The organism is Nonomuraea sp. NPDC049400 (assembly GCF_044466425.1).
GTDB lineage: Bacteria > Actinomycetota > Actinomycetes > Streptosporangiales > Streptosporangiaceae > Nonomuraea.
Genome location: NZ_JBITMP010000032.1, coordinates 56,534 through 112,453, shown reverse-complemented (window position 1 = coordinate 112,453; position 55,920 = coordinate 56,534). Strand labels below are relative to the sequence as shown.

Below are 55,920 nucleotides of genomic sequence, written 5' to 3'. Positions count from 1 at the left end.
CCTGTCGTACTCCCCGGACGCCACCTTGGAGATCTCACCCCGGATGGCGATCATGGCGTCCACGAACCGGTCGAGCTCGCCGAGGTCCTCGCTCTCGGTCGGCTCGATCATCAGCGTCCCGGCGACCGGGAAGGACATGGTGGGCGCGTGGAAGCCGTAGTCGATGAGCCGCTTGGCCACGTCGTCCACGGTGACCCCGGTCTCCTTGGTGATCTGCCGCAGGTCCACGATGCACTCATGGGCCACCAGCCCGCCGCGCCCCGTGTAGAGCACGGGGTAGTGCGGGGCGAGCCGCCTGGCCAGGTAGTTCGCCGACAGGATGGCCTGCTCGGTGGCCGCAGTGAGCCCCTCCGAGCCCATCATCCTGATGTACGCCCAGGAGATCGGCAAGATCCCCGCCGACCCGTACGGCGCCGCCGAGACGGGGCCCACCGGCGCGCCGTCGCGCAGCGGGTGGCCGGGCAGGTAGGGCGCCAGGTGGCCGCGCACCGCGACGGGCCCGACGCCGGGACCGCCGCCCCCGTGCGGGATGCAGAACGTCTTGTGCAGGTTGAGGTGGGACACGTCCGCCCCGAACTCGCCCGGCTTGGCCAGCCCGACGAGCGCGTTCAGGTTGGCGCCGTCCACGTAGACCTGGCCGCCGGCGTCGTGCACCTTGGCGCAGACCTCGATGATCGTCTCCTCGTACACGCCGTGCGTCGAGGGGTACGTCACCATGATCGCGGCCAGCTGGTCGCGGTGCTTCTCGATCTTGGCGTCGAGATCGGCCAGGTCGACGTTGCCGTCGGAGTCGCAGGCCACGACCACGACCCGCATGCCCGCCATGATCGCGCTGGCCGCGTTGGTGCCGTGGGCGGAGGAGGGGATGAGGCAGACGTCGCGCCCGTCCTCGCCATTGGCGCGGTGGTAGGCGCGGATGGCCAGCAGCCCGGCGAACTCGCCCTGCGAGCCGGCGTTCGGCTGGATGGAGACGGCGTCGTAGCCGGTCACCTCGGCCAGCCAGCCCTCCAGCGTGCCGATCAGCTCCCGGTAGCCCTCAGCCTGGTCGTCGGGCGCGTACGGGTGGATCGCGGCGAACTCGGGCCAGGTGACCGGCTCCATCTCGGTGGTCGCGTTCAGCTTCATCGTGCAGGAGCCGAGCGGGATCATCGAGCGGTCGAGCGCGATGTCCTTGTCCTGCAGCTTGCGCAGGTAGCGCAGCATCGCGGTCTCGGAGCGGTGGCTGTGGAAGACCGGGTGGGTCAGGTAGGCCGACTCGCGCAGCAGCGAGGCGGGCAGCGCGTCGGCGTCCAGCTCCGCGTCGGTGCGCTCGATCCCGAACGCGGCCCACACCTTGGCCAGCTCGGCGGCCCCGGTCTTCTCGTCGCAGGAGATGGACACGTGGTCGTCGTCGGCCCGCCAGAGGTTGACGCCCCGCTCGGCGGCTGCGGCGACCACGGCGGCGGCCCTGCCGGGCACGCGCACGAGCACGGTGTCGAAGAACTCGGGGTGCACGACCTCCAGCCCCGCCTCGCGCAGCCCGCCGGCCAGGGCCACGGCGTGCCGGTGCACCCGCCGGGCGATCCCGCGCAGCCCCTCGGGGCCGTGGTAGACGGCGTACATGCTCGCGATGACGGCGAGCAGGACCTGCGCGGTGCAGATGTTGCTGGTGGCCTTCTCGCGGCGGATGTGCTGCTCACGGGTCTGCAGGGCCAGCCGGTACGCGGGGTCGCCGTCGGTGTCCACCGACACGCCCACCAGGCGGCCGGGAAGCTGGCGCTGCAGGCCCTCGCGTACGGACATGTACGCGGCGTGCGGCCCGCCGAACCCGAACGGCACCCCGAACCGCTGCGACGACCCGATCGCGATGTCGGCGCCCAGCTCGCCGGGCGCGGCCACGATCGTCAGGGCCAGCAGGTCGGCGGCGGCCACGACGAGCGCGCCCGCCTCGTGCGCGGCGGCGGCCACGGCGCGGAAGTCACGCAGCCGGCCCGACGCGCCCGGGTACTGCACCAGCACGCCGAAGCACTCGGGCAGCTCGCCGTCGAGGGTGTGCTCCACCAGCTCGATGCCGAGGGGCTCGGCCCGGGTGGCGAGCACGGACTTGGTCTGCGGCAGCGCGTCGGCGTCCACCACGAAGACGTTGCTCTTGGACTTGCCGGCGCGGCGGGCCAGGGTCATCGCCTCGGCGGCGGCCGTGCCCTCGTCGAGGAGGGAGGCGCCCGCGACGGGCAGGCCCGTCAGGTCGGAGACGACGGTCTGGAAGTTCAGCAGCGCCTCGAGGCGGCCCTGCGAGATCTCCGGCTGGTACGGGGTGTAGGCGGTGTACCAGCCCGGGTTCTCCAGCAGGCTGCGGCGGATGACGGCGGGCGTGACCGTGTCGTAGTAGCCCAGGCCGATCATCGAGGTGAGCACGCGGTTGCGCCCGGCCAGGGCGCGCAGCTCGGCGATGGCCTCGGCCTCACCGATGGCGGCGGGCAGCTTGAGCCGGTCCTTGGCCCTGATGGCCTCGGGAACGGCCACGGCCACCAGGTCCGCCACGGACTCGAAGCCCACGGCCTCGAGCATGCGCTGCTGCTCGGACTCCGACGGGCCGATGTGCCTGGATGAGAACGGCGGAGCTGACAGGTCGGTCATGGAAAGTGCCTCCCGAGGCTTTGGAGACCGGCGCCAGGGCGCGGGCGAGTGCCGGATCTCCCCCTCTGTCAGCGCGGCGGGACCGCGACCTGAGAGCTTCACCCCGCGAACGGGGCTTGCACCGTCGGTGAGACGCGCCTGGCGGGTGCGCCTGCTTTCCAGAGTTGCCTCGCCCGAGCGGTACGGGGTGCCTGAGAGATTCCGGGGAGGGTTGCTCCTTCGGCGCCCCGGGGCCCTCGGGCCCCAGAGACTCTCCCGCACGGGGTCGTCAGCCTTGCTGTCCTAGATTACAACCCTATCCGTTACGGGCGAATTTCCACGACAGGGCACGTTTAGTCGGCCCGCGCGTAGGGGCCCCGTTACGGGGCCCACTCAGGCAGCGGGGGTTCGCGCTCAACCTGTGCGTCGCGCGCGGCGGCGCCGGGCGAGCTCGTCAGCGGGGTGGTCGGCCGGGACGGTGTCCTCGACCGCCGCTCGTTCCCCCGGCAGCTCCGCGAGGGATCCCTCGACCTCCCGCCAGACCCGGCCGAGCGCGATGCCGAACACGCCCTGACCGCCCTGGAGCAGGTCGATCACCTCGTCGGCCGAGGTGCACTCGTAGACGCTGACGCCGTCGCTCATGAGCGTGATCTGCGCGAGATCGGCCACCCCGCGGTCACGCAGATGCTGCACGGCCGTGCGGATCTGCTGCAGCGACACCCCGGTGTCGAGGAGCCGCTTGACGACCTTGAGCACCAGGATGTCGCGGAAGCTGTAGAGCCGCTGGGAGCCCGAGCCCTGCGCGGCTCTTATCGTGGGCTCCACGAGGCCTGTGCGTGCCCAGTAGTCGAGCTGCCTGTAGGTGATGCCGGCCGCCGCGCAGGCCGTCGGCCCGCGGTATCCGATGTCGGCCGGCAGCGTCGCCGGCTGCTCGTCGAAGAGCAGACCCTGCTCCCCGGCACGCTGCCGCGCGCTCTCGCGCCGTACCGGATCTTCCTGGCCGGCCGTCTTTCCCTCGCCGCTGCTGACCGCCACGCGGACCTCCGGCTTTCTCTCATCCCGTGGCCTGATCTGGGGGTTCGTAAAGGGCGGCCACGGGTTTCACTTGCACCGTAGGACCGCGACCATGCTCAGTCAACGATCCGGCTCGGCGCGTCGTGAAGCGTAAATGCACCGAAATACCTACCCCGCCCTGCCGAAGTCCTCGGGAGTGATCGTGTCAAGGAACTCCCTGAACTTCTCCACCTCGTCCTCCTGGTCGTCCGGGATGATCACCCCGGCCTCCTGGACGACCTCCTCGCTGGCGAAGATGCGCGCTCCCGTGCGCAGGGCGAGCGCGATCGAGTCGGACGGACGCGCGCTCACCTCCACGCCGTTGGAGAACACCAGGTCGGCGAAGAAGATGCCGTCGCGCAGGGCGACGATGTTGACCGCTCGCAGGCCTACGCCCAGAGCGCTCAGCACGTCTCGGAAGAGGTCGTGGGTGAGCGGCCGCGGCGGGGGCTCCTCCGCTTGGGCCAGGGCGATGGCGGTCGCCTCGGTCATGCCAATCCATATAGGAAGGAACCGCTCCCCGTGTGCCTCCTTGAGCAAGACGATCGGCTGATTTGTGGGCATTTCTACTCGAACGCCCACGACCTCCATCTGCAACACGGGCTGCTCCGTATTCCTGACCGGTCACCCGGCACAGTTATTTGGCTCGTCGCTTCTGCTGACTGGCTACTGCAATTCAACGTAACACCCGGCGGGCATGGAACGCGCCTCAGCCTCCCAGCTCGACAGGGTCTCAGTGCCCCAGGACAGACCGGATCCCCGACCGCACAAGGGATGCGTGCAAATCGAGCAACAGTGTGGAAAGCTCCCTCGCGACCTCATCGGCCTCCCCGATGGCGCCGGGAGCCCGCCGTTTGAGTATGGGTGCGACGGTCTGCTCGACCAGGCCGCACTCGCGCTCGGCGGCCGCCTTGACCGCGCGCAGGTGGCGGGCGCGCAGACCGAAGCGGGCCAGGGCGCCGACGCTGCGGGCCACGTTGAGCGCCTCCTCGTCGTAGCGCCTGGCCACCGGGGCGAGCAGCCCGTAGTCCTCCAGCTCGGTGAGCGTCTCCTCGTCGATCTCCGCCGCCTCGAGCAGCTCGGCCCGGCTGAGCCGGACCTCCTGCTTTTCCTGAACGGCGCGCGGGCGGCCGAAGCTCTCCGCCATCCTGTCCTTGATCACCCGCAGCGGCAGGTAGTGGTCGCGCTGTTCGGTCAGGATGAAGCGCAGCTGCTCCACGTGCAGGTGGGTGAACTTGCGGTAGCCCGACGGGCTGCGCTCGGGCTCGATCAGTCCTTCACCCTCCAAGAACCGGATCTTGGAGATCGTCACATCGGGGAACTCGCCGCGCAGCAGCGCGAGCACCTCCCCGATGCTCATGTGCGAGCGGGCCGCCTGTGCGCTCATGCGGCCTCCCTCGGCGGCCCCATGCGCTCGCATGAGGCTGTGCTTGTCGGTCGCTCGCTTCGTTCGCTCATGCGCCGGTGTTGGTCCGCATCAGGAAGACGAGGCGGAACTTGCCGATCTGCACCTCGTCTCCGGAGTGCAGGGGGACCTGCTCGATGCGCTCCCTGTTGACGTAGGTGCCGTTCAGGCTGCCCACGTCGCGCACGGAGAACTGGCCGCCGGTGTGCCGGTAGAACTCGACGTGGCGGCGGGAGACCGTGATGTCGTCGAGGAAGATGTCGCTCTCCGGATGGCGCCCGGTCGTGGTGAGATCCTTGTCCAGCCGGAAACGACTCCCCTGGTTGGGGCCCCTGGTCACCGTCAGCAACGCCGTGCCGGGCGGCAACTGCTCCACGATCGCCCGCTCGGCCAGGAGCATGTCGCCTGTCTCAGCCTCGTACGCCTCGATTCCCGCGATGGAGATCGTAGATGTGGTGTCCCCGGAGACCTCGTGTCTGGTCAGCGGTGACCCACAACGGGAACAGAAACGGGCATCCTCGGGGTTGGCGTGCCCGCACTGCGTGCAGTAGACGCTCGGCATCGATCGGCTCGGCCTCCTACCGCGAAGACGCGGCGACGGTGCTCATGGGCGCGCCTCGCTTCGCTTTTTCAAGTTTGCGAATGCCGCAACATACGCTGATCAGCGGCAAAGGTCAAGGCGGGGCACTGGACTGTTGGTTTGGACGCAGACAAAGTTACCGCCGCCCCGCCCCGTGGTCCATGCCGCCGCGCGTTTCTACATTACGATCTTGCGGCACTGTCCGCGCACAATGTAAGCGCCGTTCCGGGTTCCCTGTGACGCAACTGTCATCCAAGTGGCCTCCGTAACCGTCTGTGGGTGCTGGTCAACCGGCGGCCTGCTCGACGGTGCGGGCCCACCGCTCGAGCAAGGCTTGAGCGCTGTCCATGTCGTTCGCCTCGGCCCACAGGTCGGTGACGGGCTCGGCGGCGGCGGGCAGCACCAGCACCCAGCTCCCGTCGTCGTGGGCCACCCGCACGCCGTCGGTGGTGTCGATCCGCCGGCTCTCGTGCTCCGCCTCGGCCGCCTCGATGACCGAGCGCATGACGGCGCCCTTGGCCGCCCACGGCGTGGGCACGGTCCGCTTGAGCATCTTCACCTCGGGGATCCTGGCGTCGATCTGGCTGAGCGACAGGCGGGTGCGGGCCACCAGGCCGAGCATGCGCATGAACGCGGCCAGCCCGTCGATGGCCGGGCTGAACTCCGGCACGACGAAGCCGCCGCGCCCGTCCGCGGCGAAGATCATGTCGGGGCCGGCGGCGGCCGAGGTGAGGGCGTCGAGCGCGGTGGAGGTCCACTGCACCTGCACGCCGTGGAAGCGGCAGACCTGCTCGGCCACCCTGGTCGTGGTGACCGGCAGCGCCACCTGACCGCCCCTGCGCTCGGCCGCGACGAGGTCGAGCACGACGAGCAGGGCGCGTTCCTCGTTGATGAGGTGGCCCATCTCGTCCACCAGGGCGATGCGCTCCCCCACCGGGTCGAACCGGACGCCGAACGCCGCCCGCGACGAGCTGACCAGCTCCGACAGGCGTTGCAGGTCGCGGCGGCGCTCGGCCAGCGTCTCGGTGGGCGAGACGTCGTCCAGGCGGGCGTTGACGGTGAGCACCTCGACGCCGACCCGGCCGAGCAGCGTGGGCAGCACCAGCGAGGACGTGCCGCCCGCGCAGTCCACGACGACCTTCATGTCCCTGACGTCGCCCACGTCGACGTGGCGCAGCAGCTCGTGGGTGTAGTCCTCGACGGCCCTGGCCGGGTAGGCGAGCGAGGCGATCTCGCCGGGAAAGGCGCGGCGGAACTCCTGGCGGGAGACGACCCGCTCCAGCTTGCGCTGCGCGGCCGGCGGCAGGTCGGCGCCGCGGCCATCCATGATCACGATGTCCACGCTCTGCGGGTCGCCCGGCGTGGTGCGCAGCGCGATGCCGCCCGCGACCGACTCACGCGCCGTGTGGAAGCGGGCGACGGGCAGCGGGGCGGCCTCTAGGTCCAACACGTTGATCGCGCCCGCGGTGAGCGCGCCGATGACGGCCCTCTTGAGCGCCCTGGCGGCCAGGGAACAGTCGCGGGAGGTGACGACGTACTCGCCCTTCTTGAGGGTGGTGGCGTACGCGCTGGCCAGGCGGACGCAGAGCTCGGCGGTGATCTCGACGTTGACCAGGCCGCTGACCCCTCTGGGGCCGAACAGGTTGCGCTGGCCGCGCGACTCCCAGATGACGCTCGTGTTGACGACCGCGCCGGCCTCGATGGTCTTGAACGGGTAGACCCTGACGCCGCTGGAGACGTACGCCTCGGGCTCGATGACGCATTCGTCGCCGATGACGGCGTTCTCCTCGATGCGGGCGCCCGCCATGATGTCGGTGCTCTTGCCGATGACGCAGCCGCGCAGGTGGGCGGCGGGGCCGAGGTAGACGTTGTCGTGGACCACCGCGCGGTGCAGGAAGGCGCCCTCGCGGACCACGACGTTGTTGCCGAGCACGGTGTACTCGCGCAGCTCGGCGCCGACCTCGACCTTGGCGTAGTCGCCGATGAGCAGCGGGCCCTTGAGCACGGCGTCGGGGTCCACGGAGGCCGAGTCGGCGACCCAGACGCCCGGTGAGAGCTCGAAGCCGCCGATGTCCACGTTGACCTTGCCCGACAGGGCGTCGGCCTGGGCCTTGAGATAGCTGTCGTGGGTGCCTATGTCCTCCCAGTAGCCGTCGGCCACATAGCCGTAGATCGCGGCGCCGCGGTCGAGGAGGGCGGGGAAGACGTCGGAGGACCAGTCGACGGGCTCGCCCGGGGCCACCGCGTCGAGGACCTCGGGCTCCATGACGTAGATGCCGGTGTTCACGGTGTCGGAGAAGACCTGGCCCCAGGTGGGCTTCTCGAGGAAGCGCTGAACGCGTCCCTCGTCGTCCACGATGATGATCCCGAACTCGAGGGGGTTCGGCACGCGCTTCAGGCCGATTGTCACAAGGGCCGAATTTTCGCGATGAAATCGGATCATGTCCGATAAATCGATATCTGTCAGGGCATCGCCGGAGATGACCAAGAATCGGTCGTCGCGGAGGCGATCCGCGGCGTTCTTGACGCTGCCCGCGGTGCCGAGGGGCACGTCCTCGGTGGCGTACTCGAGGCTCATGCCCAGCTCGTCGCCGTCGCCGAAGTAGTTGCGCACGAGGGCGGCCAGGAACTGGAGCGTGACCACCGTCTCGGTGACGCCGTGCCGCTTGAGCAGGCGCAGCACGTGCTCCATGATCGGGCGGTTGGCCACGGGCAGCAGCGGCTTGGGCTGGTTGGCGGTCATGGGACGCAGCCGCGTGCCCTCTCCCCCTGCCATGACGACCGCCTTCACCCGATCACTCCTTTTTGGCCGCGGCTACGAGTTGGAGCACCTGCACCACGTACAACACGCCTGCCCACCAGTACAGGCCCGTTCCCCATAGCGCGAACGCCCACCCGACAATTCGGGCTATATCGGCATACCACCCCGTGTGGGAGGCAAGGAAGAGGAGAGGGAAAGCGTACATGAGGTTGAACATGGCGGCCTTGCCCAGGAAATGCACCTGAAGTGCCTTGTAGCCATGTTTGCGAAGTACTGGGATGAAACTTCCGACGAAGAGTTCACGGCCCAGGATGACCGCGACCAGCCACCACGGGATGACGTCACGTAGCAGCAGGCCGGCGATGGTGGCGAAGACGTAGAGCTTGTCGGCCGCCGGGTCGATGATCCGGCCGAGCTTGCTGGTCTGGTTGAACGCCCGTGCGATCTTCCCGTCGAGCCAGTCGGTGAACCCGGCCACCGCGAGGATCCCGATGGCCCACCCGTCCGCCTTGGGTCCGAGAACCAGCCAGAGGAACACGGGGACGCCCAGGAGGCGCAGGAAGCTCAGGAGGTTGGGAACCGTCCAGATTCGGTCCTCGGCGGAAGTTTCGCTCACGCAGCAGACCCTACTGCGTGGAACTCCAACACAGCGGCCCCACCTTGAGCGCTTACAACGCCACCGAGCGACGCTGCCATCCAGTGCTTATGGGGCCGTAGCGGGACGCCGCACCCCACAGCTCCGGAGCGAGGCCGCACGCCCCCTGCTCAGCGCTCGACGCACGGCCCACGGACAGCGCCTCCGCGAGGCCCGCGGCGTACGCGCGGCGGCCCCCCGGGAACTGTCGGTGCCGGGTGCTTGAGTGGGAGCCATGCGTCATGGCATCGACGTCGCGATCCTCGGTGACCTCGCGGAGCCGGCACGCCTGGTCACCCTCGCCCGTGAGGCCGAGGCCGCCGGGTGGGACGCCGTGCTGGTGTGGGACCATCTGGCCTTCGCGTGGGGCATACCGTCGGCCGACCCGTGGGTGGCGCTGGCCGCCGCGGCGCACGCGACCTCGCGCATCAGGCTGGGCACGGCGGTGACGGCCGTGGCCCGGCACCGCCCGGAGAGGCTGGCCCAGACTGTGGCGACGCTCGACAGGCTGAGCGGCGGCCGCGCGATCCTGGGCGCCGGGCTGGGCGGCGTGACGGAGGAGTTCACCGCCTTCGGCTCAGCGCGTCCCGGCGGGGCCGTGCTCGACGAGGCGCTTGACGTGATGACCTCGCTCTGGTCCGGCGACGAGGTGCACCACCGGGGCGCGCACTACACCGTCGACGGGGTGCGGCTCGCGCCGCTGCCCCTCCAGCGGCCCCGGGTCCCGGTGTGGGTCGGCGGCACGGCTCCGGGCGCGCTTCGGCGCGCCGCCCGCTGGGACGGCTGGGTCGTCGCCGGCGACGACCAGGAGGGCCGCATGACGCTGTCGCCCGACTCCCTGGCCGCTCAGGTCGGCGAGCTGCGCCGGCACCGGGCTACGACGGGTGACCTCGACGTGGCGGTCATCGGGGTGAGCGAGCCCGGCTCTTCGGTGCGGGCCTACGCCGAGGCGGGCGCCACGTGGTGGCTGGAGCACCTCCACGGCTACCGGGGGTCGGTGGAAAAGCTGCTGCAGCGCGTCAAGGCGGGCCCGCCGGCGTGAAGCACCTGCGGTAAGGGCGTGACTCACGACTACTCAGGCGGCTTCCCCGCCGGAGCGGCGCAGCCCAGGTAGAGGTCCCTGCAAGCGGCCATGAACGCCTCGATCGTCTGGGCAGGTCGGGGTCAGACGGGGAGCCGACCCGCTCAGGCCGCGAAGGGGAGCGCCGGGGGGGTCGTGGTCAGGTGCGGAGGAAGGCGTGGGTGCGGCCCAGCTCCACGAAGCCGAGCTTGGCGTAGAAGTCCTTGGGCCAGTCGGCCGCGTCCGCCACCAGGAAGACCAGCTCGGCCTCCGCCACCTGTGCGAGCAGCGCCGACATCAGGGCACGCGCATGCCCCTTGCCCCGGTGCCCCTCGCCGGTGAAGACGCTCTCGATCTGGGCGACGCCTCCGTGCACGTACAGGTCGGCCCTGGCGGCGATCTCGCCGTCAGGAGCGCGCACCCCCCAGAAGCTCACCGCGTCGGCGCCGCGCAGCCGGACCTCCACCCGCCGGGTGAGCCGGTCGAGCACCTCCTCCGGCGCCGCGGGCAGCGTCGCGCGCCAGTCGCGCCACACCACGGGCAGCAGCTCCGCCAGGGAGAGCCGCTCGGCCGCGGGCGGGCTGAGCGGGCCGGGCGGGAGCGGGCCGTGGAAGGCCATGATCAGGTTGGTCTCCTGCTCGTAGCCCGCGGCGGCGAACGCGGGCGCGAGCGCGGTCCCGAGCCGGTCGTCGTCCACGCACACCAGCCGGTGGTCCCGCTCGGCGAGCACCTCGTCCGCCGCCCGCAGCAGCCCCTCGGCCGCCTCCGGCGCCCCATCGGACGGCCCGGGGCCGACGATCAGCTTGTTGTCGTCGTACGAGCCGGGAAAACGATCGTCCAGCACCGCGAACCCGCCGGGCACCGCCACGACCCTGGGCGCCTTGCGGCGGGCGAAGGCGTGCTGGAAGCCCACCGCGCGGGCCAGGTCACCTGCCGCCGAGGCCCCCGAGGCCGCCCGGTCCAGCGTGGGATCAGCCGACAGCGCGGACCTCCCGCAGGAACTCCCGGATGAGGGCCGAGTCCTTCACCCCGGGCGAGGTCTCGACGCCGCTGGACACGTCGACCCCCCACGGGCCGGCGGCCGCGATCGCCTCCGTCACGTTGGCGGGCGTGAGGCCCCCCGCAAGCAGCCACTGGCCGGTGGGCCGGCCGCGGACCGCGGCCCAGTCCCACGGCTGCCCGGAGCCGGCGTGCGGCGCGTCCACGAGGAGCAGGTCCTCGTCGAAGGCCCCGCACCGCAGGTCGGCCTCCGCGTCGACGGCCCTGATCAGCCGGAGGCCGAGGTCCTTGAGCGCGGTGAAGTCGCCGTGCGGGTGCCTGCCGTGCAGCTGGATGGCCCGCACCCCGGACGCCAGCGCCGCCGCCCGAACCGTGTCCGGGTCCTCCCCGCGGAACACCCCGACGGTCAGGACGTGGCCGGGCACCGCCGCGGCCAGCTCCGCCGCCCGCTCGGGCGTGATCCTGCGCGGGCTCCGGGTCATGACGAACCCGATCGCGTCCGCGCCCGCCTCGACGGCGGTGGCCACGTGCTCGGGCTCGCTCAACCCGCAGATCTTCACATACACCACACCCATGACCTTAGCGGCGGCGGGCGGCCGCCGGTGACCATGCCCAGATGAGCACGGCCACGATCAGCCCGAACAGGAGCACCCCGTTGGGCAGGTGCGCCCCCAGCCACAGCCAGGTGAAGTGCTGGGCGAGCCCCACGACGAACAGCGCGACGCTGGCCAGCGCGGGCCAGCCCGCCCCGCGCCCGGGACGCCAGACGAGCACGGCCAGGACAATCTGGACGAGGGCCACGAGGTGGACGACCATGCCCGCCATCACGTGGGTCTCGGCCATGGAGGCGGACTCCACGGCCTGGCCGGCGAACGAGGCGGCCACGAGCAGCGCGGCGGCCTGGGCGGTGACGACGACGCGCAGGCTGTAGAGGAGGCCCGGGGAGAGCCGGGCGGCCGTCCTGGGGGGCTGGAGCATGGTTTCCGGCATGGTGATCAGAGGTCCTTTCCTGAAAGGCAGGGAGTCGGAGGACCAATGTTCGGGCCGCGGGCCGCGGGTGGTCGTCAGCCTGCCGGGTGATCGCCCGTCCGCCACCCGGTGGACCCGCTCAGGAGGGCGGGCGCGGCTGGCGTACCGGACGGAAGGAGGCGTCGACCAGGCCCGTACGGTGGGCCACGACCGCGGCCTGGATGCGGTTGCGCAGCCCCAGCTTGTCCATGGCCGCCGCGACGTGGGTCTTGACCGTCGTCACCCCCACGTGCAGCTCCTCCGCGATCTCCGCGTTGGACAGCCCGGTGCCGACCAGGGCGAGCACCTCGAGCTCGCGTTCGGTCAGCCCGGCGGGCGGGGGCGCGGCGGCCTGCTCCTCGGCGGACAGGAAGCGCTCCACGACCCGCCGCAGCACCGACGGCGCCAGGAGCTGCTCGCCCGTGGCCGCCCGGCGCACGGCGTCCACCATACGTTCAGGTTCGTCGTCCTTGACCAGGAAACCGACCGCGCCGGCCCGCAGCGCGGCGTAGATGTTGGCGTCCTCGGCGAACGTCGTCAGCACCACGATCCGGGTGCCCGGCCGGGCGGCGAGCACCCGCTTGATCGCCTCCAGCCCGTCCACCCTGGGCATGCGCAGGTCCATGAGGATCACGTCGGGCAGGTGGCGCTCGGCCAGGCGCACCGCCTCGGCGCCGTCCTCGGCCTCGCCGACGACCTCCATGCCGCCCGCGGCCTGCAGCAGCATCCGCACGCCCGCCCGTACGAGCGCCTGGTCGTCGGCCACCAGCACGCGGATCACGCGGCGCTCCTCGACGGGAGGCTGGCCGCCAGCAGCCAGCCGCCCTCGCCGTCCGGCCCGGCGGTGAGGGTGCCGCCGAGGGCGCGGACGCGTTCGCGCATGCCGGCCAGGCCGCGCCCGGACGAGGGCAGGCGTTCGACGGCGCTGGCCGGGCGGCCGTTGCGGATCTCCACCGACAGCCCCTCCTCCGAGGGGGTGACGGCGACGCGGACCCGGGTGCCGGGGCCGGCGTGTTTGAGCACGTTGGTGAGTCCTTCCTGGACGATGCGGGCGGCGGAGGCCCGGGCGATGAGCGGAGCCCCGTCGGTGGCGGGGTCGAGGTCGAGGTCCACGACCAGCCCGGCGGCGGCCATGCGCTCGGCGGACTCGCGGACCACGTCGGAGGGGTTGGCGAGCAGATCGGGCTGGCGTTCGGGGTCGCGCAGCAGGTCGAGCAGGTCGCGCAGGTCCTGCAGCACCTGGTGGCCGGTCTCGCGGATGTCGGTGAGCGCGTCGGCGACGGGGCCTTCTGGGGCGGTGTAGCGGGCGGCGCCGGCCCGCAGCACCATCGCCCCCACGTGGTGGGCCACGATGTCGTGCACGTCGCGGGCGATGCGCTCGCGCTCGGCGAGCTGGTCGGCGCGCACCTGGGCGACGGCCGCCCGGGCGGACTCCTCGGCGCGCAGCCGCTCGGCGGCCGCCGCCGCCTGGCGCATGCCGAGGTAGCGGCCGATCGCGACAGGCGTGGCCACCAGCGTCATGAGAGTTCCGACGCGGAACACGGTGATCTCGGTGACCGGGCCGACGACGGCGATCGCGGTCAGCATGCAGCCCACCAAGTACGCGACCACCGTCCACGCCCAGGAGCTCACCCGCATCGTGAACACGCCGAGTGCGATCAGCGTGAGGGTCACGCAGGTGGTGACGGCGTCGTTCAGGTAGGTGTCGGTGGTGACGAGCAGGACGCCCTGCGCGAGGAACACCAGCCCGGGCAGCCGCCTGGCGATGCCCAGCGACAGGCCACCGACCACGGCGAGCAGCCCGACCAGCCAGACGGGCTGGGAGCCCGTGTGCCAGCTGGTCCAGGTGCTGAGCACGGTGATCGCCACCCCGCCGGCCGCCAGCAGCGCGTCGGGCGTGACGTCCCGCTCCTCCAGCCGCCCCGCGGAGCTGCGCAGGTATGCCCCGAGCAGGGCGGGGAAGACCGGCAGGAAGACCGAGTACACCCAGCTGTTCGTCGTGAGCGCGATGCCGGGATCGGCCATGTTGGCCGCGGTCGCCGCGATCGTGGCGACCACCGCGACCGTGACGGCCCGCCACTCGGAGCGGTATCCCGCCACCCCGAGCGCGACGCAGACGAGGATCTGCACCGTGTTGGAGGTGAACGACCCGAGCTGGTCGGTCACGACCAGGAACCCGGCCAGGTAGAGCACGACCGGCACCGGCCGGCGCCGGACGAACCCCATGGGCACGCCCGCCAGCAGCGCCATCGGGATGTTCATCTCGGCGGGCAGGAACTCGGTGTCGCCCGCGTGTGCCGTCGTCAACAGATCCAGGCCCACGCCCGAGGCCGCGAGCAGCACATCCAGCGGCCAACCACGCCAACGCATGTCCCACACGGTATCGGGCCAGCCTGACGGGCTGATCCTCCGCTCGGAGGACCCCGCCTCCTCCATCTGGCCGCAGGTCCGCCCCGACGAGGGAGCGCCCGGGAGTGATCTCACCCCTAGGTTTCCGGACATGCCCAACGACACCACACTTTTTCTCGGCCAGTTCCTGCGTACCCCCGCCACGATCGGAGCCGTCGCGCCCAGCTCGCGGCAGCTCGCCGCGGCCGTCTGCGCGCCCATCCCCGAGCGCGGCGAGCCTACGGTGGTGGAGCTCGGCCCCGGCACCGGCCCGTTCACGGCGGAGATCCAGCAGCGGCTGGGCGGGCGCGGCCACCACCTGGCCGTGGAGGTCAACGAGCCGATGGCGCGGCTGCTGGCGGCCCGCTTCCCGGCCGTGGACGTGGTGCACGCCGACGCGGCCCGGCTGGGCGAGCTGCTCGCCGAACGCGGGCTGTGGCAGGCGGACGTGGTGGTGAGCGGGCTGCCGTGGGCGGCGTTCCCGCAGAGGTTGCAGCATTCCTTGCTGGACGCGGTGACGTCGGCGATGAGCCCGGGGGCGGCGTTCACGACGTTCTCCTACATTCACGCCATCCCGCTGAGCTCGGCCCGGCGTTTCCGCGCGCTGCTGGCCGAGCGGTTCGAGGAGGTCGTGCCGGGGCGTACGGTCTGGCGCAACACTCCTCCGGCCTTCGTCTTCCATGCGCGCAGGCCCCGGACTTAAGGTGAGGGGAGGCGGCCATGGTGCGCAGGCCGGGGTGAGCCTCTGCCTCGTCCCCGGAGCAACGTTCTCGGCCTCGGTGAACAGGCCCTCGACATCCGCGCGACCCAGGCCGCCCCGTCCTCCTCCCGCTACCCGAGGCCCGGGGAAGCACACCCGCCGCTCAGCCGAGGCCGCTTCTCCCGCACCGCCCTCGCCGCTCAGCCGAACGACGGAGGCCGCTTCTCCCGCACCGCGCGCACGCCTTCGGTCACGTCGGGGCCGGTGAAGCCGAGGAACTCCATGGCCAGGGAGGCGTCGAAGGCGGGACCGGCCAGGCGCAGCCAGTTGTTGAGCGAGTATTTGGTCAGCCTGATCGCCTCCTGGGCGCCGGAGGCGAGCCTGACCGCGATCTCCATGGCCTTGTCGTGCACCTGGTCGTCGTCCACGCACAGGCTGACCAGGCCCATCCGCTCGGCCTGCTCGCCCGTGACGGGCTCGCACAGCAGCAGGTGGTATTTCGCCTTGGCCAGGCCGCACAGCAGCGGCCACACGATCGCCGCGTGGTCGCCCGCCGCGACGCCGAGCCTGGTGTGCCCGTCGATGATCCGCGCGGTGCGGCCCGCGACGGAGATGTCGGCCAGCAGCGCCACCGCCAGCCCGGCTCCGACCGCCGGGCCCTGGATGGCCGAGACGATCGGCTTGGAACAGTTGAGCACGTTGTAGACGATGTCGCGGGCCTCGGCGAACACGCGCAGCCTGGTGGCGTGGTCGCGGGTCATCTCCTCGATCATGGACAGGTCGCCGCCCGCGGAGAACGCCTGGCCCTCGCCCCTGACGACCACGGCCCTGACGCCCTCGTCCCGGTCGGCATCGCGCCAGATCTCGCCCAGCTCGCGGTGGGCGGTCGCGTCCACGGCGTTGAGCCTGGACGGCTCGCTGATCGTGACCCGGAGCACGCCGTCGGCCGGGGTGTCGATCTTGAGCTTGGTGTACGTCAAAAGGACTCCCCCAGCGTCAAAACGACTCCCGCAGCCGGTCGGCGACGTACTCGCGGGCCTCGATGGCCTGGTCGAACAGGCCCGGCAGGACGAAGAAGCCGTGCACCGCGCCGTCGAACCTGCGCAGCTCGGCCGGCACGCCCGCGTCCGCCAGGCGGCGGGCGTACCGCTCGCCCTCGTCCCTGAGCACGTCGCATTCGGCGGTCACGACCGTCGCGGGCGCGAGGCCGGCGACGTCGGGCAGGCGCAGCGGCGACAGCCGCGGGTCCTCCGGGTCGGCGCCGGGCGCGTACTGCCGGGCGAACCACGCCATCTCCTCGGCGTCCAGCCCGAACCCCTCGGCGAACTCGCGGTAGCTCGGCGTGTCCATGCCCACGTCGAGCGTGGGATAGACGAGCGCCTGGTGCGTGAGGGTCAGCCTGGCGTCGCGGGCCTGCCAGGCGACGACGGCCGCGAGGTTGCCGCCCGCGCTGTCGCCGACGACGGCCACGCCGCCGTTGCTCTGGTAGAAGGCGGGGCGGGCGAAGATGTCGCGCACCACCGTCCAGGCGTCCTCGGCGGCGGCCGGGAACGGGTGCTCCGGGGCCAGCCGGTAGTCGACGGACACCACCACGGCGCCGGTGCGGATGGCCAGGTCGCGCCCGGTCGCGTCGTTGCGTTTGACGCTGCCGAAGACCCAGCCGCCGCCGTGGAAGTAGACCACCACCGGCAGCGGGCCGTCGCCCGGGTCGGCCCGGTAGATCCGGATGGGCACGCCCTCCGCCAGCTCGTCCCGGACGAACGGCAGTTTCGTCGACGCCCCCCGGTGGGCGGCCAGGCCGTCCTGCGCGCGCAGCTCCTGGATCCCGGCCAGGTCGAGGGTGGCCAGATCGGTGTTCAGATCCGACGGGTAGAGGGCGACGTACTCCCGCGCCTGGGGGTGCAGCGGCATGATCGCAGCCTAGCGGGCCGCCTCGATGAACGCATCGAAGAGCCGGGTGTCGCCGTCACGCTCCGGGTGCCATTGGACACCCACGCCGAACCTGTGGCCCTGCAGCTCGATCCCCTCGACGATCTGGTCCTCCGCCCAGGCCACGGCCAGCAGGCCGCTGCCGAGGCGGCGTACGGACTGGTGGTGGGGCGCGGTGACCTCGACCCGCTCGCCCACGGCCTTGCCGAGCTTGCTGGAGACGCTGACCTGGATCGTGTGGCCGGTGTCCGGCTCGCCGTGGCGGTCGTTGTCGAGCACCTCGGGCAGCCAGGGGATCAGCGTGCCGCCCTGGGCGACGTTCAGCACGTGCATGCCCCTGGCGATGGCCAGGATGGGCACGTCGGCCCGGACGGCGGCCCTGGCCAGGGCCAGCTCGAACCGGTCGCGGTGCCGCTGCGGCTCGGGCACGCGCTCGTCGCGCTCGCCGCCGTAGGTGTCCGCGCCGACCTCCGCGCCCCCGGCCAGCACGATGCCTTGGAGGCCGCGTACGTAGTCCTCGATGGCGGGCGTGCCGATCGGCGGCAGCAGCACGGGCGCGCCCCCCGCCCGACCGACCGCCTTGGCGTAGGAGGGAGGCGACAGCACGGCCTCGCGTACGTAGTCACTCCAGCGGGCGGCCTCGAGGTAGGCGGTGATACCGATCAGCGGTCGGGACATGCGATCTCCAGGGGGCATAGGAGCCGCCATCAGCCTGTCGAGGTGACGGCCACATGCCCCATCATGGCGCAGACTCTTTCCGTTATGTCACCTCTCCCAAAGATCTACCACTTCTGTCCCCGTGGAGTGACGCGCCGCCCTCCGGCCAGGGCCTTCGGAGGGCACGACGGGCGTCCACGGGAGAACGTCAGGGGAGGCGGGAGGTCGTCTCGGAGATCATCTGAGTGATGATCGCGGCCGCTGCGGGGCGGGTGTCGAGGAGCTCGTCCAATCGCGCGCGCCACGCGCCCGCCTCCTCGTAGACCGCCTCCGCCTCCGCCTCCGCCTGCAACCGCAACCGCGTCTCGCACAGCTGCAGCTGGTACATGATCCCCAGATAGTGGCCGAGTGTGTCGCTGAGCCACCAGTAGGCGTCCGTGGTGGCGGCGGAGACGAAGATCCGAGCGCCTTCCCAGGCCACCCGCCGGGGATGGAGGACTGCCATGGCCGGATGGTACGCCTGCCGCGACGGGACGGGAATGGAGTCGGCGGCCGGCTCAAGGACGGCGCGCTCCGCTTGCGTCAGCTCCCACGCGCGGCCCCCATGGCGACGGCGACGGCGATGGATGATGCGGGCATGGGCGGTTTCGGGGGCTGGTAGCCGGCCTCGCCATTAAATGTGATATTTATTCGCATTAATCGTCCGAAAATCGAGCACGGAAAATCACCAGACGACTACGGATAGCTCGCTTCCCACCGTATTGGGGGGAAACGGTTGTGGCGGGTCATCGGTGGTGTAAGACTCAATTTCGAGCGCATCGGAGTGCCGGGGAGGGACCGGGCGCTCGAGACCCGGAGCCGTCAAGGAGGTGAACGACACGACCGGAATACCTTTCCGGTCCCTAGGTGGGGTTGGTAAATGTCGTTGAATCCGCGCCTGGTAAAAGAGAGTTTCTCCGTCATCGAACCGCAGGCCGACAAGGCCACGGCCTACTTCTACGGCCGGCTGTTCGCCGAAAGCCCGCACTTGCGCGGCATGTTCCCGCCCGCCATGGACGTACAGCGCGACCGCCTGTTCAGCGCGTTGACCCGGATCGTGTGGAGCCTGGACAGCCCGGACAGCCTCGCGGCCTTCCTGGGCCAGCTGGGCAGGGACCACCGCAAGTACGGCGTGCTCGCCGAGCACTACACCGCGGTCGGCAACGCGCTGCTCGCCACCATCCGCCGCTTCGCGGCCGACGTCTGGAACCACGAGATCGAGGCGGCATGGGTCGCGGCGTACACGGCGGCCGCGGATCTCATGAAGGAGGCGGCCGGCTCCGACTCGGCGGACACGCCCGCCTGGTGGCTGGCCGACGTGATCGACCACGAGCAGCGCCATCGTGACATCGCGGTCCTCACGCTGCGGCCCACGCAGCGGCTGCCGTACACGCCGGGACAGTACGTCAACGTGCAGACCGCGCGCTGGCCGCGCGTCTGGCGCACCTTCTCCATCGCGAACGCGCCGCGCCCCGACAACACGATCAAGCTGCACGTCCGATCGGTCCCCGGCGGCTGGGTGTCCACCACGCTCATCAGGCACACCCGCATCGGCGACACGCTCATGCTGGGCCCGCCGATGGGCACGATGACGCCCTGCGACAGCAGCTCGCGCGACGTGCTGTGCGTGGCGGGCGGCACCGGACTGGCGCCGCTGAAGGCGATCATCGAGCACATCATCGCCTCGGGCCGCCGGCCCAACATCCACCTGCTGTACGGCGCGCGCACGGCCGGCGAGCTGTACGACCTGCCCGACCTGATCAGAATGGAGTCGTCCTTCCCCTGGCTGCGGGTGCTGCCCGTGGTGTCGGACCAGCCCTCGTACGACGGGATGCGGGGCCACCTGCCCGAGGTCACCCAGCGCTTCCACTCCTGGGCCGAGCACGACGTGTACGTGTGCGGCCCGACCGCCATGGTCAACGAGACGGTCCGCCGCCTCCAGATCGACGGCGTGCCCCTGTCGCGCATCCACCGGGACATCATCCAGGCCGAACGCTGACAGATCTTGACAGTTCGGGTCGAAAGGTGAGAGGTGGAGGGTGACACGCCAACGTGGAGGTGGACTGTGCCATCCCCCGCCAGGCGCCGAGGAATCGGCGGGCTGCTGACCATGACGCTCCTCCTCACCCCCGTTCCCGCCCTGGCGTCCGAGGCCGTCCCCCTGACGGAGCTCGGGGCCGACTCGTACGCGAACGCCACCAGCCAGCACGGCACCCAGGCCGGGCCCGACACCTTCCAGTCGGGCACGACCATCGTGGCCGCGCAGCAGGCGGGCCGGTTCTTCGACGGAGGGGCGTCCGGCATCGCGTTCGCGACCTCCACCGACGACGGCGCCACGTGGACCAAGGGCGTGCTGCCCGGGATCACCACGTTCGGCGGCGGGACCTACAACCGGGTCAGCAACCCGTCGGTGGCGTTCGACGCCAGGCACGGCGTCTGGCTGGTCGCCTCCCTGGCGCTCACCGACACGGGCGGGATCACCGGGGCGGCGGTGCTCACCAGCCGCTCCACCGACGGCGGCCTGACGTGGGAGAACCCGGTCACGACCGCCGTCGCGAACGGGGGCGACCTGGACAAGAGCTGGATCGTCTGCGACAACGCCCCGCGCAGCCCGTTCTACGGCCGCTGCTACACGGTGTTCGACGACGCCGCCGCGGGCAACGCGATCAAGGTGTCCCGCTCCTCCGACGGCGGCCTCACCTGGCAGGAGACCGCCACGTCCGCGACCGGTCTCGGCGGGCAGCCGGTCGTGCGGCCCAACGGCGCCGTCGTGGTGCCGTACCTGAGCACGGAGCAGCAGATCCGCTCCATACGCTCCGGCGACGGCGGCGCGAGCTGGGGCGACAGCGTGCTCGTCGCGACCGTGCGGCGGCACACGGTCGCCGGCGGGCTGCGCGCCGCGCCGCTGCCGTCGGCGGAGACCGACGCGCAAGGCACCGTGTACGTCGCCTGGCACGACTGCCGCTTCCAGCTCAGCTGCGGCGGCAACGACATCGTCATGAGCACTTCGGCCACCGGCGAGCAGTGGAGCGACGTCACGCGGATAACGAACGACGGCGGAGACCACTTCATCCCCGGCCTCGGCGTCGACCGCGACAGCTCCGGCGGCACCGCCAGGCTGGCACTCGCCTACTACCGCTACCCGGCCGCCGACTGCACGGCCGCCACCTGCCGCCTCACGGTCGGCTACACCTCCTCCGGCAACGGCGGCGCGAGCTGGTCGCCGCCCGCCGAGCTGTACGGGCCGATGGAGCTCGGCTGGTTCGCCAACACCGCGGACGGCCGCATGGCGGGCGACTACATCTCCACCTCGATCATCCCCGGCGGCAGGGCTTACGTGGCCTTCACGGCCGCGGCCGCCCCCACGGGCGGCGCGCACGACGTGCGCACCTACACCGTCACCGGCGGGCTGCCGATCACCGGCGGCGGCCGCGCCCCGCTCGCGGTCGACGCGCCCGTCGCGGCCGGCGAGCAGTCGCCGGAGCTGCCCGCGACAGCCCGCTAACCCTGCTTGAACCCGTCCTGGAAGGCGGCGGCGGTCTCCTCGTCGTTCGGCCAGAACGTCTCGATGGCCAGCTCGGAGACGGTCACGTCCACCGGCGTGCCGAACGTCGCGATCGTGGTGAACATCGACAACACCCGGTCACCGGCCGCGATCCGCAGCGGGACCAGGATGTCCGCGGGACCGGGCACGTGGGCCACGTTCAGGTCCACCCCCGGATAGGTGTACGCGGCCAGCTCGTCGTGCAGTTCGGCCAGCCGCCCGTCGCCGGACATCTCGGACTGCCTGCGCAGCTGGTGCAGCAGATGGGCGCGGACCTCGGCCAGGTTCAGCAACCGGCCGCCCATCGCCTGCGGGTGCAGCGACAACCGCATCACGTTGATCGGCTCCTTCAGCAGCTCGTCCGGCACCCCCTCCATGAACATCGCGGCCGCCGAGTTGGCCGCCACCAGGTTCCACGTCGCGTCCACCACGACCGCCGGGTACGGCTCGTGCCCGGCCAGGATCTTGTCCAGCGCCCGGCGTACGATCTCGAACTCAGGGCCGCGTACCTCGCGTTCGGGATAGACCGGAGCAAACCCGGCAGCCACCAGCAGCCTGTTGCGGTGCCGCAGCGGCACCTCCAGCTCCTCTGCCAGCTTCATCACCATCTCGCGGCTCGGCCGGGCGCGCCCGGTCTCCAGGAAACTGATGTGGCGGGCCGAAACGTCGGCCTCTATGGACAGGTCCAGCTGGCTCACCCGCCGCTGCTGCCGCCACGAACGCAACAGGTCACCAAAAGACGTCTCATTAATGGCTACGGCTCCCATGCCCGGCACGTTATCGCCTGGAGGGAAGCGTCTCGATTACCCGCCAGGTAATGCGATTCCTGTGGGAGGAAAACTCCCAGTCCTCAGAACCTGTCGGTCCTACGTGGCACGATGGCGGCACGACGAGAAGGAGCGATGCCATGAGTGACGCAATCCTCGCGATCGGCACCCGCAAGGGCCTGTTCCTCGCCCGCTCGACCGGCGGCGGCCCGTTCGAGATCGAGCCGATCCAGTACTCCACGGTCGCGGTGCCCTCGGTGGCGATCGACACCCGCGGCACCACACCCCGGCTCCTGGCCGGCATCGAATACGGTCATTTCGGTCCATCCGTCGTCTACTCGGACGACCTCGGGAAGACCTGGGGCGAGGCGGAGCAGCCGCCCATCGCCTTCCCGGAGAAGACGGAGACGACCCTGACGAAGGTCTGGCAGCTCGCCCCCTCGCCGTCCGAGCCCGGCGTGGTGTGGGCGGGCGTCGAGCCGGGCGCGCTGTTCCGCTCCGAGGACCGCGGCGTCACCTACCGGCTGGTCGAGGGGCTGTGGGAGCACCCGCACCGGCCGCAGTGGCACCCGGGCGGCGGCGGCCTGTGCCTGCACACGATCATCGTGCACCCGAGCGACCCCCAGACCCTGGGCGTCGCGATCTCCACCGGCGGCTTCTACCGCTCCACCGACGGCGGGCTGTCGTGGGAGGCCGCCAACCAGAACATCCGGGCCCCGTTCCTGCCCGAGGGGCAGCAATACCCGGAGTTCGGGCAGTGCGTGCACAAGGTCGCCATGGACCCCTCCCGCCCCGAGCGGCTCTACCTGCAGCACCACTTCGGCGTCTACCGCAGCGACGACTTCGGCGGGAGCTGGCACGACATCGGCGCGGGGCTGCCGTCGGACTTCGGCTTCCCGATCGTGGCGCACCCGTCGCGACCCGGCACGGTCTTCGTGCTGCCGCTGCACGCCGACATGGACCGCACGCCGGTCGATCACCGCTACCGCGTCTTCCGCAGCGACGACGCGGGCCAGTCGTGGCAGCCGTTCGGCACGGGGCTGCCCGAGGGGCCGGTGCACGGGAGCGTGCTGCGTGACGCGATGACCGCGTCGCAGGCGGGGGTGTTCTTCGGCACGCGCGACGGCGAGGTCTACTCCTCGCGCGACGACGGCGAGACCTGGTCGCTGGTCGCCCGCCACCTGCCCGACGTGCTCACGGTGCGCGCGGCGGTGCTCTAGGCGATGGTGACCATGGTGGTTTTCGTGCTCCCGGGCATGCTGCGCCGGTGGGTGAGCGGGAGCACGGAGGTCAAGGTCTTCGCCGTCGCCGCTGACCGCGACTCGCCGCCCACCCTGGGGTCGGCGCTCGACACGCTCCGGCGTACGCATCCGCTGCTGGAGGCGCGGCTGCGCGACGAGTACGGGCGCATCCGCAGGCACATCAGCATGATCGTGTGCGGCGAGAACGCCCGGGGGCTCGGCGGCCTCGACTGCGCCCTGCCCCCGGGCGCGGAGGTCTACGTCACGCCCGCGCTGGCTTAGACCTTGCGCCAGCCGGGGATCCAGGCCCCGTCCTCGACGACGTAGTCGCCGAAGAGGGCGGGGGCCTCCTGGCGCATGAGCTCGCCGATCCGCTGGAACAGCAGGCGGATCTCCTCCTCCGCGCCGGCGGCGGTGCGCGCCTCGATCGTGTGCCGCAGCGTGCGCACGTTCGCGGTCCACACCAGCCCGGTCGCCAGCCCCTCAGGGGCGAACCTGCGCATGAACGAGGTGCGGTGCTTCTTCTCCGCGAACTTCACGCCCTCCTCGTCGAGCCCGAAGTGGTCGGCCATCCACAGCTGGAACTGCTCCAGCTGTTCGAGCATGGCCGTGGCCCGCTTCATCAGCTCCTCGTCCTCGCGTGCCCACTCGGGGAACCAGAACGGCAGCTCGTCCAGGCGGACGAACCTCAGGGACTCCTGCGAGATGGCCACGCCGGGGCGATGCCGCACGAGCTCATGGGTGAGAACACGGCTCACGTTGTGGAGCACGAAGCTGAAGCTGACGTGCTCGAGCACCGAGCCGTGCGCGCTGGCCAGGATGTTGCGCAGGTATTCGTCCTGGTTTTCCCTGATCCGCACGACGTTGGGGTTGAGGCCCGGCTCGAAGGAGCGGTAGCAGAGTCGGCCCGCGAACTCGGCGAGGTTCTGTGCGTCGAGGTCGCCCCTGTCGAGCCGCTCCAGCCAGCTCTCGCCGCCGACCTCCGCGAGATAGCGGGCCAGCTCGTCGTAGTCGAGCGTCGGCCGGGCGACGATGAAGACCTCGGGTTCGACAGTACGCATGGGAGCCCCCGCTCGGTTGGTTGGGTGGTTGTGCCTGCCCAAGCAAACCAGGTCAGGCGGCTTGACGCGAGTCGGCCCCCTCCCAGGGCCGCCACCATTGCGGCCCCCTCCACCCCAGCCCGTCGACTTGCGGCTGCGCGGCCACGCCCGGCGCGGCGGCGGGTGAGTTCACAAGCGGTAGACGCGGCGGGCGTTGCCTGAGCCGATCATGTGGGCGACGCGGGCGGCGTCGGCGGGGCTCCACTCCCCCGAGGCCAGCCGCGACGCCAGCGCCGCGCCGAGCGCCTGCCGGTAGTGGAGCGCGCCCAGATAGCCCGTCTCGGCCACGCTGTGGCAGCCGGTGCTGAACAGCTGCTTGTGGAACGGCGCCAGCTCGAGCAGCTCGTCCACGATCCTGGCCGAGGCGGCGGCGGTGTGCGGGAGGGCGAGGCCGACGTCCACGTACACGTGCGGGTAGAGGCCGGCGAGGTAGGCGGCCTGGCGGTGGTACGGGTAGCAGTGCAGCAGGATGATCGGCACGCCGAGCGGCTGCAGCATCGCGGCGAACTCGCTCAGCCGGCCCGGGTCGGTGCGGTGCAGGTCGAGGCCCGAGCCGCCGAAGCCCGTGTGGAACTGGACGGGCAGCCCCCGCTCCCTGGCCACGTCGATCGCGCACCAGAGCAGGTGGCGCAGCATGATCTCGTCGGTCAGCGGCTGCTTCGGGTCCGACAGCCGCCGGTTGGCCGCCGCGATCACCGATCCCCTGCTGGGCCTGGACGGGTCGAAGTCGAGGCCGCACAGCGCGCCGATGACGGTCTTGAGCCCGACCGCCCTGGCGGCCCTGGCGGCCAGCTCCTCGCCGAGGCCCTCCAGGTAGTCCACGGCCAGCTCGGCCGTCTCGGCCACGTCCCGTTCGATCTGCTCGATCCGTACGAGCTCGTCCGCGGCGGCCCCGCCGTGGCGGCCCATCTCGGTGGCCGTCAGCACCTCGGCGTCCTCCGCGCCCGGGGCGGTGTCCACCAGGAACGCCACCACGCCGGCCCCCGCCAGCAGGCGCCGGTTGACCTCGGCCGCGCCCAGCTCCGCACGGCGGGAGAGGTAGACGGCGGGCGGCGCGTGCGGCTCCAGGTCGAGCACCGGCGCGCACCACCGGCGCACGGCCGCGCCGAACGGCGTGTCGAAATGGGTGGTGCCGGGCGGCGCCGGGCTGCCGCCCTCGTTGATGAGCAGCTCGAACCGGGCTCTGCTCAGGTCGTCTCGGCGCACCCCGTGACAGTGGTGGTCGACGAGCGGGGCGAGCAGCGCGTCACGCACCGTGGAGGGTAGATCTACGGGGAGCATGCGGAGACTCTAGGGGAGCCCCGCATGCCCCCGCGGCGGTTTTACCTACGACGGGGGCCGCTCACTTGCGGCACAGGCGCAGCACGTTCGCGATGATCTTCGCGCCCGCGCCGCCCTCCTGCGTGAGGATCGACTCGGGGTGGAACTGCACCCCGAAGCGCCGCCGCTCGACGTCCTCGATGGCCATGACGTTGCCGTCGGGCGTGAAGGCGGTCGCGGTGAAGCCGACGACGCCGGGCCGCTTGGCGTGCAGCGAGTGGTAGCGGGCCGCGGTGAACTCCTCGGGCAGCCCCTCCAGCAGCGCGCTGCCGGCCTCCACCCGGGCGACCTGGCCGCGCTTGCCGTGCTCGGGGTAGTCCAGCAGCTCCAGCGTGCCGCCTTCGTGCTCCACCATGGCCTGCAGCCCCAGGCAGACGCCGAACACCGGCAGGTCGCGGGCGTAGATCTGGTCGAGCAGCGCCGCCATGCCGAAGTCGGACGGCCAGCCCGGCCCGGGCGAGAGCACCACCAGGTCGGGCGCGATGTCGTCGATCATGTGAGGCGGGAAGCCGTGGCGCAGCGTCACCACGTCGGCGCCTTCCTGGCGGAAGTAGTCGGCCAGCGTGTTGACGAAGGAGTCCTCGTGGTCGACGAGCAGCACCTTCATGCCCTGGCCCGGCTGCGGCCTGGGCTCGGGGACCGGGACCGCGTCCGGCCGGTTGACCGCGGCCAGGGCGCCGAGCAGGGCGCTGGCCTTGAGCTCGGTCTCGCGCTCCTCCGACTCGGGGTCGGAGTCGAACAGCAGCGTGGCCCCGGCCCGCACGGTCGCCACGCCGTGCTTGATCTGCGCGGTGCGCAGGGTCAGGCCGGTGTTCATGGAGCCGTCGAAGCCGATGAAGCCGATGGCGCCGCCGTACCACTTGCGGGTGGTGGCCTCGTGGTCCTCGATGAACTGCATCGCCCACGTCTTGGGCGCGCCGGTGACGGTGACGGCCCACATGTGGGTGAGGAACGCGTCGAGCGCGTCGAACTCGGGGCGCAGCCGCCCCTCGATGTGGTCGACCGTGTGGATCAGGCGGGAGTAGAGCTCGATCTGGCGGCGGCCGATGACCTTGACGGTGCCCGGGACGCAGATGCGCGACTTGTCGTTGCGGTCGACGTCGGTGCACATGGTCAGCTCCGACTCCTCCTTGACGCTGGACAGGAGGGTGCGGATGGCCTCGGCGTCCTCGACCGGGTTGCTGCCGCGGGCGATGGTGCCGGAGATGGGGCAGGTCTCGACGCGGTCGCCGGTGACCCTGACGTACATCTCGGGCGAGGCGCCGACCAGGTGCTCGCCTTCGCCGAGGCTGATGATGAACTCGTACGGCGCGGGGTTGCTGTGCCGCAGGCAGCGGTAGAAGGCGGCCGGGTCGGTGCAGACGGCGTGGAAGACCTGTCCGGGCACGACCTCGAACAGGTCGCCGCGCTTGAACTTCTCCTTCGCGGCGGCCACGACCTTGGCGTATTCGCCCTTCTCCGGGTCCTCGGGCAGCCGGCCGGGGGCCACGGGCTCGGCGGCGGCGCCGGTGCGCTCCAGGCCGCGGGTGGTGGCGCCGTCGACGGTGAACTCGTAGCGGTATTCGACGCTGGTCTCGCGCTGCCTGTCGATCACGACGAGCCGGTCGGGCAGGTGGAGGACGAGGTCGCGCTGGTCGTCGGGGCGGACGAGCTCCTGCCTGATGGGCTCGAACTGGAAGGCCAGGTCGTAGCCGAACGCGCCGTACAGGCCCAGGTGCGGGTCGTCGCCCTTGAAGGCGGCGATGACCTCGCGGATCGCGGTGAACACGGTGGGCCTTCTGCTGCGCATCTCCTCCGGCAGCAGGTCTTCCGACTCCGGTATGTGCACCGCGACGTGGTCCGGGGTGGGCTCGGCGACCGGCTTGCCCGCGGCCAGCAGGCAGGAGGCGACGGCGGGCAGCACGACCCGGCCACGGGCGTTGAGCGCGGTGGCCGAGATGGTGCGGCCCTTGGCGACCAGCTCGAGGCACGGATCGACGTAGCCGAAGGCCCAGCGGCTGTAGCGGCCCGGGTAGTCCATGCCCGAGGAGAACGCGCCGCCGCGCCTGGTCCCGAGCGCGGTCACGATCTCTTCCAGCGCCGCCTCGTCCACCTCGCGCGCCTCGCGCTCGACCCCGATGCCCCCGGCGGTGGTATATCCGCTCGTCTCCACGTCCTGCCCCTTTACCACGTCAAATGATCGAGCCCCGGGGGCGGACACGCGAAAGGCCGCCATCCGGGGCGGCCGTCCGTTCAGGAATGCGAAACACACGCCGCCTAGGAGCGGCGCCACCACTGGAGCTGGTCGTGATTTCGCATGCACACAGGTTAACCGCCGGACCATGATCGCGCAACGCGGTCCGGGGAGGGCGGCCAGGTACCGCGACTTTCAATACAGAGCTGTACTGTATTCGTTGAAAGGAGACCCACATGACCGAGACCGAGGCGATCACCCTCCCCACCGAGCGGCCCACCCCGTTCGACCCGCCCGACGACCTCGCCAAGCTGCGCGAGACCCGTCCCATGGCCCGCCTGGCCTACCCCGACGGCCACCGGGGCTGGCTCGTCACCAGCCACGCGCTGGTGCGCGAGGTGCTGGCCGACCGCCGTTTCAGTGCCCGCTCCGAGCTGCGGCACGTCCCCGTCGGGAGCACGGGCACGGCCCAGCCCTCGCCTCCCGGGATGTTCGTCGGAATGGACCCGCCCGAGCACACCCGCTACCGCCACCTGCTCACCGGCGAGTTCACCGTACGCCGGATGCGCCTGCTCACCGAGCGCATCGAGGAGATCACCAAGGAGCAGCTCGACCTCATGGAGCGGCAGGGCCCGCCGGCCGACCTGGTGCCGGCGTTCGCGGCGCCGATCCCCGCGGTGGTGATCTGCGAGCTGCTGGGCGTGCCCGAGGAGGAGAGGGCTGCCTTCATCGCCGAGGGCGCCGCGCTCACGCGGCCGGACCTCCCGCAGGAGGAGAAGGTCTCCGCGTTCCTGGCGATGCAGGCGCACATGCGCGAGCTGGTGACGGCCAAGCGGGCCACGCCCACCGACGACATGCTGAGCGGCCTCACCAAGAGCGACCTGACCGACGAGGAGCTGGCCAACATCGGGTTCATGCTGCTGGGCGCCGGCCTCGACACGACGGCGAACATGCTCGCCCTGGGCACGTTCGCGCTGCTGCGCCACCCCGGCCAGCTGGCCGTCCTGCGCGACGAGCCCGAGCGGGTCGACCAGGCGGTGGAGGAGCTGCTGCGCTACCTCAGCATCATCCCCTTCCTCGTACGTACGGCGCTGGAGGACGTCGAGCTGGACGGCGAGCTGGTCAGGAAGGGCGAGACGGTCACCGTCTCCATCCCGTCCGCCAACCGCGACCCGAGCCGCTTCCCCGACCCCGACGCCCTCGACCTGCGCCGGGACACCGGCGGGCACGTTGGCTTCGGTCACGGCGTGCACCAGTGCCTCGGCCAGCAGCTGGCCAGGGTGGAGATGCGGGCGGGCTATCCGGCGCTGTTCAGGAGGTTCCCGTCGCTGCGGATGGCGGTCGAGCCGGGCGAGGTGCCGCTCCGTACCGACATGCTCATCTACGGCGTGCACAGCCTCCCCGTCACCTGGGATGTCGCGAAATGAGCGGCCGGATCTGTCTCGTCACCGGGGCGTCGTCCGGGATCGGCCGCGCCACCGCGCTGGAGCTGCTGCGCGCCGGCCACACCGTCTACGGCCTGGCGCGGCGGGTGGAGAAGATGGACGTCATCCGGTCCGCCGGCGGCCACGCGATCGGCGCGGACGTCACCAGCGACGCCGACCTCGACCGCGCCGTGCGGAGCGTCCTCGACCGGCACCAGCGCATCGACGTGCTGGTGAACAACGCCGGCATCGCCGTGCACGGCGCCGCCGAGGAGGTGCCGCTGGAGCGCGCCAGGCAGGTGTTCGAGGTCAACCTCTTCGGCCTGGCCCGGCTGACCCAGCTCGTGCTGCCGCAGATGCGTGAGCGGCGCTCGGGCACGATCGTCAACATCTCCTCGATCGCCGGCGAGATCTCCCTGCCGATGGGCGCCTGGTACCACGCCTCGAAGCACGCGCTGGAGGCGTACTCGGACTCGCTCAGGCAGGAGGTGGCCCGGTTCGGCGTGCGCGTGGTGGTGGTGCAGCCCGGGATCATCAAGACCGGGTTCGAGGGCGACACGCCGCGCCAGCTGCGGGAGATCTCGGGGCACGGGCCGTACGCGCAGGTCGCGGAGTGGATGGCGCGGCAGGCCGAGGAGGGTTTCGGGCCGGGCAGCAAGGCGTCCGACCCCCGCGTGGTGGGCCGCGCCGTCGCCCGGATCGTGGCCGAGCGCGACCCGAAGCCCCGCTACGCCGTCGGCTACCTCGCCGATCTGCTGCTGTGGGTCAATAGACTCCTGCCGGACCGCCTCTACGACAAGATGGTGACCCGCCAGGCATGATGACGACCGACGACCTCGGCACGACCGGCACGCGAGCACCGCGGCCCGCAGGACGCCCGCGCAGCCAGGAGGCCGACCTGGCCATCCTCAGGGCCGCGCTCGACCTGCTCATCGAGTACGGCGCGGCTCAGACCAGCATCGAGCGGGTCGCCAAGCAGGCCGGCGTGACGAGGGCGACGGTCTACCGCAGGTACGCCGACAAGACGGCGCTGCTCGTGCAGGCCCTGCAGTGGGCCCACCACGACACCGACCCCGATTTCACCGGCTGGCGCGATCTCGACCACATGTTCGGCGACTGGGCGGCGCATCTGTCCGATCCGCGCAACCGGGTGCTGCTGCGCCGGGTCTTCGGCACGGTCGACGACTATCCCGAGCTGATCAAGGCGTACCGCGAGGCCAACGGCGGGCGGCGGGCGGCGGTCGTGCGCGAGGCGCTCTCCCTCGCCCGCGCCCGCGGGGAGCTCCCGGCGCACCTGGACGTGGACGTGGTGGAGGAGGTCCTGAGCGGCGCGGTGATGGGCCATCTCGGCAGCCATCCCGATGACGAGGGCGCCGAGCAGATCAAGGACTACTTCCTGGCGATCATGAAGCAGTTCGGCTACCGGCCGGCGACGAAGCTTTAGGGCGTCGTAGAGGGCCGAAGCATCCGGCCCATGTGGTGACATTTCAGCTGACCAGATTACATTTCGCGCCACCTCTTGCTTTCCCGACAAGACCTCTTCACGCTTCTCGACAGAGGCGTGAAGATCACCTCTTGTCGCGAAATCTCGGAAGTCTCGAAGGAGAGGCGCGCGTGCCCGAAACCCCCCGCTGGCGGGCGATCCTGACCGGGATCGTCGTCGTCGCAGGCTTATCCGTCCCGCAGGCCGCAGCCCATGCGGCGCCGGACCCCGCCAAGATAGACGCGACCGTCCAGGCGCAGCTGGCGCAGGACGACAAGGCCACTTTCTGGGTCCGGATGAAGGGGGCGGCCGATCTCAGCGGCGCCCGCCGGGCCGTCACCAAGGACGCGAAGGCCGAGCTGGTCTTCGAGTCGAAGACCGAGCGGGCCAGGACCTCGCAGGAGGGCCTGCGCAAGCTGCTGGACTCCCGCCACGCGGACTACACCCCGTACTGGATCGTCAACGCGGTGCGGGTGACCGCGGACGAGAAGCTGGCAGGCGAGATCGCCAAGCTGCCCGAGGTCGAGAGCCTCGAGCCGGTCCGCACCTACGCCCTGCCGAAGCCCGTCTCCGGTAAGGCGGAAAGCAAGGTCAACGCGGTCGAGTGGAACATCGACCGGGTCAACGCCCCGCGCGTCTGGAGCGAGCTGGGCAACCGCGGCGAGGGCATCGTCGTCGCCCACATCGACTCCGGCGCCCAGTTCGACCACCCCGAGCTGGTCCAGAGCTACCGCGGCAGGAGCCAGGGCGGCACGTTCAGCCACGACTACAACTGGTTCGACCCGGCGCGCATCTGCCCGGCGGCCACGCCGTGCGACAACAACGGCCACGGCACCCACACCATGGGCACGATGGTCGGCGCGAACGGCATCGGCGTCGCGCCCGGCGCCAAGTGGATCGCCGCCAAGGGCTGCGAGGGCAACACCTGCACCGACGCCTCCCTGCTGGCGGCCGGCCAGTGGATCCTGGCGCCCACGGACCTCAGCGGCCGTAACCCGCGCCCCGATCTGGCGCCCGACATCGTCAACAACTCCTGGGGCGGCCCCGGGAACGATTTCTGGTACAAGGAGACGGTCGAGGCGTGGATCGCGGCCGGGATCTTCCCGGCGTTCGCCAACGGCAACGAGGGCCCGGCCTGCCGCACCAGCGGCTCGCCCGGCGACTACGTGAGCAGCTACAGCGCGGGCGGCTTCGACATCAACAACGCGCTGTACAACCGGTCGAGCAAGGGCGAGGGCGAGGGCGGCGAGATCAAGCCGAACATCGCCGCCCCGGCCGTCAACGTGCGCTCCTCGACCCCCGGCGGCTCTTACGACAGCTACACCGGCACGTCGATGGCCTCGCCGCACGTGGCGGCCACGGTCGCGCTGATCTGGTCGGGCTCGCCGGGGCTGCAGGGCAACGTGGCGGCCACCCGGCCGCTGCTCGACAGCACCGCGACCGACGTCAACGACACCGGCTGCGGCGGCACCGCGACCGACAACAACATCTGGGGCGAGGGCAGGCTCGACACGTACGCCGCCGTGCAGGCCGCGCCCCACGAGGGCCTCGGCGACCTGCGCGGCACGGTCACCGCGGGTGGCGCGCCCGTGGCCGGGGCGGCGGTCACGGCCTCCGGGCCGCTGAGCCGCACCGTGACGACCGGCGAGGACGGCACGTACGCCATCCCGCGCCTGCTGCCGGGCGACTACCAGCTCAGCGTGGAGAAGTTCGGCCACGACAAGGCCACCGCGCCGGCCACGATCACGGCCGGGCAGTCCACGACCGCCGACGTGACCATGGTCAGGCAGGCGGCGGGCGTGGTGTCCGGCACGGTCAGCACGGCTGGCACGCCGGAGCCGGGCGCGACGGTGGCGGCCACCGGCACTCCGGTCAGCGCGGTGACCGACGCGGCGGGCCGCTACCGGCTGACGCTGCCGCACGGCGACTACGAGCTGGCGGTCACGCCGTCCTCCCGCTGCGCCAGCGGCACGACGGCGTCCGTCTCGGTGGCCGGCGACGTGGTCAAGGACCTCGAGCTGCCGCTGCGCGGCGACAACTTCGGCTACACCTGCAAGAGCGGCGCGCAGGCGTACGTGGCGGGCACCGAGAAGCTGGCCCTCACCGGTGACGACGAGGCCCAGCAGGTGACGCTGCCGTTCCCGATTCCGTTCTACGGCACGGGTTACGGCAAGGCGTGGATCGGCACGAACGGGTACCTCACGTTCGCCACCGACCGGGTCACCACCGGCAGCAACGGCCGGCTGCCGACCACGAGCACGCCGAACAACGCGATCTACGCGTACTGGGATGACCTCATCGTGGACGCGCAGGCCGGGGTTTACACCGCGGTGACGGGCAGGGCGCCGCACCGGACGTTCGTCGTGGAGTGGCGCAGCGCCGGCTTCTACAACGCCGACGACCAGCGGGTGTCGTTCTCGGCGCTGCTGGGCGAGGACGGCTCGATCGGCTTCCGGTACAAGGACATCGAGAGCGAGCGCGAGCAGGGCTCCAGCGCCACCGTCGGCGTCGAGAACGCGGGCGGCACCGACGCCATGCTGTACTCCTACGAGCAGCCGGCGCTGTCCACCGGGCAGGGCCTGACGTTCACGGCCAGCCGGCACGGCCTGGTCACCGGCGCGGTCACCGACGCCAACGACGGGCAGCCGCTGGCCGGGGCGACGGTGAAGGTGGGCGACGTGGCCACGTTCACGACCGGCGAGGACGGCTCGTTCTACGGGCAGGTGCAGGCCGGCGACTACGACGTCGTGGTCGCCAAGGACCACTACGGCACCTTCACCAAGGCCGTCACGATCGCGCCCACCACGGTGACGCGGATCGACACGGCGCTGGTCACCGGCAGGGTGAGCGCGTCGGCCGCCGAGCTGACCGTGGTGATGCCGGCCGAGTCCACCCGCACGCGGACCCTGGAGCTGACGAACCTGGGCTCGCCCACGCCGTACACGGTGGCCTCGGAGCCGTGGTTCGCCGCGACCCCGGCCTCGGGCGAGCTGGCCAAGGGGCAGAAGGTGACGCTGAAGGCGACGCTCTCCAGCGCCGGCGTCGCGCCGGGCACAGTGAAGACGGGCAAGCTGCTCGTCCGGTCGGCCAGCGGCCGGCAGCCGACCATCGAGGTCAAGGTGACGGTCGTGGTGCCCAAGCTCCAGGTGGCCATCGACGCGGGCGCCGGCAAGAGCCTGGTCGACGGCGCCGGTGACACCTGGACGCCCGACAAGAAGTACGCCGCCGGCGGCTACGGCTACGTGGCCACCTCGACCAGCACGTCGAGCACGTCCAGGACCATCGCCGGCACCGGCGACCAGGCGCTGTTCAGGACGGCCAGGGAGAAGATGCTGGAGTACCGGTTCGACAACGTGCCCGCCGGCACGTACACCGTCGAGCTGGACTTCGCCGACCTCAAGAGCACGCAGCCGGGCAAGCGCGTCTTCGACGTGCTGGTCGAGGGGCAGCTGGCGATCCCGGCGCTTGACCTGGCCCTGGAGGCGGGCACGTACACGGCGGTGAGCAGGCAGTACACGGTGAAGGTCACCGACGGCCAGCTCAACGTGCGCTTCGCCACCCGGCAGGGCGCGACGATCGTGAATGCCATCCGCATCTCGGAGCGCCCGGACAAGGCGACTCCGTAGCGGCTCCCGGGTAAGGGCACCCGGGTCCATGGGGTGCCCTTACCCGGAACGAACGCCCCCGGGATACCGCACACCGGGCGACATATGTTACTGGTAAGTACATGAGACGCGTGCGGCTCCAGCGGGATCTTCCCGTGCCGATGCCCGACGGCGTGACGCTGCTGGCCGACCACTACGCTCCGGCCGCAGCCGAGCGGGCACCCGTCATCCTGATGCGCTCCCCGTACGGCCGGCGCGGCCTGTTCGGCTGGTACTACGGCCGCGGCTTCGCCCGGCAGGGCTTCCACGTCGTCATCCAGAGCTGCCGCGGCGGCTTCGGCTCCGGCGGCCTGCTCGACCCGCTCGGCGACGAGCACGACGACGGCCTGGCCACCGTCGCCTGGCTGCGCAAGCAGCCGTGGTACGGCGGCTCGTTCGCGATGTTCGGCCCCTCCTACCTCGGCTACACACAGTGGGCCGTCGCGCCCTACGCGGGGCCGGAGCTGAAGGCCATGGCCACGCAGATCACCGCCTCCCAGTTCAGGGACGCCGCCTACGTGGGCGGCGCGTTCGCGCTGGAGTCGGCGCTGAGCTGGACCACGCTCACCGACACCATGTCGCGCCGCTTCGGCGGCGCCGCGGCGCTGACCGCGCCCAGGCTCGCCCGCAAAGCGGTCCTGTCGGGACGCCCCCTGGCGGAGCTTGACCTGGCCTCGGCCGGGCGGCCGCTCCCGTTCTACCAGGACCTGCTCACCCACCACGCCGACCCGGCCGCCCCCTACTGGGACAGGCGCGACTTCTCCCCGAAGGTGGGCGAGGTGGAGGCGGCGGTCACCATGCTGGGCGGCTGGTACGACGTGTTCCTGCCGTGGCAGCTCAAGGACTACGCGGCGATGCGGGCCGCGGGGCGGCGGCCGTACCTGACGATCGGGCCCTGGTACCACGTCGACACCCGGCACGGGCGGCCCGCCATGGCCGAGGCGTCGGCCTGGTTCCGCGCGCACCTGATGGGCGACCGCACCGGGCTGCGGGCCGAGCCCGTGCGGCTCTACGTGACGGGGGCCGAGGAGTGGCGTGACTACCCCGACTGGCCGGTGCCCGGGATGCGGGAGCAGCGCTGGCATCTGCAGCACGGGTTCGGGCTGGGGACGGACGGGCCGCTGGACTCCCCGCCCGACCGGTTCCGGTACCACCCCGCCCATCCGACGCCCGTGATCGGAGGGCCCGTGCTGCTCGGCGACTCCAGGCCGCGCGACCAGCGGCGGCTGGAGCAGCGGCGCGACGTGCTGGTGTACAGTTCAGCGGCGCTGGAGTCGGACGTGGAGATGATCGGGCCGGTGCGGGCTGAGCTGTTCGTGCGGTCGAGCACGCCGTACGTGGACGTGGTGGTGCGCGTGTGCGACGTGCATCCTGACGGGCGCTCGTTCAACGTGTGCGAGGGCGTGCGCCGTATGGCGGACGCCGGTCCCGGGGTACGGAGGGTCGCCGTGGATCTCTGGCCGATCGCGCACCGGTTCGGGCGCGACCACCGGGTCAGGGTGCACGTGGCGGCGGGGGCGTACCCGACGATCGCCCGCAACCACGGCACCGGCGGCCCGCTGGGCGGCGGCGACGGGGCGATGGTGCCCGCCGACGTCGAGGTGTTCCACTCCCCCGATCGTCCCTCCGCCGTGGTGCTGCCGCTGTGCGTGCCTCGCGGTTGATGTCGCTGGTCCTGCTGTTGCAGGGCCGGGGCGGGATGACGGCGGCCGAGCTGGCCGAGGAGCTGGAGGTCTCCGAGCGCACGGTGCACCGGGACGTGCTGGCACTGTCGGAGGCGGGCGTGCCCGTGTACGCCGACCGGGGGCGGGGCGGCGGTTACCGGCTGCTGGAGGGGTACCGGACGCGGCTGACCGGGCTGGACCGGGCCGAGGCGGAGGCGCTGTTCCTGTCGGGGGTGCCGGCGGCGCTGCGGGAGATGGGGCTGGAGGAGGTGGCGGCCACGGCCCGGCTGAAGGCCGCCGCCGCGCTCTCCCCCGCGCTGCGGGACGCGCCCGCCGTCGCGGCGCAGCGCTTCCACCTGGACGCGCCCGGCTGGTTCGTCGGCGACGACCCGCCGCCGGCGGCCCTGGCCCCGCTGGCCAGGGCCGTGTGGAACGACCGCCGCGTCTCGGCTGTCTACAAGGAGCGGGAACGGACGCTGGAGCCGTACGGGCTGGTGCTCAAGGCGGGCACCTGGTACCTGGCCGCGCGGCTCGGGACCCGGTTCCTGATCTTCCGGGTGCCCCGGTTCGGCGCGGTGTCCGTGCTGCCGGAGTCCTTCGACCGGGATGCCTCGTTCGACCTGGCGGCCTTCTGGGCGGAGCAGTCGGCGGAGTTCAGCCGGTCGCTGCTGCGCGACGTGGTCACGTTGCGGCTCAGCGAGCGGGGGGTGCGCATGCTGCGGCACATCGCCGACCCGGCCGCGGTCGACGACGCCCTCGCCTCGCTCCAGCCGGACGGGACGGTGCGGCTGGGCGTGGAGTCGGTGCAGGTGGCGTACTCGCAGGTGCTCCGGTTCGGGCCGGAGGCGGAGGTGCTCGATCCGCCGGAGCTGCGGGCGATGGTCGCCGACGCCGCCGCCCGCATGTCCGCGCTCTACCGGTAGTCGGCGGGGTCGAGCTCCTTGCCCGGCTCGCGTACCTCCGTGATGAAGCTCCACACCCGTGGCCGGCTGCCGTCCACGTCCGTGAGGCCGTACGCCTCGGCCAGCTCCTCGCTCGACACCGATCTGCCCGACCAGCGCTGGCGGTCCGGATCGGCGGCGATGGCCGCCACGCCCCTGCCGACGTACGCGGGTGTTTCCGAGACCTGCCAGGCGATGTCCACCTTCGCCTCCCGCCAGTTGTCCTCGGTGACGCCGAAGTTGTCGAGCATGGCCTCCGAGCGCAGGAAGCCCGGCGTGACCGCCACCCCGGTGCCGCCGTACGGGCGCAGCTCGGTCGCCCAGGCGAACCCGAGCCGGTTCACCGACATCTTGGCCAGGTCGTAGTAGACGTTCTCCCGGTAACGGGTCTCGTTGAAGGCCCAGGTGCCGTCGGTGACCTCCACGACCAGCCCGCCCTCGTTCCTGATCAGCAGCGGGAGCAGGTGGCGGCTGGTGATGATGTGGGTGTCGACCGCCAGCCTGAGCAACCGGAGTCCCTTGTCCAGGTCGTGTTTCCAGACCGGGGTGTCCCACTCCCACAGGTGGTCGCCGCCCCACACGTCGTTCACCAGCACGTCGAGCCTGCCCTGCTCGCGCTCCACCCGCTCGGCCAGCGCCTCGACCTGGGCGGGGTCCAAGTGGTCGACCTGCACCGGGATGCCGGTCCCGCCGGCGGCGGTCACCAGCTGCGCCGTCTCCTCGATGGTCTCCGGCCGGTTCATCTCGGAGCGCTGCGCTCTCGTGCTCCTGCCGGTGCAGTAGACCGTCGCGCCGGCCGCGCCCAGCGCGACCGCGATGCCTCGTCCCGTTCCGCGGGTCGCCCCCGCCACCAAAGCAATCATGACGCCGATCGTCTCCCGGAAACCCGACACCTCATGTCATCTTTTCCGCCGGACTCCGGGGACCACAGGACCGTTCGGCGCGGGGAAACGACCATTCGGCGAGTGGAGGCGGGATCGCGACATCGGGCGTGTATAGGGTTTGCCCAGGTGAGGCATGGTGCTCACCGGGCAGGTGTGACATTTTAGGCCAAACCGTAATATTAACGACATTGGGTTTAATACCCCCGAAAAGCTAATCTCCCTCCAATGACTATTCGTCAGGAACCGGTCACAACACGGCTCCTGATCCACTCATCGGAGGGTTGATGACTACCGGGGAACCCGGGCAGCCGCGCACCGACCGCAGCCCATGGAACTGGCTGCTGGTCCTGCCCATCGTGCTGCCGCTCCTGACGTTCCTGTTCAACGCCGACGAGCCCCGCGTGCTGGGCTTCCCGCTCTTCTACTGGCTCCAGCTCGCCTTCATCGCGGTCGGCGTCGTGTCCACGACCATCGTCTACAGGATGACCAAGTGAGCGGGCACACGACCGAGCTGGTCGTCTTTGTGCTGCTGTTCCTCCTGGTCACCGTCATGGGCTTCGTGGCCGCGCGGTGGCGGCGGCCGACCGACCTGGCCAGCCTCAACGAGTGGGGGCTCGGCGGGCGCAGCTTCGGGTCCTGGATCACGTGGTTCCTGGTGGGCGGCGACCTCTACACCGCCTACACGTTCGTGGCGGTGCCGGCGCTGGTGTTCGGCTCCGGCGCGATCGGGTTCTACGCCCTGCCGTACACGGTCGTGGTGTACCCGCTGGTGTTCCTGGTGCTGGCGCGGATGTGGTCGGTGTCGCACGTGCACGGGTTCGTCACCCCTGCCGACTTCGTACGGGCCCGCTTCGGGTCCCCGACGCTGGCGCTGGTGATCGCGATCACCGGGCTGGTGGCGACGATGCCGTACATCGCGCTCCAGCTCGTCGGCATCGAGGCGGTGCTGAAGGCGATGGGCATCACCGGGCACCTGCCGATCGTCATCGCCTTCGCGATCCTGGCCGCGTACACCTACCAGTCGGGCCTGCGGGCGCCCGCGCTGATCGCGTTCGTGAAGGACACGCTGATCTACATCGTGATCCTGGCGGCCGTCATCTACATCCCGGCCAAGCTGGGTGGCTGGGACTCGATCTTCGACGCGGCCAAGGCCAAGTTCGACGCCACCCCGGCACCGGGCGACGGCGTTCTCCTGAACGCCAACAACCAGCTGCAGTACGTGACGCTGGCCTTCGGCTCGGCACTGGCGCTGTTCCTCTACCCGCACAGCCTCACCGGCGTGCTGGCCTCGAAGAACCGCAACGTCATCAAGCGGAACATGTCCGCGCTGCCCGCCTACAGCTTCGTGCTCGGCCTGATCGCGCTGCTCGGCTTCATGGCCATCTCGGCCGGCGTCAAGCCGGTGGTGACCAACGGCAAGGCCGACAACAACACGATCGTGCCCCTGCTGTTCGACAAGATGTTCCCCGACTGGTTCACGGGCGTCGCGTACGCGGCCGTCGGCATCGGCGCGCTCGTCCCCGCGGCGATCATGTCGATCGCGGCGGCGAACCTGTTCACCCGCAACATCTACCGCGAGTACCTCAACAAGAACGCCACCGACGCCCAGGAGGCCAACGTCTCCAAGATCGTGTCGCTGGTCGTCAAGGTGGGCGCGGTGCTCTGCATCCTGCTGCTCGACCCGCAGTTCTCGATCGACCTGCAGCTCATCGGCGGCGTGATCATCCTGCAGACACTGCCGTCGGTGGCCCTGGGCCTCTACACGCGCTGGTTCCACAAGGGCGGCCTGCTCGCGGGCTGGGCGGCCGGCCTGGCGGCGGGCATGTGGATGCTGTACCTCATCCCGAACCCGGTCAGCGGCAAGCAGCACTTCGGCGGCTCGGCGTTCGCGCTGTCGAACCTGGGCTTCGACACCAAGATGACGATCTACGCCGGATTCCTGGCGGTGATCGTGAACCTGGTGGTGGCGGCCCTGGGCACGCTGCTGTTCCGGGCGATCAAGGTGGCGGACGGCGAGGACGCGACCACCCGCGACGACTACTTCGCCGACGAAGGCGATCCGAAGGTGAAGGACCTGGATCTGACCGGCTCCCACTGATCCACCCCGTCCCCGATCCGGCCGACGGCCCGCCCCACCGCGAGGGGGCGGGCCGTCAGTCTTCTTCCAGGTAGGCCGGGTTGGCGACCGCCAGCTTCGCGCGTACGGCCTGCTCCAGGGCCGTGACGAGCGCGTCGTCGTCCGCCACGCGGCCCTCGCGGATGGCGGCGGCGAGCTCGGCGTCGTCCGCCACCCCCAGGTCGGTAAGGCGTGCCGCGTGCTCCCGTGCCTGATCCGGCCCGAGCTGGATCTCCCGCTCCACCATGCCGAGCACGTTGATCGCCACGCGCGTGTGGAAGCGCACCCGCCCGTCCACGGCCGGGAGCACGTCGGTCTCGAGGAAGTCGCGGACGGCGGCCACGAGCTCGGCCGCCGTGGGCACGTCGTGCGGGCCATGTGTCATCTGCAAGCTCTCAATTCGGCGTTTATCTTGATCCGATCAATGAAGGGCTAATCTGCGGCCATGCGCACTGAGTCTCCCACCGCGCCGCCCCCGGTGCTCGCGCCCAAGCTCATCCGGGCCGAGGTGCTCGTCGTGTTCTCGGTCTCGCTCGGCGCCAGCGGCCTCGTGGCGCTCGTCCGGCTGATCGGCGCGCTCACTGCGCCCAGGGAGCTGAAGGGCCAGCAGGCGGTGCTCGTCGGGTCGATGGCCCCCGGGCGGCCGTGGCTGGACCTGGCGCTGCAGCTCGTCGACATCGCGATCACGGTGGCGCCGGTCGGGCTGGTGGCGTACCTGATGGTGCGCTCCGGAGAGTCGCTGCGCACGATCGGGGTGGACTTCCGGGACAAGACCCGTGACGCGGTGCGCGGGACGCTGCTGGCGGCGGCGATCGGCGGCACCGGGCTGGCGTTCTACCTCGCCGTGTGGGCGGCGGGCGTCAACCTGACCGTGGTCGCCGGGCAGCTGCCGCAGGTGTGGTGGCAGGTGCCCGTGCTGCTGCTCGCGGCCGCGCAGAACGGGGTGCTGGAGGAGGTGCTCGTCGCCGGATACCTGCTGCACCGCCTGGGGCAGGCCGGATGGAGCCCGTGGAAGGCCGTCGTGGTGTCGTCGGTGCTGCGGGGGTCGTACCACCTCTATCAGGGGTTCGGCGGATTTATCGGAAATGTCGTGATGGGGCTGGTGTTCGGGCGGCTGTACCAGCGGTGGGGGCGGGCCATGCCGCTGGTCGTGGCGCACACGCTGATCGACGCCGTCGCCTTCGTCGGGTACGCCTTCCTGCACGGCCGCGTGAGCTGGCTGCCCTGAAACCGTTGACCTGACAACTGGTTTCGGGTGAGATCCGGAGCATGAGCTTCGCCGTACCCGACAGCGTCCGGCCGATCCGCGACGCCGTCCACGCGTTCATGACCGAGCGGGTGGAGCCCGCCGAGCCGGTGCTGCACGCGGGCGGGCCCGGCGCGGCGGCGGCGCTCGACGAGCTGCGGGCCGAGGCCAAGAAGGAGGGCCTGTGGGCGCTCGGCCACCCGCGCGAGCTGGGCGGCGGCGGGCTGCCGTTCCTCGACTACGTCCACGTCAACGAGGTGCAGGGGCGCAGCGAGTTCGGGCAGCTCGCGCTGGGCACGTTCACGCTGCAGGACTCGCTGATGCTGCACGAGCACGCCTCGCCCGAGCAGCGCGAGCGCTACCTCGAGCCGCTGGTACGGGGTGACATCTGGCCCAGCTTCGCCATGACCGAGCCGGCGATCTCCAGCAGCGACCCCACCCAGATCAGGACGTCCGCCGTGCTCGACGGGGACGAATGGGTGATCAACGGGCACAAGTGGTTCACGACCGGGGCCTCGCGGGCGGCGTACACGACCGTGATGTGCAGGACCGAGCAGGACGCGCCGCCCCACCTGGCGTTCTCCATGATCCTCGTGCCGACCGGCACGCCCGGCTACCGCATCGTCCGCGAGACCCCCGTGCTGGGGCTCGACGGGGCGCACTGCGAGGTCCGGTACGAGGACGTCCGCGTGCCCGCCGCCAACCTGCTCGGACCGCGCGGGCACGGCTTCGTCATCGCGCAGCAGCGGCTCGGTCCCGGCCGGATCTTCCACTGCATGCGCTGGCTGGGGCAGGCGCAGCGGGCGTTCGACCTGATGTGCCGCAGGCTGCAGGAGCGGACCGCGTTCGGCGAGCCGCTGGCCAAGAAGCAGCTCATGCGGCAGCACGTGTTCGACTCCTACGCCGAGATCCAGGCCGCCAGGCTGCTCACCCTCGACGCCGCCGAGGCGGTCGACGCGGGCTCGCAGGCCCGCGTCGAGATCGGCGCGATCAAGGTGGTGGGGGCGCGCATGCTGCACAACGTGATCGACCGCGCCATCCAGGTGTACGGCGCCGCCGGGCTCACCCCTGACACGCCACTGGATCGCATGTACCGGCACGCGCGGGCCGGGCGGATCTACGACGGGCCCGACGAGGTGCACATCGACTCGGTGGGGAGGCGCATCCTGGGCGAGTACGCGGCGGGCGGCAACTGGGAGTTCGGCCTGCGATGACTGACCTCCGGGCGATCGTCTCCGAGGCGTTCGGAGCGGACGCGTCGATCCCCTTCAGCGCCCGGCTGCCGGGCGGGGCCTCGCGCGAGACCTGGGCGATCGACGTCGTCTCCGGGGGCGAGTGACCCGTGTGCCCGGCGAGAGCATCCCGCGCAAGATCCTGCGCGACGACGCCTACGCGGCCGCCAGGCCCCGGCTGGCCGCGCAGTGCGGGCAGGCGCTCGCCGCGATCCACCGGATGCCGCCCTCCTGCCTGCCGCAGGAGGCGGTGGCGGAGGACCCGCTGCGGCGCTGGCGGGACGTGCTGGACCTGCTCGGCGAGCCGCACCCGGTGTTCGAGCTGGCGCTGCGCCGGCTGGCCGCCGACCGGCCGCCCGGCACGCGGCGTACGGTCGTGCACGGCGACTTCCGCAACGGCAACCTGATCGTCGGGCCCGAGGGGATCAGGGCGGTGCTCGACTGGGAGCTCGCCCACCTCGGCGACCCCCTCGAGGACCTCGGGTGGCTGTGCGTGAAGGCGTGGCGGTTCGGCTCGCCGCTGCCGGTGGGCGGCTTCGGCGGCTACGACGAGCTGATCTCCTCCTACGAGCGGGCCGGCGGCCACCCCGTCGACCGGGACGCGCTGCGCTGGTGGGAGACGTTCGGGGTGCTCAAGTGGGGCGTCATCTGCGTCATGCAGACCATGCGGCACCTGCGCGGCGGCGCGCGGTCGGTGGAGCTGGCCGCGATCGGGCGGCGCGTGTGCGAGAACGAGTGGGACCTGCTGCGCATGCTCGGAGAAAACCCGTTGCCCCGGGAGCCCCGGAAATCGCACGCTTGACCGGTGGCCATCCTGGAAGCGTCCCATCTGGTGAAGCGGTTCGGAGGGGTCACGGCGGTGCGCGACCTGAGCCTGTCCGTCGCAGAGGGCGAGGTCGTCGCCCTGCTCGGCCCCAACGGCGCCGGCAAGTCGACCACCCTCCACATGCTGCTCGGCCTGATCACCCCCGACGCGGGCAGCATCAGGCTGTTCGGCCTCGACCTGGCCCGCCACCGCACCGAGGCGCTCAGCCAGGTCAACTTCGCCGCCAGCTACGTGGACCTGCCCGGGGTGCTGCGGGTGCACGAGGTGCTCGACGCGTTCGCCAGGCTCTACGCCGTACGCCACCCGCGCCGCCGGGTCGAGGAGCTGACGGAGCTGTTCGAGCTCGGCCCGCTGCGCAAGCGCCAGATGATGGACCTGTCGTCGGGCCAGCGCACCCGCGTGCAGCTCGCCAAGGCGCTGGTCAACGCGCCCAGGCTGCTGGTGCTCGACGAGCCCACGGCCAACCTCGACCCCGACGCCGGCGACCGCATCCGCGGCCTGCTGTCCCGCCTGGCCAGGGAGAACGGCAGCGCCATGCTCATCACCTCGCACAACATGCGCGAGGTCGAGCGCATGTGCGACCGCATCCACTTCGTGTCGGACGGCCTCATCGTGGCGGCGGGCAGCGCGAAGGAGCTGGCCGGCCACTACGGGGCCGAGGACCTGGAAGAGGTGTTCCTGAAGGTGGCGCGCGGATGACTTCGCTGACCCTGCCTCCCCTGAGCCTGGCCGCGCGGCGCATGCGGATCATCGGCGTGGTCCGGCGCGACTTCGCCGCCCTGCGGCGCAGCCCGGTGCGGATGTTCGAGATCCTGTTCTGGCCGACCGTCGAGCTGGTGCTGTGGGGGTTCGTCACGCTGTTCCTGCAGGCGCAGCGGGTGCCGTTCGTGGTGGCGTTCCTGCTCGGCGCGGTGCTGCTCTGGCAGGTGCTGCAGAAGGCCAGCAACGAGATCTCGATCGCGTTCCTGGAGGACATCTGGTCGCGCAACCTGCTCAACGTGCAGGTCAGCCCGCTGTCCAGCGCCGAATACCTGATCGGGCTCGTGCTGTTCTCGCTGGGCAAGGTGGTCTTCGCGGTCGCGGTGATGGCCGGGCTGGCCTTCGCCCTGTACGGGTTCGGAGTGACCAGCCTGGGCGTGGGGCTGGCGCCGTTCATGGGGGTGCTGCTCGTGCTCGGCTGGTCGCTCGGCCTGGTCGGCATCGCGGCGGTGCTCCGCTTCGGCGAGAACGCGCAGGTGATCGCCTGGTCGCTGGTGTTCGTGGTACAGCCACTGGCTGGGATCTTCTACCCGATCTCGGTGCTGCCCGCGCCGCTGCAGGCGGCGGCCTGGCTGCTGCCGGCCTCGCACGTGTTCGAGGGCATGCGTACGGTCATGGCCGGCGGCGCGGTGCCCTGGGACCGGCTGGCCTGGGCGGGCGGGCTCAACGTGGTCTACCTGGCCGGCACGCTCGGGCTGTTCGCGTGGGCGCTCAGGTACGCCCGGCGGCGTGGGAAGCTCTCCCGTTTCGGGGACTGACGGCGGCGCTCCCGGCGGCGAGGGCGGCGGCGACCACGTCCACCAGGCCCTCCACCACCTCCGCGCGCTCCACCTCGGGATGCTCGAGCCACCAGTCGCAGGTCGTCTGCACCATGCCGACGAAAGCGTGCCCGAGCACCTGCGCCTTCGTCGGCTCGGGCACCACGCGCTCGGCGACGAGCAGGCCGCCGAGCTCCTCCCCCAGGCCCCTGACGAGGGCCGTCATGTGCGAGCGGATCCTGGAGTCCTCGGCGCTGGCCCGGTGGAACAGGAACCGGTAGAGGTCGCGGTTGGCCGAGATCAGGTCGAGGTAGACGCCGATGGTGCTGCGCGCCCTGCTCCGCAGGTCGGCCCCGGGGGCGGCGAGCTCGGGGCGGAGCTGGGCGATCACGGTGCGGACGTGGCGGTCGGCCAGGGCCTGCAAGAGGCCGCTCTTGTCGCCGAAGTGGCGGTAGAGGATGGGCTTGGTGATGCCGGCCTCCGCGGCGATGGCCGCCATCGAGACCTCGGGGCCCTGGGCCAGGATGGCCCGGTCGGCGGCGTCGAGCAGCGCCCTGCGCCGGTCCGGGTCCCGTCTGCTCACCCGCCCAGGATAGGACGCCGCCGATCGCGCGCCCTCACCGGATCACGCTCCTCACTCGCTCAAGAGGGAGCGCAACCGGCCGGGCAGCAGCGCCGACAGCACCAGCAGCGCGCCGATGATCGTGTAGAGGCCGGTCATGCCCGCCATGGTGCCGGGCGGCTCGGCGAACTCCGCCCAGGGCGCGCCGTCCGGTTGCGACCACGGCAGCCCGCCCGCCCGCGCCCATGGCAGGCTTCCCGCCACGCCCAGCGCGGCGTTCAGGTCGAGCGCGAACACGGCGCCCGCGGCGACCAGCGGGATGCCGCAGCCGAGTGCGGCGGCGGGCCAGGCGGTCAGCACGGTGACGATGACGGCCACCGCCGCCAGGTAGGCGAGCGCCGCGGGAGCGGGCCCGAACGTGGCGCTGCCGGTCCGCAGCGCCCTGGCGGCCGCCTCTGTCAGGTAGTAGACGGGCACGAGGGCGACCACGCCTGCGGCGGCTCCCACCATATGACGAGTCTCACGAGTCACACCGCGATCGTCCCCGCCCGACGCACTGGTTACGCACGCGTTTGCGCACGTCGTTGACGTGCGTCCGTGGTCGCCGCCGGGTGGCGCGGCGTTCGCGGTCTGCGGCTGCCGCGGCCGGCCCCTTTACATCGTAGATCACAGATCTGCCTCTAAATCGCGAAATTACTGGAAAATACTGGGACTGTTGGTACGCTCGCCCCCATGAGTGACCGGCTGGACGATCTCGAGCGGCGGATCGACGAGCTACGGGCGGGAGTGCGCAAGTCGATGCGGGTCCGAGACGGCGCCACCGCGCGCGCCCTGCGTGCCGAGCTCCGTACCGCCGAGCGGGAGTGGGACGCCCTCGTGAGCGGCGAGCAGCCCGAGGCCAAGCCGGAGCCGCCCCGCCTGGTGACCGTGCGCGAGCAGGTCCACCAGGGGCTGCGGCTGCTGGGGGCGGCCGCCCAGCCGCGGCTCGTCGTGGCCGTCAGCGACGCGTTCTTCGGCGGCACGATCCGCAGCGCCCAGCTCACCAGCCTGCGCAGGGACGAGGAGCGCTCGTTCAGGTCCTCGCCGCACGGGCGGCCGTACTATCTGTGCGCCGCGCTGACCGACCGCCTCTCCCCCGCCCGCGGGCTGCTCACGCTCAGCACCTGGCCGCTGGAGCGACGCGTGGTCGGCCCGCTCAGCCCGCGCGTCGACTTCCTCACCTGCGCCATCGCGGTGGCCTCGCACGAGTCGATCGACGAGCGCGCGGACCGGTTACTCGTCCGGATGGCCAGGAACATCCCCGGCGCCACCGACGGCACGCTCGGCCCGCCCGACCCGGAGCGGGTCATCGAGGCTGCCCGCGCCGAGCTGCGCGTGCACGGCGAACGCGACACGCGGGATCGCGCCGAGCTGGCCAAACGCGCCGCGGCGCAGCTCGGTGACACAGCTCGCCTGTTCGGCGCCGCTACGCTGAGCACGATCAAGAAGGAGAAGGCGGAGTGAGCGGCTTGAAGCGCGAAGGCGACCACATACAGCGGCTCGACGCGTTGCGGGGCACGACGCCGCCGCGGCCGCACGACGCCCGCGCCATCGCGGCCCTGGCCGCCAACCCCGGCTGCACCCGCCGGGCCCTCCTCGACGGCGCCGGCATCGACAAGGACGCCGCGGCCCGGCATCTGGGCTTTCCCGCACCGTTCGGGCAGTCGCCGTTCGCGATCACGCGCGGCAACGTGTTCGAGGCGCTGGTCAAGGCCGACGGGTGCGCGGAGCTGCTGCGCATGCTGCGCGAGCTGCTGAACCTGCCGGTCGCCGAGGTCGCCTACCACGACGTCGAGAACGTCGGCGCCCACCTGCGCCACGCCCACACCCGCGCGCTGATCGACCGCGCGGCGCGCGAGGGCCAGGACGCGGGCACGCTGTACGACCACCCGCTGCTCACCCTGGAGATCTCCGGTCACACCGCCTACCTGGAGCCCGATGTGGTGGCCTTCCAGCTCGGCGGCCGGTTCCACATCGTGGAGATCAAGTCGTTCGCCGTGATCGACGGGCAGGCCAACCCGTCGGCGGTGGCGGCGGCCGCGCGGCAGGCGGCGGTGTACGTTCTGGCGCTGCGCACGCTGCTGGAGGAGCTCGGCCACGACCCGCTGAAGGTCTCGCACGACGTGGTGCTGGTCTGCCCGGAGAACTTCGCCAACCGGCCCGTCGCGACCCTGGTCGACGTGCGCAAGCAGCTGGCGGTGCTGCGCCGCCAGCTCACCCGGATGACCACGCTGGACCGGCTGCTCGAAGGGCTGCCCGACGACCTCACGTTCGACCTGCGGCCCGGCGAGGACGGCCGGCCCACGCGGCCCGTGGCCGAGCTGGCCGACGCGCTGCGCAGGACCACCGCCCGGTACGCGCCCGACTGCCTGTCCGCGTGCGACATGTGCTTCTTCTGCCGGGACGAGGCCCGGCAGGAGGGGGCGTCCGACCTGCTCGGCCGGCAGGTGCGCGACGAGCTGGGCGGGGTGGCCTCGGTGGCGGAGGCGCTCGGGCTGGCCGACGGCGCCCGCGACCCCGCCGAGGGGCAGGAGGAGATCGCCCGGCTGCTCCGCAACGCCGAACGCCTGCGCAGGGAGTGCCTCACGTGAGCTCGCCGACCTCGTTCGCCCGCCGGAGGTTCGTGACGTGAGCCTGCTGACCTCGCTCGCGCGGCTGCGGGCCCTGGACGAGGGCATCGCGCAGCCCGTCGCGACCGTCAGGCACTGCCATCTGTCGGACCGGCCGATGGTGTTCATCCCGCTCAAGCTGTCCGGCGAGGCCGCCGCTCCCCTGGCCGCCATGCTCGGCACCGACCGAGAACGCCCGCACCTGCTCGTGGTGCCCCAGCCGCGCAACCGCGACCTGCGCTTCGCCTGGGCCGCCGAGCTGGCCGGGGTGCTGCTGCCGTACATCGAGAGCTTCCTGGCCGACACCGAGACGGTGGAGCGCAAGAACGCCGACCCCTACGAGCGGGCGCTGGACGCGCCGCAGCTCATCGTCCCGAACCCGGGCGGGGTCGCCTTCACCAGGCTGCTCGGCCGCTCGACCCGCTTTCGCCGCGCCGACGGCCCGTATCCGGTGCCGGAGGTGGTGCCGCTGCTGGGGCGGTGGCTGACCTACTTCGGGGAGCGGGCGGCGTACCCGGGCTCGTCGCTGATGACGGCGGCGACCGAGGAGCTGGCGCGGCACTGGGCGAGCGGGCAGAGCTCCCTGGAGGACGCCAACCTGGCCGCGTTGCTCGCCTGGATCACCACGGGGCCGAGCGACGAGGCGGAGGACCCGCTGATCTGGCCGCCCGCCGGGCCCGCGACCGATCCGGGGTTCGACGCGGAGGTGCTGGCGCCGGCGATCGAGAACGGGTCGCCCGAGCGGATCATCGAGGCGCTGCGGACCCAGCTGGAGCCCACGTGGCGGCTCATGTGGCAGGCGATCGACCTGCTCTCCGGGCTGCCCGAGGGGGCCGGCGTGGCTCAGCGGTGGGAGCAGGACCGGGGCTCGTTCAGCGGCATGGCGGCGCACATCGCCGAGGGGGCGGCGCCGCAGCCCCGGCGCGACGGGGCGGTCGCCGCCGCGGCCAAGCTGGCCCGCATGGAACGCGCCCAGGCCGCCTACGACGTGCAGCGCGCGTACGACGACCCCCTGGTCATGGCCGAGTACCGGCTCACCGGGGAGGCGTTCGCGGGCGAGGTCGTCGAGACCGTCCCCGACAACACCGAGGGCGAGGGCCGCTCGCGCAAGCTCCGCCCGCTGGTGGTGATCAAAACCGACGATCCGGTACGCCTCGCGCCCGGCACCTCCCTGGGCACCCCGCAACGCCGCAACCAGGGCGCCGAGCTGGTGGAGGCCGGCGACGGCCTGGTCACCCTGAAGATCACCAAAGGCATGGGCAGGGGCAAGACGGCGGCGCCGGGAGCCGTGCCCGAGGTCGGGGAGCACGTCTGCTACACCTCGCTGACGGACGACTTCCAGGGCTCCCCGAACCTCCCCGACGCCGAGGCCACGCCGTGGACACACGGCGGGCCCCCCCAAGACAACGCTGCGGAGTACGTGCCCGACGACGAGGACGCGCAGGAGGACTGGTCGTGACCGACAGCCCGGAGCAGGTCATCAGGAACGTCCTCGCCGACCTGCCCCGGCACCGCGGCGTGGTGGTCGACTCGCCGCCGGGGGCGGGCAAGTCCACGCTGGTGGTACGGGCGGCGGCGCACATCGCGGCGACCGGCGAGCCCCTGATGATCGTCGCGCAGACGAACGAGCAGGTCGACGACCTCGTGACCCGCATCTCCGACAAGCACCCCCACCTGACCGTGGGGCGGCTGTCGGCCGGCGGCTACGTGCCGCCGCTGCGGCTGCTGGAGCTGCCCGGCGTCCGGGTCGGCACCCGGATCCAGGATCTGGGCGATCCGGACATCGTCATCGCCACCGCGGACAAGTGGGCCTGGATCGGCGACCGGGTGTGGCCGTGGGCGATCGTGGACGAGGCGTACCAGATGCGCTCGGACAAGCTGCTGCGGATCGCGGGGCTGTTCGAGCGGGCGCTGTTCGTGGGCGACCCCGGGCAGCTCGACCCGTTCTCGATCGTGGACGGTGACCGGTGGTCGGGGCTGTCGTGGGATCCGCTGCAGAGCGCGGTGTCGGTCCTCCTGCGGCACAACCCGGACCTGCCGGTGCACCGGCTGCCGGTCTCGTGGCGGCTGCCCGCGTCGGCGGCGCCGGTGGTGTCGCAGGCGTTCTACCCGTTCACCGGGTTCCGGTCCGGGACCGGTTTCGAGGATCGGCGGCTGGAGCTGATGACCGGCGGCATGGGGACCGTGCACGACCGGGCCCTGGAGGAGGCGGCACGGTCCGGCTGGGCGCTGCTGGAGCTGCCCAACCGGCACACGGTCCGTACGGACGGGGAGGCGGTGCAGGCGGTGGCCCTGCTGGCGGCCCGGCTGCTGCAGCGGGGCGCCGTGGCCTCCTCCGAGCAGGGCGAGCGCCCGGTGACGCCGGACCGCATCGCCGTCGGCGCCGCCCACCGCGACCAGGTCGCCGCGATCCGGGCCGCCGGGGTGCCCGCGGAGATCACCGTGGACACGGCCAACCGGCTGCAGGGACGCGAGTACGACGTGACCATCGTCCTGCACCCGCTGTCGGGGCGGCGCGACGCCACGGCCTTCCACCTGGAGTCGGGGCGGCTGTGCGTCCTGGCGTCCCGGCACCGGCACGCCTGCGTGGTGGTGGCGCGGGCGGGGATCGCGGAGCTCCTGGACGCCCACCCGTCGGCGGAGCCGGTGCAGCTGGGCGTGCCGGTCAAGTTCCCGGACGGCTGGGAGGCCAACCAGTCGGTCCTGGACCACCTGTCGCGCCACCGAGTCTGACGCCACGCGGGGCGGGTCAGAGGCGGCGGCGCCAGACGTCGATGACGAGGACCGGGCGCATGCCCGCCGACTCGTACAACCCCAGTGCGGGGGTCGTGTTGTTGGAGTCGACGTGCAGGATCGTGCCCTTGCGGCCCCGCGCGGCGTCGGCGGCGAAGGCGTGGCGCAGGAGGAAGCGGCCGAGGCCCCTCCCCCGGAACTCCGGCAGGACCGCCAGGGTGGCCACGTAGCCGCAGTCCTCGTCGGGGACGAACTGGTTGTTGCCGATCAGCACCCCGGCGGGGCGGCCGTCCAGGCGGGCGAGCGTGAGCTGGGACCAGTCGTTGGCCGACTGCGCCTGCCGGCGCGCGTGCCAGGAGTCGTAGTCGACCGCCACGAACCCGAAGTGCTCGGCGAAGCCCTCCTGGTGCACTCTGTGCGCCTCGCGCCGCGCCTGCTCGCCCTCCCCCGTGTGCAGCGTCACCCCGTCAGGCGGTACGGGCGGAGCCACGGGACCGGAGTGATCGATGCGCATGCGGTGGAAGCTGGTGCCCGGCTCGAAGCCGAGCTCCTTGGCCAGCGCCTGCTTGGCCTCGTCGGCGCGGTAGACGTCGAGGTCGACGGTGACGCGGTCGTGGCCGCGCTCGGCCCCCAGTTCGCGGGCCCTGCCGATCACCAGCCGCCCCAGCTCGCCCGCCAGGCCGTCCGCCCCAGGGCGTACGATCACCTGGACGTTCACGAGGTCGCCGTCGCCGATGCGGTGCGCCCAGGCCCAGCCCGCGAGGCGGCCGTCGGCGTCGCGGGCCAGCCAGCCGTCCTTGTCGCGGTCGAAGCCGGGCTCTACCAGCTCGTCGGCGACGTCGTCGAGCGTCACGTCGGGGGCGCCGATCACCGCGGTGTCGCAGGCGGCGATGAGCTCGTGGATGGCCGGGGCGTCTTCCACGCGCGGGCGGCTGAGGGTGTGCTGCATAGCGGACATTGTTCAAAAAACGCCCGCCGCTTGCCTCCTGTTTTCAGCCGGCCGCCGGGGTGACGGCCTTGTCGTCCGCGGCGGCCACGGGGCCGCCACCGCGCAGCGGGATCTCCTTGACGAACGCCGCCACCACCGGCACGACGACCGCGAAGGCGATGGCCCACCAGAAGACGCCGGAGATCGAGGTCGCCAGCGACTCCAGCAGCCCGGTGCGCATCTGCGCGGGCATGTGCGCGACCGCCCCGGGGTCCATCCGGCCGCCGCTCTTGGCCATGCGCTCGGCCGCCTGCTCGCCGAACCTGCCGGTCAGCTCCGACAGGAAGTGGTTGTTGAAGATCGCCCCGAACAGCGAGACGCCGAACGAGCCACCGATCGACCGGAAGAACGTGGTCGCGCTGCTGGAGACGCCCAGGTCCTTCTGCTCGACGCTGTTCTGCGCGATGAGCATCGTGGTCTGCATCAGGAAGCCCATGCCGAGGCCGAGCACGGCGATGTAGACGCCGGTCTCCCAGACGGACGTGGTGACGTCCATCGTGGACAGCAGCCACATGCCCACAGTCATGCCGATGCCGCCGAGCACCGGGTAGATCTTGTACTTGCCGGTCGCGGTGATGGCCTTGCCCACGTACAGCGACACGACCATCGCGGCGGCCATCATCGGCAGCATGAGCAGGCCGGAGTTGGTGGCCGTGGCGCCCTGCACCATCTGCTGGAACAGCGGCAGGAAGTTGATCGCGCCGAACATCGCGAAGCCCAGCAGGAAGCCGATGATCGAGATGAGCGTGAAGTTGCGGTTACGGAAGAGCTGCAGCGGCATGATCGGCTCGACGGCCTTGCGCTCCACCGCCACGAAGGCGACCAGGGTGACCACGGCGAGCGCGGCCAGGCTGAGGATCTGCCAGGAGCCCCACGTGTACTCGTTGCCGCCCCAGGTCGTGATGAGCACCATCGCGGTGATGCTGATCGACAGCAGGATCGCGCCCGCCCAGTCGATGCGCACCTTGTTGTGCAGCTTGGGCAGGTGCAGCCGGAGCATGATGACGCCCAGCGCGATCGCGCCGATCGGCAGGTTCACGTAGAAGGCCCAGCGCCAGTCGCGGTAGTCGGTGATGAAGCCGCCGACCAGCGGGCCCGCGATCATCGCCAGCGACATGACGCCGGCCATGATGCCCTGGTACTGGCCGCGCTCGCGGGGCGGCACCAGGTCGCCGATGATGGCCATGACGTTCACGATCAGGCCGCCCGCGCCGAGCCCCTGGATAGCGCGGAACGCGATCAGCTGACCCATGCCGCCGTCCGGCCCGCCGAGCAGCGACGAGCCCGCCATGCCGCACAGCGCCGAGCCGATGAGGAAGATGACGATCGAGATGATGAAGATGGTCTTGCGCCCGTACAGGTCGCCGATCTTGCCCCAGATCGGCGTCGAGACGGTCGTGCCCAGCACGTACGCCGTGACGACCCAGGACAGATGAGTCAGACCGCCGAGCTCGCCGACGATGCGCGGCATGGCCGTGCCCACGATCATGTTGTCCAGCATCGCCAGGACCATCGCTAACATGAGCCCCGGCAGGACGACCATCACCTCGCGGCGCCGTCCGGCTGCCTCCGCCACCACACAACCCCCAAGTTCCAGACTTGCTTACTTGCCGCCCGGCAAGCATAAAATAAGGTAGTAACTTACTTGCCGGCCGTCAAGTCGAAAAGGTGTGAAGTGCGGGAAGACACGCGAAGCCGGATCCAGGAGATCGCGCTCAGGCTGTTCACCGAGCAGGGCTACGAGGCGACCTCGCTGCGGGAGATCGCCGAGGAGCTCGGGGTGACCAAGGCCGCCCTGTACTACCACTTCAAGACGAAGGACGACATCGTGGCGAGCCTCGTCAACGCCCGGCTGGCCGAGCTGGATGAGCTGCTCGCGTGGTTCAAGGGCCGCCCGAAGACCCCGCAGACGCGGCGCGAGCTGGTCGAACGCTACGCCGAGCTGCTCAGGGGCACCCGGCACATCGGGGTGGCCAGGTTCCTGGAGCGCAACCAGACCGCGCTGCGCGACCATCCGACGCTCATCAAGATCCGCGAGCGGATGATGGATCTGTCTGCCGAGATGAGTGAGCCCGGCGCCACGCCCGTCGAGCGCATCAGCCACTCGATGGCGCTGTTCGCCCTGCACGCGGGCAAGTGGCTGCTGAAGGAGGGCGAGCTCTCCGACGACGAGATCCACAAGGCGACGCTGGAGGTGGCCAGGCGCCTGCTGGAGCCATGACATTTGAGGCTTCGAACGTCTAGAGGGACGATTGACTCATTCGATCGAGGGCAGGGGGCTCCCACGCATCCAATCGGGAGGAGGAGTCGGCGGTGGAGGCCACGATAGCGCTCCGGCTGCCCAGGGATGCGGCGAGCGTCCCGCTTACCAGGCAGATGCTGGACGGCACGCTGCGATCGCTCGGCGTCGACCCGCAAGTGCGCGATGACATCGAGCTCATGCTGACCGAGGCGTGCTCGAACGTGATCAGGCACGCGGAGCCGAGCGACGACTACACGGTCAGCGCGACTGTTCATGATCATCTGTGCATCATCAAGGTTATCGACGCCGGCAACGGGTTCGCCCCCGGCAAGGACCCGAACAAGATCGTCACCCCTGAGCCCGGCGCCGAGCACGGACGCGGGCTGCAGATCATGCGCGCGCTCGCCGATGACATCCGCTTCGTCAACAGGCACGAGCACGGGGCGGTGGTCTGCCTGGAAAAGCGGCTGCGGTACGCCCCTGGGGCAGCTGGCCAGCACCTCATGGCCACGTGAAACGGCCCATGTGACAACCAGCCGTAACAACCAACTGCAACGGTCACAGTGGCGTGAAGCACAGCGCGGGAAAACGGCGCCGCGGAAGTAGCGCCCTGCCGAGCAGCACCGCGGAAAGCGCGGCCGTGCGGAAGCGCGGCCGCGCAGGGTGCGTTCAGAGGTTCGGCTGCCGCTCCACCGGGCGGTGCGCGTGGAGCCTCGAACGCCGCGGGTCCCCGCCGCTCGGGCGTTCCCTGGGCTGGGCGCCGCCCAGCGGGAAGCGGCGGCGCGTGCGGGGCATGCTCCCGCTCAGCTCCGCCCGCAGCCGGGCGGGCACCCCGCTCCCGCTCAGCTTCAGCGTCAACCTCGGCCGGCGCCCGGTCAGCCGCCGCCACAGTGCGCGCCAGTCGGCCATCGAGCCGGCCAGCACGGCGAAGCCGACGAGGGCGAGCACCGAGATGGCCAGCACGGCCAGGACGATGAGCAGGAGCGCGGTCATCAGGGAGCCGATCGTGCCGATCACTTCCAACATCTGGCGGAAAGTGCCCGCCGACCAGCCCTTTATGCCACTTCTTTAAGATATATCGGCCTTACTCTGGCGTACCCCCGTTGAGCTGGTCGAGCCGTCCAGGCAGGAGGTCGAACCTGCGCAGTATCACTCCCTCGCGCAGCGCCCACGGGCACACCTCGAGCCGGTCCACCTCGAACAGGTCCATGGCCGCGTCGGCGACCAGCGCCCCGGCTGCCAGCTGCGCCGCGCGCCCCTCGGACACGCCGGCCAGCTGGGCCCGCTCGGCGGAGCTCATCGTGGTCAGCTTGACCGCCCAGTCGGCCATGTCCTCCCGGGACAACGAGCGCGAGATGTACGGGCCATCGCTCGAGGGCGCCGCGCCGGCGATCCTGGCGAGCTGCTTGAACGTCTTGGACGTGGCCACCGCGCGGTCGGGCTCGCCATACCTGGCGACGTCGCCGACCGTGCGGGCGATCTCGGTGCGTACGTGCCTGCGCAGCGTGCGCACCTCCTCGGGAGACGGCGGGTCGGCGGTGAACCAGTCGCGCGTCAGCCGCCCGGCGCCCAACGGCAGCGAGACGGCCACGTCGGGCTCCTCGTTCACCCCCGCGGCGATCTCCAGCGAGCCGCCCCCTATGTCGAAGGCCAGCAGCCGCCCCGACGACCACCCGAACCACCGCCGCACGGCCAGGAACGTCAGCCTGGCCTCGTCGCGCCCGGACAGCACCGCGATGTGCACGCCGCTGCGCTCCTCGACCTGCGCGAGCACCTCCTCGCCGTTGGCCGCCTCGCGCACGGCGGAGGTGGCGAAG

At 71.4% G+C, this 55,920-nt stretch carries 54 protein-coding genes and 1 riboswitch (2 of these 55 only partly in view); of the genes, 26 read left to right on the top strand and 28 right to left on the bottom strand.

Going from position 1 to position 55,920, the window contains the following annotated elements; genetic code table 11:
• The 7 genes from gcvP to ACIBVN_RS38635 form a co-directional block, all read right to left on the bottom strand.
• Positions 1-2,616, bottom strand: the 5' portion of a protein-coding gene (gene gcvP / locus ACIBVN_RS38665; protein ID WP_397145212.1) for an aminomethyl-transferring glycine dehydrogenase. 210 nt of this gene lie to the left of the window's left edge; the window shows 2,616 of its 2,826 coding nt (coding positions 1-2,616); the start codon lies at positions 2,614-2,616; the stop codon falls past the left edge of the window.
• A 168-nt stretch (positions 2,617-2,784) separates the two neighbouring features.
• Positions 2,785-2,884: riboswitch (glycine riboswitch) on the bottom strand.
• Positions 2,885-3,009: 125 nt separating this feature from the next.
• On the bottom strand, positions 3,010-3,630 hold the full coding sequence (locus ACIBVN_RS38660; RefSeq protein ID WP_397145210.1) for a MerR family transcriptional regulator: 621 nt from the start codon (positions 3,628-3,630) through the stop codon (positions 3,010-3,012).
• Positions 3,631-3,777: 147 nt separating this feature from the next.
• Positions 3,778-4,248 carry a bifunctional nuclease family protein gene (locus ACIBVN_RS38655; protein WP_090771501.1) on the bottom strand — a complete coding sequence of 157 codons (471 nt, stop codon included), beginning with the start codon at positions 4,246-4,248 and terminating at the stop codon, positions 3,778-3,780.
• 133 nt (positions 4,249-4,381) lie between these two features.
• On the bottom strand, positions 4,382-5,035 hold the full coding sequence (locus ACIBVN_RS38650) for a MerR family transcriptional regulator (RefSeq protein ID WP_397145208.1): 654 nt from the start codon (positions 5,033-5,035) through the stop codon (positions 4,382-4,384).
• A 67-nt stretch (positions 5,036-5,102) separates the two neighbouring features.
• On the bottom strand, positions 5,103-5,615 hold the full coding sequence (locus ACIBVN_RS38645; protein WP_397145206.1) for an FHA domain-containing protein: 513 nt from the start codon (positions 5,613-5,615) through the stop codon (positions 5,103-5,105).
• Positions 5,616-5,919: 304 nt separating this feature from the next.
• Positions 5,920-8,424: a sugar phosphate nucleotidyltransferase gene (locus ACIBVN_RS38640; RefSeq protein WP_397145204.1), complete on the bottom strand. Its 2,505-nt coding sequence runs from the start codon at positions 8,422-8,424 to the stop codon at positions 5,920-5,922.
• Positions 8,425-8,428: 4 nt separating this feature from the next.
• Positions 8,429-9,010, bottom strand: coding sequence for a CDP-alcohol phosphatidyltransferase family protein (locus ACIBVN_RS38635; protein ID WP_397145202.1), 582 nt, complete (start codon positions 9,008-9,010; stop codon positions 8,429-8,431).
• A 253-nt stretch (positions 9,011-9,263) separates the two neighbouring features.
• Here ACIBVN_RS38635 and ACIBVN_RS38630 point away from each other — a divergent pair, with 253 nt between their 5' ends.
• The gene (locus ACIBVN_RS38630; protein ID WP_397145200.1) at positions 9,264-10,070 is read left to right on the top strand and encodes an LLM class flavin-dependent oxidoreductase; all 807 of its coding nucleotides are present in this window, start codon (positions 9,264-9,266) and stop codon (positions 10,068-10,070) included.
• Between the two features lie 178 nt (positions 10,071-10,248).
• Here ACIBVN_RS38630 and ACIBVN_RS38625 read toward each other — a convergent pair whose 3' ends face one another.
• From ACIBVN_RS38625 to ACIBVN_RS38605, 5 genes are all read right to left on the bottom strand, one after another.
• Entirely contained in the window at positions 10,249-11,001 is a 753-nt protein-coding gene (locus ACIBVN_RS38625; RefSeq protein ID WP_397145198.1) for a GNAT family N-acetyltransferase, read from the bottom strand.
• A gap of 58 nt (positions 11,002-11,059) precedes the next feature.
• Positions 11,060-11,662, bottom strand: coding sequence for a phosphoribosylanthranilate isomerase (locus ACIBVN_RS38620; protein WP_397145196.1), 603 nt, complete (start codon positions 11,660-11,662; stop codon positions 11,060-11,062).
• 4 nt (positions 11,663-11,666) lie between these two features.
• The gene (locus ACIBVN_RS38615; protein ID WP_397145194.1) at positions 11,667-12,077 is read right to left on the bottom strand and encodes a hypothetical protein; all 411 of its coding nucleotides are present in this window, start codon (positions 12,075-12,077) and stop codon (positions 11,667-11,669) included.
• A gap of 118 nt (positions 12,078-12,195) precedes the next feature.
• Positions 12,196-12,876 carry a response regulator gene (locus ACIBVN_RS38610; protein WP_397145192.1) on the bottom strand — a complete coding sequence of 227 codons (681 nt, stop codon included), beginning with the start codon at positions 12,874-12,876 and terminating at the stop codon, positions 12,196-12,198.
• Entirely contained in the window at positions 12,873-14,465 is a 1,593-nt protein-coding gene (locus tag ACIBVN_RS38605) for a sensor histidine kinase (protein ID WP_397145190.1), read from the bottom strand. The genes ACIBVN_RS38610 and ACIBVN_RS38605 overlap by 4 nt, the downstream gene beginning before the upstream one ends.
• Before the next feature lie 130 nt (positions 14,466-14,595).
• Between ACIBVN_RS38605 and ACIBVN_RS38600 the strand changes: the two genes are divergently transcribed.
• Positions 14,596-15,186, top strand: a complete 591-nt coding sequence (locus ACIBVN_RS38600) for a class I SAM-dependent methyltransferase (protein ID WP_397145188.1) — start codon at positions 14,596-14,598, stop codon at positions 15,184-15,186.
• Positions 15,187-15,383: 197 nt separating this feature from the next.
• Here the strand turns inward: ACIBVN_RS38600 and ACIBVN_RS38595 are convergent, their stop codons facing one another.
• The 4 genes from ACIBVN_RS38595 to ACIBVN_RS38580 all read right to left on the bottom strand — a co-directional run bounded on the left by ACIBVN_RS38595 (position 15,384) and on the right by ACIBVN_RS38580 (position 18,274).
• Positions 15,384-16,163, bottom strand: coding sequence for an enoyl-CoA hydratase/isomerase family protein (locus ACIBVN_RS38595; protein ID WP_397145186.1), 780 nt, complete (start codon positions 16,161-16,163; stop codon positions 15,384-15,386).
• Positions 16,164-16,179: 16 nt separating this feature from the next.
• The gene (locus ACIBVN_RS38590; RefSeq protein ID WP_397145184.1) at positions 16,180-17,094 is read right to left on the bottom strand and encodes an alpha/beta hydrolase; all 915 of its coding nucleotides are present in this window, start codon (positions 17,092-17,094) and stop codon (positions 16,180-16,182) included.
• 9 nt (positions 17,095-17,103) lie between these two features.
• Complete coding sequence (locus tag ACIBVN_RS38585) at positions 17,104-17,790, bottom strand: gamma-glutamyl-gamma-aminobutyrate hydrolase family protein (RefSeq protein WP_397145182.1); 687 nt, start codon at positions 17,788-17,790, stop codon at positions 17,104-17,106.
• Between the two features lie 187 nt (positions 17,791-17,977).
• Positions 17,978-18,274, bottom strand: coding sequence for a hypothetical protein (locus ACIBVN_RS38580; RefSeq protein ID WP_397145180.1), 297 nt, complete (start codon positions 18,272-18,274; stop codon positions 17,978-17,980).
• A 414-nt stretch (positions 18,275-18,688) separates the two neighbouring features.
• Here ACIBVN_RS38580 and ACIBVN_RS38575 point away from each other — a divergent pair, with 414 nt between their 5' ends.
• Complete coding sequence (locus tag ACIBVN_RS38575; RefSeq protein WP_397145178.1) at positions 18,689-19,807, top strand: globin domain-containing protein; 1,119 nt, start codon at positions 18,689-18,691, stop codon at positions 19,805-19,807.
• 66 nt (positions 19,808-19,873) lie between these two features.
• Complete coding sequence (locus ACIBVN_RS38570) at positions 19,874-21,313, top strand: sialidase family protein (RefSeq protein WP_397145176.1); 1,440 nt, start codon at positions 19,874-19,876, stop codon at positions 21,311-21,313.
• Here the strand turns inward: ACIBVN_RS38570 and ACIBVN_RS38565 are convergent.
• Positions 21,310-22,119, bottom strand: coding sequence for a helix-turn-helix domain-containing protein (locus ACIBVN_RS38565; protein WP_397145174.1), 810 nt, complete (start codon positions 22,117-22,119; stop codon positions 21,310-21,312). The two genes, ACIBVN_RS38570 and ACIBVN_RS38565, sit on opposite strands and share 4 nt — an antisense overlap.
• A gap of 140 nt (positions 22,120-22,259) precedes the next feature.
• Here ACIBVN_RS38565 and ACIBVN_RS38560 point away from each other — a divergent pair, with 140 nt between their 5' ends.
• Together ACIBVN_RS38560 and ACIBVN_RS38555 are read left to right on the top strand one after the other, a co-directional pair.
• Positions 22,260-23,339 carry a WD40/YVTN/BNR-like repeat-containing protein gene (locus ACIBVN_RS38560; RefSeq protein WP_397145173.1) on the top strand — a complete coding sequence of 360 codons (1,080 nt, stop codon included), beginning with the start codon at positions 22,260-22,262 and terminating at the stop codon, positions 23,337-23,339.
• Between the two features lie 12 nt (positions 23,340-23,351).
• Positions 23,352-23,642 carry a hypothetical protein gene (locus tag ACIBVN_RS38555; RefSeq protein ID WP_397145171.1) on the top strand — a complete coding sequence of 97 codons (291 nt, stop codon included), beginning with the start codon at positions 23,352-23,354 and terminating at the stop codon, positions 23,640-23,642.
• On the opposite strand, the gene thyX is transcribed toward ACIBVN_RS38555, so the two are convergent.
• The 3 genes from thyX to ACIBVN_RS38540 form a co-directional block, all read right to left on the bottom strand.
• Positions 23,639-24,421, bottom strand: coding sequence for an FAD-dependent thymidylate synthase (gene thyX / locus ACIBVN_RS38550; RefSeq protein ID WP_397145169.1), 783 nt, complete (start codon positions 24,419-24,421; stop codon positions 23,639-23,641). The two genes, ACIBVN_RS38555 and thyX, sit on opposite strands and share 4 nt — an antisense overlap.
• 168 nt (positions 24,422-24,589) lie before the next feature.
• Positions 24,590-25,741, bottom strand: a complete 1,152-nt coding sequence (locus ACIBVN_RS38545; RefSeq protein ID WP_397145167.1) for an amidohydrolase family protein — start codon at positions 25,739-25,741, stop codon at positions 24,590-24,592.
• Positions 25,742-25,802: 61 nt separating this feature from the next.
• A complete protein-coding gene (locus ACIBVN_RS38540; protein ID WP_397145165.1) occupies positions 25,803-27,932 on the bottom strand; it encodes an anthranilate synthase component I in 2,130 nt (709 codons plus the stop codon).
• Positions 27,933-28,189: 257 nt separating this feature from the next.
• Here ACIBVN_RS38540 and ACIBVN_RS38535 point away from each other — a divergent pair, with 257 nt between their 5' ends.
• The 6 genes from ACIBVN_RS38535 (at position 28,190) to ACIBVN_RS38510 (ending at position 37,091) form a co-directional block, all read left to right on the top strand.
• Entirely contained in the window at positions 28,190-29,380 is a 1,191-nt protein-coding gene (locus tag ACIBVN_RS38535) for a cytochrome P450 (RefSeq protein ID WP_397145163.1), read from the top strand.
• Positions 29,377-30,198 (top strand): oxidoreductase, encoded by an 822-nt coding sequence (locus ACIBVN_RS38530; RefSeq protein WP_397145161.1) that lies wholly within the window; start codon positions 29,377-29,379, stop codon positions 30,196-30,198. The genes ACIBVN_RS38535 and ACIBVN_RS38530 overlap by 4 nt, the downstream gene beginning before the upstream one ends.
• Complete coding sequence (locus ACIBVN_RS38525) at positions 30,195-30,821, top strand: TetR/AcrR family transcriptional regulator (RefSeq protein WP_397145159.1); 627 nt, start codon at positions 30,195-30,197, stop codon at positions 30,819-30,821. The genes ACIBVN_RS38530 and ACIBVN_RS38525 overlap by 4 nt, the downstream gene beginning before the upstream one ends.
• 170 nt (positions 30,822-30,991) lie before the next feature.
• Positions 30,992-34,486, top strand: coding sequence for a S8 family serine peptidase (locus ACIBVN_RS38520; protein ID WP_397145157.1), 3,495 nt, complete (start codon positions 30,992-30,994; stop codon positions 34,484-34,486).
• A gap of 101 nt (positions 34,487-34,587) precedes the next feature.
• The gene (locus tag ACIBVN_RS38515; RefSeq protein ID WP_397145155.1) at positions 34,588-36,168 is read left to right on the top strand and encodes a CocE/NonD family hydrolase; all 1,581 of its coding nucleotides are present in this window, start codon (positions 34,588-34,590) and stop codon (positions 36,166-36,168) included.
• Positions 36,150-37,091 (top strand): helix-turn-helix transcriptional regulator, encoded by a 942-nt coding sequence (locus tag ACIBVN_RS38510; protein WP_397145153.1) that lies wholly within the window; start codon positions 36,150-36,152, stop codon positions 37,089-37,091. The genes ACIBVN_RS38515 and ACIBVN_RS38510 overlap by 19 nt, the downstream gene beginning before the upstream one ends.
• Here ACIBVN_RS38510 and ACIBVN_RS38505 read toward each other — a convergent pair.
• Positions 37,082-37,972 carry an SDR family oxidoreductase gene (locus ACIBVN_RS38505; protein ID WP_397145151.1) on the bottom strand — a complete coding sequence of 297 codons (891 nt, stop codon included), beginning with the start codon at positions 37,970-37,972 and terminating at the stop codon, positions 37,082-37,084. The genes ACIBVN_RS38510 and ACIBVN_RS38505 overlap by 10 nt on opposite strands.
• A 305-nt stretch (positions 37,973-38,277) precedes the next feature.
• Between ACIBVN_RS38505 and ACIBVN_RS38500 the strand changes: the two genes are divergently transcribed.
• Together ACIBVN_RS38500 and mctP are read left to right on the top strand one after the other, a co-directional pair.
• On the top strand, positions 38,278-38,487 hold the full coding sequence (locus ACIBVN_RS38500; protein WP_397145149.1) for a DUF3311 domain-containing protein: 210 nt from the start codon (positions 38,278-38,280) through the stop codon (positions 38,485-38,487).
• The gene (gene mctP, locus ACIBVN_RS38495; protein WP_397145147.1) at positions 38,484-40,091 is read left to right on the top strand and encodes a monocarboxylate uptake permease MctP; all 1,608 of its coding nucleotides are present in this window, start codon (positions 38,484-38,486) and stop codon (positions 40,089-40,091) included. The genes ACIBVN_RS38500 and mctP overlap by 4 nt, the downstream gene beginning before the upstream one ends.
• Before the next feature lie 55 nt (positions 40,092-40,146).
• On the opposite strand, the gene ACIBVN_RS38490 is transcribed toward mctP, so the two are convergent.
• The gene (locus ACIBVN_RS38490; protein ID WP_397145243.1) at positions 40,147-40,494 is read right to left on the bottom strand and encodes a DUF6285 domain-containing protein; all 348 of its coding nucleotides are present in this window, start codon (positions 40,492-40,494) and stop codon (positions 40,147-40,149) included.
• A 60-nt stretch (positions 40,495-40,554) separates the two neighbouring features.
• Here ACIBVN_RS38490 and ACIBVN_RS38485 point away from each other — a divergent pair, with 60 nt between their 5' ends.
• Genes ACIBVN_RS38485 through ACIBVN_RS38460 form a run of 6 tightly spaced genes read left to right on the top strand, consistent with a single transcriptional unit; the run spans position 40,555 to position 44,930 of the window.
• Positions 40,555-41,337: a CPBP family intramembrane glutamic endopeptidase gene (locus ACIBVN_RS38485; RefSeq protein WP_397145145.1), complete on the top strand. Its 783-nt coding sequence runs from the start codon at positions 40,555-40,557 to the stop codon at positions 41,335-41,337.
• Between the two features lie 41 nt (positions 41,338-41,378).
• Positions 41,379-42,569 carry an acyl-CoA dehydrogenase family protein gene (locus ACIBVN_RS38480; protein ID WP_397145143.1) on the top strand — a complete coding sequence of 397 codons (1,191 nt, stop codon included), beginning with the start codon at positions 41,379-41,381 and terminating at the stop codon, positions 42,567-42,569.
• A complete protein-coding gene (locus tag ACIBVN_RS38475) occupies positions 42,566-42,694 on the top strand; it encodes a hypothetical protein (protein WP_397145141.1) in 129 nt (42 codons plus the stop codon). The genes ACIBVN_RS38480 and ACIBVN_RS38475 overlap by 4 nt, the downstream gene beginning before the upstream one ends.
• Entirely contained in the window at positions 42,691-43,389 is a 699-nt protein-coding gene (locus ACIBVN_RS38470; RefSeq protein ID WP_397145139.1) for a phosphotransferase family protein, read from the top strand. The genes ACIBVN_RS38475 and ACIBVN_RS38470 overlap by 4 nt, the downstream gene beginning before the upstream one ends.
• A 3-nt stretch (positions 43,390-43,392) precedes the next feature.
• Positions 43,393-44,112, top strand: coding sequence for an ABC transporter ATP-binding protein (locus ACIBVN_RS38465; protein WP_397145137.1), 720 nt, complete (start codon positions 43,393-43,395; stop codon positions 44,110-44,112).
• Positions 44,109-44,930: an ABC transporter permease gene (locus tag ACIBVN_RS38460; protein ID WP_397145135.1), complete on the top strand. Its 822-nt coding sequence runs from the start codon at positions 44,109-44,111 to the stop codon at positions 44,928-44,930. The genes ACIBVN_RS38465 and ACIBVN_RS38460 overlap by 4 nt, the downstream gene beginning before the upstream one ends.
• Here ACIBVN_RS38460 and ACIBVN_RS38455 read toward each other — a convergent pair.
• The gene (locus tag ACIBVN_RS38455; protein ID WP_397145133.1) at positions 44,884-45,513 is read right to left on the bottom strand and encodes a TetR/AcrR family transcriptional regulator; all 630 of its coding nucleotides are present in this window, start codon (positions 45,511-45,513) and stop codon (positions 44,884-44,886) included. The two genes, ACIBVN_RS38460 and ACIBVN_RS38455, sit on opposite strands and share 47 nt — an antisense overlap.
• Positions 45,514-45,564: 51 nt before the next feature.
• The gene (locus ACIBVN_RS38450) at positions 45,565-46,002 is read right to left on the bottom strand and encodes a hypothetical protein (protein WP_397145131.1); all 438 of its coding nucleotides are present in this window, start codon (positions 46,000-46,002) and stop codon (positions 45,565-45,567) included.
• A 222-nt stretch (positions 46,003-46,224) separates the two neighbouring features.
• Here ACIBVN_RS38450 and ACIBVN_RS38445 point away from each other — a divergent pair, with 222 nt between their 5' ends.
• The 4 genes from ACIBVN_RS38445 to ACIBVN_RS38430 are packed head-to-tail and all read left to right on the top strand — an operon-like array spanning position 46,225 to position 50,873.
• Positions 46,225-46,995 carry a hypothetical protein gene (locus ACIBVN_RS38445; RefSeq protein WP_397145129.1) on the top strand — a complete coding sequence of 257 codons (771 nt, stop codon included), beginning with the start codon at positions 46,225-46,227 and terminating at the stop codon, positions 46,993-46,995.
• Complete coding sequence (locus ACIBVN_RS38440) at positions 46,992-48,122, top strand: hypothetical protein (RefSeq protein WP_397145127.1); 1,131 nt, start codon at positions 46,992-46,994, stop codon at positions 48,120-48,122. The genes ACIBVN_RS38445 and ACIBVN_RS38440 overlap by 4 nt, the downstream gene beginning before the upstream one ends.
• 37 nt (positions 48,123-48,159) lie before the next feature.
• A complete protein-coding gene (locus ACIBVN_RS38435; protein ID WP_397145125.1) occupies positions 48,160-49,599 on the top strand; it encodes a hypothetical protein in 1,440 nt (479 codons plus the stop codon).
• Positions 49,596-50,873 carry an AAA family ATPase gene (locus tag ACIBVN_RS38430; protein ID WP_397145123.1) on the top strand — a complete coding sequence of 426 codons (1,278 nt, stop codon included), beginning with the start codon at positions 49,596-49,598 and terminating at the stop codon, positions 50,871-50,873. Before ACIBVN_RS38435 ends, ACIBVN_RS38430 begins: the two co-directional genes overlap by 4 nt.
• A 16-nt stretch (positions 50,874-50,889) precedes the next feature.
• On the opposite strand, the gene ACIBVN_RS38425 is transcribed toward ACIBVN_RS38430, so the two are convergent.
• Together ACIBVN_RS38425 and ACIBVN_RS38420 are read right to left on the bottom strand one after the other, a co-directional pair.
• Positions 50,890-51,822 (bottom strand): GNAT family N-acetyltransferase, encoded by a 933-nt coding sequence (locus ACIBVN_RS38425; protein WP_397145121.1) that lies wholly within the window; start codon positions 51,820-51,822, stop codon positions 50,890-50,892.
• 43 nt (positions 51,823-51,865) lie between these two features.
• A complete protein-coding gene (locus tag ACIBVN_RS38420; protein WP_397145119.1) occupies positions 51,866-53,437 on the bottom strand; it encodes an MDR family MFS transporter in 1,572 nt (523 codons plus the stop codon).
• 99 nt (positions 53,438-53,536) lie between these two features.
• On the opposite strand from ACIBVN_RS38420, the gene ACIBVN_RS38415 reads away from it, so the two are divergent.
• On the top strand, positions 53,537-54,082 hold the full coding sequence (locus ACIBVN_RS38415; protein ID WP_397145117.1) for a TetR/AcrR family transcriptional regulator: 546 nt from the start codon (positions 53,537-53,539) through the stop codon (positions 54,080-54,082).
• Between the two features lie 92 nt (positions 54,083-54,174).
• A complete protein-coding gene (locus ACIBVN_RS38410) occupies positions 54,175-54,618 on the top strand; it encodes an ATP-binding protein (protein ID WP_397145115.1) in 444 nt (147 codons plus the stop codon).
• A 154-nt stretch (positions 54,619-54,772) separates the two neighbouring features.
• Here the strand turns inward: ACIBVN_RS38410 and ACIBVN_RS38405 are convergent, their stop codons facing one another.
• Together ACIBVN_RS38405 and ACIBVN_RS38400 are read right to left on the bottom strand one after the other, a co-directional pair.
• Positions 54,773-55,129, bottom strand: coding sequence for a hypothetical protein (locus tag ACIBVN_RS38405; protein WP_397145113.1), 357 nt, complete (start codon positions 55,127-55,129; stop codon positions 54,773-54,775).
• A 58-nt stretch (positions 55,130-55,187) separates the two neighbouring features.
• Positions 55,188-55,920: the 3' portion of a Ppx/GppA family phosphatase gene (locus ACIBVN_RS38400; protein ID WP_397145111.1), read on the bottom strand. It continues 230 nt past the right edge of the window; 733 of the gene's 963 nt are visible here — the last part of the coding sequence; the start codon falls outside the window, past its right edge; it ends in the stop codon at positions 55,188-55,190.

Bases quoted from the DNA above. Each gene is read 5' to 3' on its own strand.
- ACIBVN_RS38650 (WP_397145208.1), bottom strand. From the start codon at position 5,035: ATGAGCGCACAGGCGGCCCGCTCGCACATGAGCATCGGGGAGGTGCTC.
- ACIBVN_RS38645 (WP_397145206.1), bottom strand. From the start codon at position 5,615: ATGCCGAGCGTCTACTGCACGCAGTGCGGGCACGCCAACCCCGAGGAT.
- ACIBVN_RS38630 (WP_397145200.1), top strand. From the start codon at position 9,264: ATGCGTCATGGCATCGACGTCGCGATCCTCGGTGACCTCGCGGAGCCG.
- ACIBVN_RS38620 (WP_397145196.1), bottom strand. From the start codon at position 11,662: ATGGGTGTGGTGTATGTGAAGATCTGCGGGTTGAGCGAGCCCGAGCAC.
- ACIBVN_RS38615 (WP_397145194.1), bottom strand. From the start codon at position 12,077: ATGCCGGAAACCATGCTCCAGCCCCCCAGGACGGCCGCCCGGCTCTCC.
- ACIBVN_RS38605 (WP_397145190.1), bottom strand. From the start codon at position 14,465: ATGCGTTGGCGTGGTTGGCCGCTGGATGTGCTGCTCGCGGCCTCGGGC.
- ACIBVN_RS38600 (WP_397145188.1), top strand. From the start codon at position 14,596: ATGCCCAACGACACCACACTTTTTCTCGGCCAGTTCCTGCGTACCCCC.
- ACIBVN_RS38590 (WP_397145184.1), bottom strand. From the start codon at position 17,094: ATGCCGCTGCACCCCCAGGCGCGGGAGTACGTCGCCCTCTACCCGTCG.
- ACIBVN_RS38585 (WP_397145182.1), bottom strand. From the start codon at position 17,790: ATGTCCCGACCGCTGATCGGTATCACCGCCTACCTCGAGGCCGCCCGC.
- ACIBVN_RS38580 (WP_397145180.1), bottom strand. From the start codon at position 18,274: ATGGCAGTCCTCCATCCCCGGCGGGTGGCCTGGGAAGGCGCTCGGATC.
- ACIBVN_RS38575 (WP_397145178.1), top strand. From the start codon at position 18,689: ATGTCGTTGAATCCGCGCCTGGTAAAAGAGAGTTTCTCCGTCATCGAA.
- ACIBVN_RS38565 (WP_397145174.1), bottom strand. From the start codon at position 22,119: ATGGGAGCCGTAGCCATTAATGAGACGTCTTTTGGTGACCTGTTGCGT.
- ACIBVN_RS38560 (WP_397145173.1), top strand. From the start codon at position 22,260: ATGAGTGACGCAATCCTCGCGATCGGCACCCGCAAGGGCCTGTTCCTC.
- ACIBVN_RS38555 (WP_397145171.1), top strand. From the start codon at position 23,352: ATGGTGGTTTTCGTGCTCCCGGGCATGCTGCGCCGGTGGGTGAGCGGG.
- thyX (WP_397145169.1), bottom strand. From the start codon at position 24,421: ATGCGTACTGTCGAACCCGAGGTCTTCATCGTCGCCCGGCCGACGCTC.
- ACIBVN_RS38545 (WP_397145167.1), bottom strand. From the start codon at position 25,741: ATGCTCCCCGTAGATCTACCCTCCACGGTGCGTGACGCGCTGCTCGCC.
- ACIBVN_RS38535 (WP_397145163.1), top strand. From the start codon at position 28,190: ATGACCGAGACCGAGGCGATCACCCTCCCCACCGAGCGGCCCACCCCG.
- ACIBVN_RS38530 (WP_397145161.1), top strand. From the start codon at position 29,377: ATGAGCGGCCGGATCTGTCTCGTCACCGGGGCGTCGTCCGGGATCGGC.
- ACIBVN_RS38525 (WP_397145159.1), top strand. From the start codon at position 30,195: ATGATGACGACCGACGACCTCGGCACGACCGGCACGCGAGCACCGCGG.
- ACIBVN_RS38515 (WP_397145155.1), top strand. From the start codon at position 34,588: ATGAGACGCGTGCGGCTCCAGCGGGATCTTCCCGTGCCGATGCCCGAC.
- ACIBVN_RS38505 (WP_397145151.1), bottom strand. From the start codon at position 37,972: ATGATTGCTTTGGTGGCGGGGGCGACCCGCGGAACGGGACGAGGCATC.
- ACIBVN_RS38500 (WP_397145149.1), top strand. From the start codon at position 38,278: ATGACTACCGGGGAACCCGGGCAGCCGCGCACCGACCGCAGCCCATGG.
- ACIBVN_RS38490 (WP_397145243.1), bottom strand. From the start codon at position 40,494: ATGACACATGGCCCGCACGACGTGCCCACGGCGGCCGAGCTCGTGGCC.
- ACIBVN_RS38485 (WP_397145145.1), top strand. From the start codon at position 40,555: ATGCGCACTGAGTCTCCCACCGCGCCGCCCCCGGTGCTCGCGCCCAAG.
- ACIBVN_RS38480 (WP_397145143.1), top strand. From the start codon at position 41,379: ATGAGCTTCGCCGTACCCGACAGCGTCCGGCCGATCCGCGACGCCGTC.
- ACIBVN_RS38475 (WP_397145141.1), top strand. From the start codon at position 42,566: ATGACTGACCTCCGGGCGATCGTCTCCGAGGCGTTCGGAGCGGACGCG.
- ACIBVN_RS38460 (WP_397145135.1), top strand. From the start codon at position 44,109: ATGACTTCGCTGACCCTGCCTCCCCTGAGCCTGGCCGCGCGGCGCATG.
- ACIBVN_RS38450 (WP_397145131.1), bottom strand. From the start codon at position 46,002: ATGGTGGGAGCCGCCGCAGGCGTGGTCGCCCTCGTGCCCGTCTACTAC.
- ACIBVN_RS38445 (WP_397145129.1), top strand. From the start codon at position 46,225: ATGAGTGACCGGCTGGACGATCTCGAGCGGCGGATCGACGAGCTACGG.
- ACIBVN_RS38425 (WP_397145121.1), bottom strand. From the start codon at position 51,822: ATGCAGCACACCCTCAGCCGCCCGCGCGTGGAAGACGCCCCGGCCATC.
- ACIBVN_RS38405 (WP_397145113.1), bottom strand. From the start codon at position 55,129: ATGTTGGAAGTGATCGGCACGATCGGCTCCCTGATGACCGCGCTCCTG.